The following is a 56,418-nucleotide window of genomic DNA, read 5'->3' on the forward strand; positions in this document are numbered from 1 at the left end:
ACGATCCCGAGGTTGCCGGCCAGCGGCCGGCACTACCGCCTTCCACCACCTGCGATGATGCTTGGATCTGGTAGAGCCGGCCGCTGGCCGGCTGCACCCGTGCACGATCCCGAGGTTGCCGGCCAGCGGCCGGCACTACCCTCCTCCGCGACCTACGACCAATAGGTGGCTGACAGGCCGCACCCCACCGCCCAGAATCGATCCATCGAACCTGGGAGGGTAGGCGATGGCCTCGACGGCAGCAGTACAGGACGGCTGGATGGCGCGCGCAGCGCTGCGCTCGGCCGCCTGGGCGGAAAAGTGGTTCCCCGATGCGTACGTGTTCGCGGTGCTGGGCGTGGTCATCGTCGCGCTGGCCGCGATGGGCTTCGGCTCGACCCCGCAGGCCACCGCCAGCGCCTTCGGTGACGGTTTCTGGAGCCTGATCCCCTTCACCATGCAGATGGCCTTCGTGGTCATCGGTGGCTACGCCGTGGCCACCGCGCCGGTGGTCGCACGCTTCATCGATTTCCTCGCCCGGGTGCCGCGTACCGGCCGCGGCGCGGTGGTGTACGTGGGCCTGGTCAGCATGCTCGCTTCGCTGCTCAGCTGGGGCTTCTCGCTGGTGTTCGGTGGCCTGCTGGTGCGTGCGCTGGCCCGTCGTACCGAACTGCGCATGGACTACCGGGCCGCGGGTGCTTCGGCGTACCTCGGCCTGGGTGCGGTGTGGGCCATGGGATTGAGCTCGTCGGCCGCACAGCTGCAGGCCAACCCGGCCAGCATGCCGCCGGGCCTGGTCGAGATCACCGGCGTCCTGCCGTTCACCGAAACCATCTTCCTGTGGCAGTCGATCGCACTGACCGCGGTGCTGATCCTGGTCTCGCTGCTGATCGCCTGGTTGACCGCACCGGCCGCCGGCAGTGCCCGCACCGCTGAAGACTTCCCCGGCGCCGCGCAGGCCGAGCCGGAGCCGTTGCAGCGTCGCACGCGCCCGGGCGAATGGCTGGAGTACAGCCCGCTGCTGACCGTGCTGCTCTCGCTGCTGGCGTTCGGCTGGCTGTTCAACGAGTTCGCCAACAAGCCGGTGGTCACCGCCATCGCCAACCTCAACACCTACAACTTCCTGTTCATTTCGCTGGGCCTGCTGCTGCACTGGCGGCCGCGCAGCTTCCTCAACGCGGTGGCCAAGGCGGTGCCCAGCACCACCGGCGTGCTGATCCAGTTCCCGCTGTACGGTGGCATCGCGATGATCCTCACCCACGCTGCCGGTGGCGATGGGCAGACACTGGCGCACCGGCTGTCGAGCCTGTTCGTGCACGTGGCCAGCACCGATACCTTCGCGCTGGTGATGGGCGTTTATTCGGCGGTGCTCGGCTTCTTCGTGCCCTCCGGTGGTGGCAAGTGGATCATCGAGGCGCCGTACGTGATGCAGGCCGCCAACGAACTGAAGGCACACCTGGGCTGGGCGGTGCAGGTCTACAACGCGGCCGAAGCGCTGCCGAACCTGATCAATCCGTTCTGGATGCTGCCGCTGCTGGGCGTACTGGGCCTGAAGGCACGCGACATCGTGGGCTTCACCTTCATCCAGCTGCTGGTGCACATCCCGCTGGTGCTGGGCCTGCTGTGGCTGCTGGGGATGACCCTGGCGTATGTGCCGCCGGTGATGCCCTGAATGCTGGGCTGGCTTGCCTGCGTGAGTTGGGAAGCCAGCCTCCTTCCGCGCGTGTTTCCGGCTGAGAACGCCATGAATGCGCGCCATGCTGACCACTGCATGAGCACATGCCGAACCCACATGAATTCTTCAGCCGCTTGTGCCACAAGGGCTTCTGCGCGTTCATTCACAGGCGTACACGCAGATGTAGCCGCGCACCCACGCATGATTAACCATTCGCTGCAGACGATGGCCACGTCCACCGCATTCCGCGAGTGGCTTTGGAGATCGGACATGGCACAGCAGAACCAGAACCAGAACCCGAACCAGAAGCAGCAGGGCCAGCAGAACCAGCAGGATCAGCAGCAGGGTCGTGGCCGCGACCAGCAGCAGCAACAGCAGCAGGAACAGCAGCAGCGCAACCAGCGCAACCAGCAGCAGGGTGGGCAGGACGAGGAAGAGTGACCTCGCTACCAGCTCCGGTGATGCAAAGCCCCGCCCCGTGCGGGGCTTTGCTTATTCCAGCACGCCGACACGCTGCAGCACCGGCGCTGCCGACATGTCGTTCGGATTGGTGCCGGGCTGATCCTGCGGTACGTCCATGCCCATGCCGCGGTACAGATCCACCCAGTGCTGGGCGATCTCCCCGGTCTGCGGGTTGCGGAAGTTCATCGGCTGCAATGCGAACACGTGGTGCGCACGGAAGGCGCGTTCGATGAAGTCCGAGCAGTAGTAGCTGTCCTCGTTCAACACATACGACGTGTTGTACGGCTTGCCCAGCATCGTGCGCGCGGTGGCGACCGCATCCTTGATGGCCGCCTGCTGCGGCGCATGCAGGCGATAGACCACGATCTGCCGCTGCTTGGCGCGCGCCTCCTGGCGGAACTCGACCAGCGATTGCCGGCGCGATCCTTTCTCGTCCGCATGCAATACCTCCCAGCCCTTCGGCGTGGAAGCGACCAGGGCGACGTGATCGAAGCTGGGCGCGCCCTGCTTGCCGGTGGCATCGTCAATGGCGGCACTGAGGCCGCTGCGGCCGGCGGTGACAAACAGCAGATCGCCTTCGTGGACATCGACGGCCATCGCCACCGCTGGCCACAGGGCGGGCAGCAGCAGGCCGATCAGGAGCAGGAGGCGATGCATGAGGACTCTCGGACAGGCGGAATGCCGGAATTGTAGGGCGCGCGGTAGCATGGAGCGACCGGACCGGATTCAGGATGAGCCCATGTGTCGATACCGTTCTGCCGCATTGCTGATGCTCGCCTGTGGCGTGGTGCTGGTTGCCTGCACGCCAGCGCCGCAGCCACCGCAGACAGCGGGCGAAGCCGGGCCTGCCGCAGCGGCGCCGGCGATCACTGCCGCCGAGCCCACACCTGTGGCTGCACGCAGTGAATGCCCCCACCCGGAATTCGATACATTCCTGAAGCATTTCGGCAATGAGATCGCGCTGCAGGAAAAGGCCACCGCCGACCCGCTGCTGGACAGCTACATCGATGCGGAGGCCGAGCCGGAACCGCGCAAGGTGGAGAGCCGGCTGGCGCTGGCCGATGTCGAGTGGCCGGTGATGCCCGATCCTGCCGCATTGGCCGGGCAGGGCCGCGAAATGCAGGTCAGCCCCCTGGCCGATGGGCAGCGACAGGTGCAGATCCGTATGCCGGACAGCAGCGACCAGCAGACCTACACCTTTGCGCAGACGCCGTGTTGGACACTGGTCAAGCGTGAGGACGAGTCGATCTGAAACCTGATCCGGCACAGGCGCGGCGGGCCAGTGACTGCTAGGCTCGATCCCTGGTCCAGGCAGGGAGACGCCGATGCAGGCTTTCAGGAAGCACGCCACCACCACCGCCATCGCAGCTGTGCTGGCGATAGCCTCCCTCAGCGGCGCCCAGGCACAGTCGGTGCATGCCGATGACCGCACCTACTTCGCCAATGCCACCGCCGAACAGGCCGCGCGTGACGCACTGGGCAAGCGCGTCGAGGCTCTGCAGCAGGCGTCCACCGTTGCACCCGCGGAACGCTTCCGGCAGGCCGAGGTACTGGAGGCGCAGTGCCTGCGCCATCACAGCTACCTGCACCTGCAGGCCGCCCGCAATGCGCGTGATCAGCGTCCGGCCCAGGCGCTGGACCAGGTGATGGGGCTGTGCAGCCGCATTGCCCGCAGCGGCCGCGCCGCTCTGCGCGAGGCGCCCGCGGATGCGCCATGGGCAGCACCCTATGGCTTCCTGCGCGCACGCGCGTTGAAGGAGGCCGCCGCCCCGGCCAACGCCGCGCTGGATGAGGCCGTGGAGGCACTGGCCGATCCGGCGCTGGACAGCTTCGCGCGCCTGCGTGGGCAGATCCTGCGCAGCGCCGAGTACCCGCAGATCGAGCACGGCGGCCGGCACTGGGACACGGGGCGCGACAGGCAGGCACTGGCCCGGCAGCCCGACCGCGCCCTGCGCGAGGCGGGCTGGAAGGGCTACTGGCAAGGCCTGCAATCGCGCCGTGAGCCGATGGCGTCGGTGCTGCTGGGGCTGGTGCAGGTGAATGACGCCGCGGCACGCCTGCAGGGTGACGGCTCGGCGCCGGCACATGGCTATCAGCGCATGGGCCTGGATACTGCCGCAGTGGATGCAACGCTGGTGGCGATCGAACAGCATGCGGGAGACCGCCGCGCCTATCAGGAGATGCTGCTGCACCACGCTGCGCGATCGGGCATCGACGCGCCGCAGATCTGGGATACCACGGTGCCCGATGCCGGCTACACGCCACCGATGCTGACGCTGGCGCAGCTGCGCGACAACGCCGCCGATGCCATGCAGCACCTGGGCCCGGCGTACGTCGCTGAACTGCGCGCGCTGCTCGATCCGGCCAGCCACCGCATGGATCTGGCCACCGAACGCGGTGACCGCAGCCAGGACGCGTTCTCCGTGAGCGCTCCCGGTGTGCCGGCAATGCTGTTCGTTGGTGTCCGCAGCGGGGACCTGGAAAGCGATGTCGAGATCGCCCATGAAGCTGGCCATGCCGTGCATGGCGAGTGGATGCAGCGGGGTCATGCGTCGCCGCTGCAGCGCAATGGCAGCCAGTGGCTGACCGAGGCGTTCGCGATCTACAACGAGCTGCGCTTCCGCGACCAGCTGTACCAGCAGGCACAGGACCCGCGTGCCAAGGCCTACTACCTGAAATCGCTGCTGGACGACATGGTGCTGCAGCTGTTCACCTCTTCCGAGGAAGCGCAGCTGGAGCGGTCGATCTACCAGGGCGTTGCCGCCGGCACGCTGGGCACCGCCGATGACCTGGACGCGCTGACCGGGCGGGTGCTCGCACGCTTCGGCCAGCAACCGGAGCGCTACCCGCAGCTGCGCAACACCTGGATCGGCAAGCGCCTGATGTATGAAGACCCGAACTATCTGGTGAACTACCTGTATGCGGGTCTGCTGGCCGTGCAGTTGTATGTGCAGGACCAGCGCGATCCCGAGGGGTTCCGTGCGCGCTATCTTGCCGTGCTTGGCGAGGGCTTCGATCGCGCGCCGGACGAGCAGGTGGCGCAACTGCTGGGGCACGCGCCTGACTGGGCGGCCCTGGTGGATGCCGATCTGCAGGTGTTCAACCAGACGGCGGCACAGCTGCAGGCGCTGCATGCGCAGATCGAGGCAGGGCAGGGTACGTGAAGATGCTGCGCAGGATGACGTGCACCTGGGCCACGGCATGGCTGTTGATGCTGTTGTGCCTGTTGCCGAGGGTGGTGATGGCCGGTGCTGCAGTCCCTGCGCTGGATGATCCGGTGGTGGACGCCGCCAACGCACTTTCGGCGGATACCCGCGACAAACTGCGCACGCAGGCATTCCAGTTGCAGGCGCGCACCGGCGCGCAGCTGCAGGTGATGGTAGTCAACCATGTTGGCGACGAAGGCATCGAAGCTTACGCACAGCGGGTGTTCGACCAGTGGCAGCTGGGCCGCGAAGGCGTTGACGATGGCGTGCTGCTGCTTGTGGCCGTGCAGGACCGCCGTGTACGCATCCAGACCGGCTACGGCCTGGAGGGCGCGATACCCGATGCCTATGCCGCCCGCATCATCGACAAGGCGATCGTGCCGCGTTTCCGCGATGGCGACCTTGACCAGGGCGTGCTGGATGGAACGAAGATCATAGTGGCGCTGATCGATGGCGAGGACCTGCCGGCATCGGAAGCGCCATCGATGCGCAACGTGCTGCCGCCCGATTGGCGCAGCGCGGACTCGGTGGTTGCACTGACGCTGCTGGCCGGCTTCCTTGCGGGTCTGTGGCGCTCGCCGCCCTCGGCGCAGGCGCACCCGGAGCGATTGCCGGCCTGGGCCCGCCCGCTGCTGGTGACGGCGGTGGTGGCCGCGGGCCTGCTGGCGGCGGCCATGTGGGCGCCACGCCAGGCACTGGCAGCGCTCTGCATCGTGTTGGCGTTGTGCGTACCGGTGGCGAGCCTGCTTGGCTGGTGCTGGCGCCGTAGCCGCGGTGTGCGCGTGGTGCTGCTCGGCATGCTCGGGGTCAGTTCGGGGTTCTTCGTGGTGATGGTGGTGCGTGGCCAGTTGCCACCCAGTCTGGCCTTGCACACGTCGCTGGACCTGGCGGTAGGCATCGTGGCCATGCTGGTGTTCTTCCTCGTACAGGCGTGCCGCGCGCGCTGGCACAAGGACCGCAGCAGCTTCGGGGTGAGGTGCGCAGTGCTGTTGCTGCTGACCGCTGGCTACGTGCTCTTCGCACTGCTGGCCATCGATCGCGCCGGCCCGGTTGCGCGCCTCGCCACGACGATCGGGTGGAGTGCCGGCACGCTCGTGCTGTACTTCACCTGGATCTTCACCATGCTGCCAGGTGAGAAGGCTCGCGGCAGCCGCAGATCATCCGGCGGCCACCGCAGCGCGTCCAGTTCGTCATCCAGCAGTTCGTCGTCGAGCAGCTCCAGCAGTTGGTCCGGAGGCGGCGGCCGCAGCGGCGGAGGCGGCGCGTCGGGCAGCTGGTAGATCAGGTCGCCTGCACACGCCAGCCGAGTGCAGCGTCCTCCACAACGCCCGGGCCGGCCACGTCGCCGACCTGCAGCAACAGCCCCTGCGCATTGGGCAGGTCCTTCTGCTCGGGGAACCAGCGCCGGTCCGCAGCGACCACGATCAGCAGCCCTTCGTCGTCGCCCATCGGCGCGAACTGCGCCGAAGGCGGGCTGATCGGTTGCAGGCCGAATCGCATGCTGGACTGTTCTCGCACGGCATCGACATCGTGGCTGGGCAGGCCGACCTCGCTCAGGCAGGTCAGTTCGCTGCCGTGGAAGGCGCCCTGATGCGTACTGTCGGGCAAGCGGCGGCGGCCGATCAGTTCCAGGATCAAGCCATCGGGGCCAGTGAAGTACACCGACTGCGACTGCCAGCTGCTCTCCAGCGCAAAGTAGTCCAGCCCCGCCGGATTACGCTGCAACGGCGTGCGCTCGCGTAGCCACGTCATCGCCTCGCCGAAGCGGTTGTCCGGTACGTTGAAGGCCAGGTGCACGCCTCCGAGCGGACGTCCTTCAGCGGGCTGCAGTTCGATCGTGCTCAAGCCGATGTGCACATGGGGGCCGATCACGCGTTGCTGCAGGACATCGTGAAAATACGCAGCGACGGCGCCGACATCGGAGACCGGCAGGGTGAGGTGCAGCAGGCGCATGATCGTTCTCCGTGGACGCGATCACTGTAGCGCCGGGCCGCATCCGGCGGCCACTAGCGCAGTGCGTCGGCGAAGAATCGCGTGGCTGCATCCACCGCCTGCCGGTGGGTTTTCGTCCTGGGAACCGCAGTGCTGCAGAGCTCGGGCAGCCTCTGCCCGCCGACAACGGTACAGGCCGCCAGGAAGTCGTAGTGACCCACGTCCGGCAGGCGTTGCAGCGTTGCGCGCGGAATCTGCGCCTGTGCGGCCTCACCATTGGTCTCCGGTGGCGCGACGGTGTCTGCGGCCCCCAACATGATCGATACCGGCTGCCGCAACGCGGACAGCTGCGCGGGCGCGAACGCCTGCACGATGGCGGGTGCCAGCAGGAACACGGCACGCACGCCGGGAATCGCGCGCTGTGCGTCAGCCTCGGCGATCCAGGGGGCAAGCGCGGGCGAAGCCGCAGCGGCCCGGCGCGCCTGCATCGTGTGCGTGGCCGCCTCCTGTTGCGGTTGGCAGACGCCGTCATCCGGGTGCGCGGTGCAGAAGGCCAGCAGTCGCTGCAGGCTGGGCCGTGCACCGGCTGCCAGCAGCGCGGTGTAGCCACCGGCCGAGAAGCCGACCACGCCCAGCCGCTCTGGATCGACATGCGGGCCCAGGATCGGATCGGCCTGCACGGCGGCCAACGCAGCGCGCAGATCATCCGCGCGCAGCCAGGTCAGCACGCTGCCGGGCAGGGTCATCTCGTTGGCACCGTTGTTGCCGGGATGATCGACCGCGATCACCAGATAACCGTCCCGCGCCAGCGCCGTGCCCAACCAGCCCATCATGCGTGCGCTGCCGCCGTTACCGTGCGACAGCAGCAGCGTCGGCAGGCGAGCCCCCGCGACGGGAGCATCCACCGCTGCGCGTCCGACCTCGAACAGCGGTGCGTCGGGCGGGCCGATGGTCAGGGCGGTTTCCCGGCTGCCGGCCAGCGCTGGGTACCAGACCGTGTAGCGCAGCGCGTCGTGGTGCTGCCCATCGCGTACAGCCGCGCTGGCCACCGTGGTGGCGCCGTGGCGCTCGCCGGCCGCCTGCGTCTCGCTGCCCTCGGCGATGGCAGTGGAGACCATGAGGATCATTCCCAGCACAGCGGCCATCATGCGCATCTTCAGTTCCTTGTCAGTTGGGACGTTCATCGACTGGCAACCAGATCTCCACGCCGCCGTTGCCGGTGTGCTCGTCGAAGCGGGTGTCGTAGCGCTCCAGATCGGGTGCATTGGCCAGGCTGAGGCCAGAGCCGGGCAGGTAATGATCCAGCAGCCAGAACCAGGTCGAGCGGATGGCCGAGATGTGCCCGCCGTGCCAGGCCACAAGATAGCGGCGCGCCGGCACGTCCACCCGTTGCCAGTGCGCCGGCACGGTCGGCAGCGCGCTGGCGGGCAGTGCGGCAATGTAATCGAAGCCGCCATCGTCGTCGCTGTTGCAGCACACACCGAAGCTGATCGGAGCGGGCGTCGGCCATTCGCGGTTGAGCTGCGCCCATTGGCCGGGAATTGCACCGCCACTGTCGCGGGTATGCCGCATGCCGATGCCCGCCACCTGGAAAGCGGGCGTGTCGAGCAGTCGCGGCGCCTCACCGCAGGGCGCCGGCGCATCGTCCACGCGGATCGCCTGCACCAGTGCCAGTCCGTCGGTGCCCTGTTCGCGTACCCGCTCTGGTGTCTGTCCGAACTGTTCGCTGAAGGCGCGGGTGAACGCGGCATGGGTGGTATAGCCGGCTCCCAGCGCGACCTGCAGGATATCCCCCGCCCCGTCGGCCAACCGCTGCGCCGCAGCGGTCAGGCGCCGTCCCCGCAGGTAGCGCACCACCGAGGTGCCAGTGCGGGCCTGGAACAGGCGTGACAGATGAAACGGCGACAGGCCGGCCGCAGCGGCGATATCGGCCAGCGCCAATGGCTGGTCCGCATGGGTTTCGATGAACCACAACGCCTTGCCTGCCGCGCTCATCCTGCCGTTCCCCGCATCCAATGCCGGCACAGTAGCGGATCGGCAGGCGCGGCGTTTAGCAGTTCTTGCGCTGCCGGGGCTTTGCGTCTGCCTGCGTACCGGCAACAATGCGTGCTTCATGGACGTGATGAGGGGCAGGGAGATGCGATCGACGACGTGGGATGCCAGGCCAGCGGAGCCCGGCCGATGATCGAGATGATCGAAATGCTGCTTGCCCTCTGGGTACTTCCCAGTCTGTTGACCCTGGCGCTGATGCTGCTGATGTTGTTCGGCGCGCCACGGTGGCGCGGCAATCCCTGGGTGTACCGTGTCGGCTTCGCGTTGCTGGGCGGGTTTCTGACACCGACGTTGTTGGGGGCCGGTCACGGTGGGTTGCCGTGCGCGACTATCGGCGGGCTGGTGATGATACTGACGCAGCTGCAATGGATCGGCGATCTGCAGGTCGACTTCATGGAGATCGGGATTCGCAACAGGGGCATCTGGATCATGTCCACCCCCGCGTTGGTGGTGTTCGCCGCCATGATGTTCGTTCCGCTGCGAACGGCACGGCCGGCCCGTTTCGGCTTTGGCGACGACGGCAACGGCAACGGCAACGGCAACGGCAACGGCAACGGCTAGCCGCTGTGTGCGGGGATGGGGCGTGGGTCTGCATTGCCCATCCATGCATGGCGTGGATCTACGGATGAGCCCTGGCAGGGGCCAATCTTGGTTGGCGCATCAAGCTGTCGCATTGACGTCATGGCTCCTTCACAGATCGCGCCGAGACTGCGCGCCTTGTCCAGCCCTGTTGTTTCCGAACAGGTGCTGGCCCTGTCGCGTCCTCCCGGAGCCCTGCCGTGCATCGTTCGAAGCTTTCGCGTTCCATCCTCCTTGCCCTTTCCATGGCCAGCGCAGGAGGCGCGATCGCAGCGGAGGCCGATGCGGTCGATGCCGCAGGCGGCAACCGCGCCGCACCCACCCAGCTCGACGCGATGCTGGTCACCGGTACCCGCGCGTCCAACCGCACCCAGTTCGAAACACTGGCGCCGGTGGACGTATTCACCAAGGAAGACATCACGTCCGTCGAATCCACCGACCTGAAGGACGTGCTGGCCCAGCTGGTGCCCTCGTTCGTGGTGCAGCGCCTGCCGATGGCCGACGGCCAGGTGTTCGTGCGCCCGGCGACCCTGCGTGGCCTGTCGCCGGACCAGACCCTGGTGCTGGTCAACGGCCGCCGCTTCCACCGCAGCGCGCTGCTCGGCAACCGTGGTGCACAGGCGGCCGACCTTGCACAGATTCCGACCAGCGCGATCAAGCGCATCGAGGTGCTGCGTGATGGCGCGTCGGCGCAGTACGGCTCGGATGCCATCGCCGGTGTCATCAACATCATCCTCGAGGATGGCCCAGGTACCGAGATCACCGCCGGCTATTCGCAGTACGCGCAGGGCGACGGTGCCTCGCGCGATTTCAGTGCGCGCACCGGCTGGTCGCTGGGCGACTATGGCAGCCTGGTGCTGTTCGCCGAATCGTCCAACTCCGACGCCACCTCGCGCACCCGCCAGCGCCCCGATGCGATCGCCTTCCAGGCTGCACATCCGGAGCTGGACGTGCCCAATCCGGTGCAGCGCTGGGGCCAGCCGGAACTGGAAAGCCGCCGCGTCGGCTTCAACGTGAAGGCCAATGCCAGCGAGACGCTGGAGCTCTATGCCTTCGGCCTGTACAGCCACAGCGATGGCGTCAGTGATTTCAACTGGCGCAACCCGGACACCACCACCGGCGCGTACCGCACCACCTCCATCTTCACCGGCTGGAACCTGCGCTCGCTGTATCCGGTCGGCTTCAGCCCGCAGTACGGCAACGTCCAGAACGACCTGCAGCTGGTCGGTGGCCTGCGCGGCGAGATCACGCCGAAGCTGCGCTGGGATGTCAGCGCCTCGTATGGCCGCAACGCCATCGACTACAGCTTGAAGAACTCGATCAATGCCTCGCTCGGCCCGGCCAGCCCGACCGACTTCGATCTCGGCCGCCTGACCCAGACCGAGAAGAACGCCAACGCCGACTTCAACTACGAGTGGGAGGTGGGCGCGCTGTCCAAGCCGATCAACGTCGCCTTCGGTGGCGAGTTCCGCCAGGAGACCTACCAGGTGCGCGCCGGTGACCCGGCGTCGTACGCGGTGGGTCCGGGCGCGGCCGCAGGCCTGGAAGCCAATTCCAATGGCGCGCCGGGCTTCTCGGCCAGCCAGGCCGGGCAGTGGAGTCAGCGCAGCAAGGCCGCCTACGTGGACATGGAAGTGCCGCTGGGCGAGCGCTGGAGCATCGGCGCGGCCAGCCGTTACGAGGACTTCTCCAGCTTCGGCAGCACACTGGATGGCAAGCTGTCGGCGCGCTTTGCGATCACCCCGGACGTGGCCCTGCGCGGCACCGTGTCCAGCGGCTTCCGCGCACCGACGCCGGCGCAGCTCAACACCACCAGCACCACCCAGGGCCTGGACACGCGCACGCTGCAGATCTTCACCAGTGGCCGCCTGTCGCCGAACGATCCGCTGGCGCAGCTGCTTGGAGCCAAGCCGTTGAAGCCGGAGGAATCGCGCACCGCCTCGCTGGGCCTGACCTGGCGCACCGACCTGGGCCTGTCCGGCTCGGTGGATGTCTACCAGATCAAGCTCACCGACCGCTTCAGCCAGTCGGCCAGCTTCGCCATTCCGGCCGGTACGCCCAATCCACTGGGCTACACCTCGGTGAACTACTTCACCAACGACTTCGACACCACCACCACCGGCGTGGACGTGGTCGGCAACTACCTGCGCGACCTCGGCGCCGGCCGTATGACGTTGACCCTGGCCTACAACTACAACCGCACCCACGTGGACAACGGCAGCACCTCGGTGGCCACCAACGAAACCCAGCGCGTGCTGTTCGAAGACCGGCTGCCCGAGCACAAGGGCAGTCTGACCGGCAGCTGGGACATCGGTGCCTGGTCGCTGATGGCGCGCATGCGCTACTACGGCGCCTGGACCGATTCCAGCGGCAACGCGGTGGGCGACATCTACCAGCGCTTCGGTGCGATGAGCTTCCTCGACCTGGCCGTGGGCTATCGCATCAACGAGCACCACAGCCTGCGCGTGGGCGCCGACAATGTGTTCGATCGCTACCCGGATGAGGCCACGTTCCAGGCCAGCCGTGGCCTGGTCTACTCGCGCAACGCGCCGTACGACACCGACGGTGCCAACCTGTACGCGCAGTACCGGCTGACCTTCTGATGGACGCTCGTCGTCGTTCCCTGCTGCGTGCCGGCACCCTGCTGCCGGCTGCAGCTGCGCTGTCTTCACTGCCTGCCAGCGCCGCTGCGCGCTACGCTTCGCCGATGGAGATTCCCTCGACGACCGTGGCGCCGGACGTGCTGGCCCACGATGAAGGCTATTGGGCCGCCGTGGCCAGCCACTTCGACATCACCGATGAAGTGAACCACCTGGAGAACGGCTACTGGGGCGCGATGGGTCGTGAGACGCTGGCCAGCTACCAGCGCCACACCGCTGAAGTGAATCGTGGCAACGCTTGGTATGGGCGCCGCGCGTTTCCGGCGCAATACATGGCGGTGCAGCGAGAGGTAGCCGAACTGCTGGGTGTGGGTGCTGATGAGATCGCACTGACGCGGGGGGCCACCGAGGCGATGCTGGCGCTGATCGGTGGCTACAACCGCCTGCAGCCCGGCGACCAGGTGTTGTATGCCGACATCGACTACGACAGCATGATCGGCGCGATGCGCTGGCTGCAGCAGCGTCGCGGCGTGCAGGTCGAGCGTATCGCGCTACCGGCCGTGCCCGACCACGCGCAGATCCTGCAGGCCTACGAGGCCGCGTTCGCGCGGTTGCCGCGCCTGAAACTGGTGCTGCTGACCCAGGTCAGCCATCGCCATGGGCTGGTGCTGCCGGTGGCCGAGATCGCCGAGCGTGCGCGGGCACGCGGTATCGATGTGATCGTTGATGCTGCCCATGGTTTCGGTCAGATCGACTACGCCGTGCCGGATCTGAAAGCTGACTTCGTGGGCATCAATCTGCACAAATGGATCGGCGCGCCGGTCGGTGTCGGCGCGATGTACGTGCGCAAGGGGCGCGTGGCGGACCTGGACCCGTACATGGGCGAGACCGATGATGGCCGTGTCGGCAGCCGCGTGCACACCGGTACGGTCAACTTCGCCGCCTACCTGGCACTGCCGGAGGCGATTGCCCTGCATCAGCGCGTAGGTGTGGCCAACAAGCAGGCGCGGCTGCGCTACCTGCGCGAGCGCTGGACCGTGCCAGCGCGGAAGATGGCGCACATCGAAGTGCTGTCTTCGCCGAACCCGGCGCTGGCCAGTGCGCTGGCCAGCTTCCGCCTGCGCGGGCGCACCAGCGTGGCTGACAACCTCGCGCTGCAGAAGCGCCTGCTGGATGAGCATCGGATTTTCACCACGTATCGCGATGGCCTGGACTCGGGTGCCTGTGTACGCGTGACGCCATCGGTGTTCACCCGGCCGGAGCAGATGGATGCGCTGGTGAAGGCCCTCTCCGCCTTGGCCTGACCCTGCTTTGGTGGGTGCCAACCTTGGTTGGCACATTCCAACCGTGCCGGGGAATCTTCCGCCGGCCAGCGGCCGGCGCTACCGGTCGGGTGGGTGCCGACTGTTGGTCGGCACATCCCATTCCACGATCTACCTCCGATCTGGTGGGTGCCAACCTTGGTTGGCACATTCCAACCGTGCCGGGGAATCTTCCGCCGGCCAGCGGCCGGCGCTACCGGTCGGGTGGGTGCCAACTGTTGGTTGGCACATTCCAACCGTGCCGGGGAATCTTCCGCTGGCCAGCGGCCGGCACTACCGGTCGGGTGGGTGCCGACCGTTGGTCGGCACATCCCATTCCAGGGCTACCGCTCGATCGCCGGCAACGCATCGGACAACAACAACCGATCAATCCGTCGCAGCGCACTCTCCAGCTGTCGGCGGTCCGCCGCCAGCCCCAGCGACAGCCGCACGCCATTTGGGTAAGACACGCCTTGCGGGCAGAACGCCGAAGATGGCGCAATCGCCAGCCCCTGCAGCTGTGCGGTACGCACCAGCGTGGCGTCGGTCCACGGCGCTGGTACCCGGCACCAGGCATGCAGGCCTTCCGCGCGCTGCAGCAGCGATGGCGCCAGCAGGTAGCGCGCCATGCGCATGCGCTCGCGTGCCTCGGTGCGCACCTGGGCCAGCAGTGACTGCGCCGAACCATCCAGCAACAGCTGGCTGGCCAACGCCGAGACCAGCGGATGACCCATCAGCCGCGTCGCCCGCAGTGCAGCCGTCATCGCCTCGGCATGCGCCGCGCTCGGGCAGCGCACGAAGGCGGTGCGCAGGCCGGGGCTGATCACCTTCGACAGCGTCGCCACGTAGAACACATGACGCGGTGCCAGTGCCGCCAGCGGTGTCGGTGCATCCTCGGCGAGGTGCCAGTAAGGATCGTCTTCGATCGCCAGCAGGCCCTCGCGCTCCAGCACGCGTGCCAGCGCTTCGCGCCGCTGCAGCGGCAGGGTCAGCGCGGTCGGGTTCTGGCAGGTCGGGTTGAGATAGACCAACCGCGCGCCGCTTTCGCGTGCCAGCCGGGCCAGCGCATCGGGACACATGCCGTGTTCGTCGCTGTCCACCGGCAGCAGCCGCCGGCCCAGTGCGGCGGCGGCCTGCAGCAGGCCCGGATAGACCAGCGCATCGCAGAGGATCGCATCATCGTCGCGGCCCTGGCTGACCAGGATCGCGGCAAGCGCCACCTGGGCGCCTTCGGTCAGCAGCAGGCAGGCGTCGTCCACCTTTCCCAGCATCGGTTGCAGCCAGCGCGCCGCTGCGTGGCGGTCGGTCGGGTTGCCGCCGCCCAGGTGATAGGTCATCAGGTTGGGCGCGTTGCTGCGTGCAAGCACGGCGGCGGCGCCGCGGCGCAGGGTCTCGGCCAGCGCATCGGCGTCGGGCACCGGTGGCACGTTCATGCTCAGGTCCACGACCTGGTCGAAGCCGGCCTTGGGCGGTGCGATGAAACTGCCTTGTGGCCCGCGTGCTTCGATCAGGCCGCGCTTGCGTGCTTCATCGAAGGCGCGGGTGACCGTGGTCAGGTCGATGCCGAGCTGCTGCGCCAACGCGCGCTGCGAGGGCAGGCGCTGTCCGGGTGCGAGGCCGCCACGGCGCACCGTGCGTTCCAGCGAATTGACGATGCGCAGGTAGATCGGCCCGTTGTGCGCGAGCACGTCCTGCACCCATTCGCGCGCTGCGACATCCGGTCGCGGCATGTACGGAGCATGTCGGGGCGTATCGTTGCTTCCAACGGCGGGAGCCTGTCCATAACCATCGGTCGGTTCGGACAGGTGACCGCCGTTGTTGTTTGCGGCGGCCGCACCGGCCAGCGTCAGTGATGTCATTGCGCGTCCTCAGCGCTTGGCCTGCCAGGGGCAGTAGCAGCCCACGGCAAGCAGTCCCTTTGGGCGCACGGTCTCGCCGCGCACCAGTCTGTCCAGCAGCGGTTCGACAAAGCTGTTGGCCGAGTTGCAGACCATGCCGATGCTGTACGGCCCGGCATAGGCGAGGTGGCCCTGGCGATCCCAGATGGCTACGGCGGGGCTGGCCGGGATGTGTTCGATACCGTCGATGGTCGGCAGGTTGATCACCTTGTTGCGCAGCGGCTCGGGCAGCTCGCCCTGGGTACCGGGGCGGCGGATCGCATAGAAGTCGATGCCGGCGCGGCGGTACATGCTGATCAGGTAGCTCAGGTGCGCACCGGTCTCGCGGTTGCACACGCCGCAGGCCGGGTCCCAGAAATGCACCACGCGGATGCGGCCGGTATCACCGGCCAGATCGGCCGGCAGGCGCAGTTGCGAGTCGTCGAAGACGATGGCCTGTTCGGTGAAGGTGGACTGCGCGCTGTAGCCGAAGTACTGCCACAGCGCAGCCGCCACGCCGGCCATGAACAGGCAGGCGAGGGCGATCATCGTCGGCAGCAGCCAGCGGCGACGCGGCGCGGCTGCGCCCATCAGGACGCGTCCCCGCCGAACTTGTGCACGTACTGCTTGCGCATCTCGCGGCAGGAATCGGCCTGCGCGCGGCGCTGGATCTCGCTACGCGACGGATCCTCGCTGCGCTGCAAGCACTGCTCGATGGCGTGGCGTTCGGCGGCCTGCACGTCCACGGTCTGCGGCTGCAGGCAGACCCAGGCCAGCGCGGCCAGCATCAACACCACAAAGCCACCGCACCCGGCCATCACCAGGTGGAACTTCAGTTTCTCGGCGCGCATCGATGCACGTCCCTTCATCCATACATTGCATACAAAATATCATCTTGTATGGATGAAGTGCCATGCACCCGGTTCAGACGATGGCGTTGTGCCGGGCCTCGGGGGCTTCGGACAGAATCTCGTTCAGCTTGGCCAGCGCCCCGGCCAGCGCGCCCTGGTCGACCGCGCCGCCCAGCGACAGGCGGATCGCGTTGCCCGGCGGCGGCTCTTCCACGCTGAAGGCATCCGAGCTGGCGATGCCCAGGCCCTGTTCCTGTGCGGCCTGGATCAACCGGTACTGGTCCAGCCGTGGCGGCAGCGGCAGCCACACATGCAGGCCGGCCGGATGCGCCTGGGCGCGGGGCGGCAGGAACTGCGCGGCAATCGCCTGGCGCTCGCGCAGTTCCTGCTGGAAGCGCTGCACCATGTCCCGGGCCTGGCCGCTGCGGATCCACTGCGACGCCACCGCCACCATCGACTGGGTCGGCATCAGTGCGATCGCACGCAGGGCGTCCAGCACCGGTTCCATCGGCTCGCCGGCCGGCACCACCAGGTAGGCGGTGCGCAGGCCCGGCGCCAGGCACTTGGACAGGGTGGAGATGTAATACACCGGGCAACCGGCGTGGCGGTGGGCGGCCAGCGGTGGCGCGGCGTCACCGGCCAGCAACCAGTAGGGATCGTCTTCGATCACGGTCAGATCGTGGCGCTCCGCCACCGCCAGCAGGGCCTGCCGGCGCTGCGCCGACATCGTTGCCGTGGTCGGGTTCTGGATGGTCGGCACCAGGTACAGCAGGCGCGGGCGACGTAGCTGGCAGGCCTCCTCCAGCGCGCCCGGCAGCATGCCCTCGGCGTCCATCGCCACCGGCACCACGCCCCGCTGCAGCACGCGCGCGGCGGCCAGCAGGCCCGGGTAGGTCAGCTGCTCAGCGGCGATCAGCTCGCCCGGCTGGGTGCGGGCCAGGATCAGCGCGCACAGCGCGGTCTGCGCGCCCGGGCAAATCACCACCTGGTCGGCACCGACCGTGCCCAGCATTGGCGCCAGCCACTGCACGGCGGCGGCGCGGTCCTCACGGGTGCCGGCGCCGACGTGATAGCTCATCAGTTCGCCCTGGCCCAGCTGCTGGCCCACGTGCTGGAAGCCGGCCTCCATGCCCTGTGCGAACGGCGCGCTGCCCAGCAGCGGCGGGATGTTCATGCTCAGGTCCACCGAGGTGCTGCGGTTGCCGGCCGACAGCGCGATGAAGGTGCCGCCGGCGCCCTGCGCGTCGAGCAGGCCGGCCTGGCGCAGCTCGGCGAAGGCGCGGGTGACCGTGGTCAGGTCCACGCCCACCTGCTGGGCCAGGTCGCGCTGCGGCGGCAGCCGGTCGCCCGGGCGCAGCACGCCGTCATCCACCGCCTCGCGTACCTGCTGGGCAATCTGCAGGTACAGCGGGCCGGCGCCCTCGCGGAAGGGGCGAACCCAGGTGCGATTGGGGTGTTTCAGGCGGCGGCCGGCGGCAGGTGGCGTCATCGGTCAGTTTTTTCCATACGTGCAGATGCACAATTCCATACAATGATGTATCTTGTATGGGCTTGATTGGAGTGGTTCGCCTGCTTGTAGGCGACCTCGTACCCACAGTGTAGCCGCTCCACGCCCGGGCGCTGCGCGCAGGCGAGCCGGTCAAGCGCGCTTCTTCAACAGGGTTGACCTCCAATGAATATCTGCTGGAACCGCATCCGCCTGGCGCTGGTCGCCCTGGCCTGCGTCGGCCTGTCGGGCTGTGACTGGGTGCTGCTGGATTCGAAGGGCATGGTCGGGCTCGCCCAGCGCGACCTGATCCTGATCTGCATCGGCCTGATGCTGATCGTGGTGATACCGGCCATCGTGCTGACCTTCGTGTTCGCGTGGCGCTACCGCGCCGGCAACACCAAAGCCAAATACATGCCTGACTGGTCGCACTCCACCAAGGTGGAGATCGTGGTCTGGGGCGTGCCGCTGATCATCATCGCGGTGCTGGCGGTGATCGTGTGGAAGTCGACCCACGAGCTGGACCCGTACAAGCCGCTGGACGTGGCCGGTGAGCCGCTGCACGTGGACGTGATCGCCACCGACTGGAAATGGGTGTTCGTGTATCCGGATCTGGGCATCGCCACGGTCAACCAGCTCAACTTCCCGGCCAACCGCCCGCTGGCGTTCAACATCACCTCCAACTCGACGATGAATACCTTTTTCATCCCGCAGCTGGGAGGGCAGATCTACGCGATGGCCGGCATGCGCACGCAGCTGCACCTGATCGCCAACGAGCCCGGCCAGTTCCGTGGCATGTCCGGCAACTACAGCGGGCATGGCTTCTCGAACATGAAGTTCATCGCCACTGCCAGCAGCAACGAAGACTTCGATCGCTGGGTGGCCGAGGTGCGCAGCGCGCCGGACGCGCTCAGCTTCACGCAGTTCAAGGCGCTGGCCGCACCGTCGAAGAACGTACCGGTGCAGCACTTCTCCAGTGTTGAACCGCTGCTGTTCAAGAAGGTCATCGACCAGTTCATCGGCGTCGGTGAGAACACCGCTGCTGCTACCCCGGCGGGCGCTGCCGGCGGTGCCCAGGTTTCCCAGGAGTAACGAACATGTTGGGTAAATTGACGTGGGAGGCCGTGCCACTGCACGAGCCGATCGTCGTGGTCACATTGGCGGCCATGGTGCTGGGCGGCCTCGCGCTGCTCGGCGCGGTGACGTACTTCAAGCTGTGGGGTCCGCTCTGGCGTGACTGGTTCACCACCGTGGACCACAAGAAGATCGGCATCATGTACGTGGTGGTGGCGCTGGTCATGCTGGTGCGTGGCTTTGCCGATGCGCTGATGATGCGCGCGCAGCTGGCGGCGGCCGGGCCGGGCAGTGACGGCTTCCTGCCACCGGAGCACTACGACCAGATCTTCACCGCGCACGGCGTGATCATGATCTTCTTCGTGGCCACCCCGTTCGTGGTCGGACTGATGAACATCATCGTGCCGCTGCAGATCGGCGCGCGCGACATGGCATTCCCGTTCCTCAACGCCTTCAGCTTCTGGATCTTCGTGGTCGGCGCAGCGTTGATGATGATCTCGCTGGGCGTTGGCGAATTCGCCATGACCGGCTGGGTGGCCTATCCGCCGCTGTCGGGCATCGAGTTCAGTCCAGGCGTCGGCGTGGACTACTACATCTGGGCATTGCAGGCTTCGGGCGTCGGCACATTGCTGACCGGCGTCAACCTGTTCATCACCATCCTGCGCATGCGTGCGCCGGGCATGACCCTGATGAAGATGCCGGTGTTCACCTGGACCGTGCTGGTCACCAGCGTGATCATCATCGCCGCCTTCCCGATCCTGACCGTGGCGCTGGGTGCACTCACCCTGGACCGTTACCTGGACTTCAACTTCTACACCAACACGTTGGGTGGCAACCCGATGATGTACGTGAACCTGGTGTGGGCCTGGGGCCATCCGGAGGTGTACATCCTGGTGCTGCCGGCGTTCGGCATCTTCTCTGAAGTGACTGCCACGTTCGCGCGCAAGAAGCTGTTCGGCTACAAGTCGATGGTGGGCGCCACGCTGGCGATCGGCATCCTGTCGTTCATCGTCTGGCTGCACCACTTCTTCACCATGGGCTCCGGTGCCAGCGTCAATGCCTTCTTCGGCATCATGACGATGATCATCGCCATCCCCACCGGCGTGAAGATCTTCACCTGGTTGTTCACCATGTACGGCGGCCGCGTCGAATTCAGCGTGCCGATGCTGTGGACCATCGCCTTCCTGGTCACCTTCACCATCGGTGGCATGACCGGCGTGCTGCTGGCCATTCCGGGTGCGGACTTCCTGCTGCACAACAGCCTGTTCCTGGTCGCGCACTTCCACAACACCATCATCGGCGGCGCGCTGTTCGGCTACCTGGCCGGCTTCGCCTACTGGTTCCCGAAGGTGTTCGGCTTCACCCTCAACGAGCGCCTGGGCAAGTGGTCGTTCGCGTGCTGGGTGATCGGCTTCTACCTGGCCTTCATGCCGCTGTACATGCTGGGCTTCATGGGTATGACCCGTCGCATGAACCAGTACGACAACCCGGCGTGGACGCCGTACCTGATCGCCGCCTTCATCGGTGCACTGTTCGTGTTCGCGGGCATCATCCTGATGCTTGTGCAGATCTACGTGAGCGTGCGCGACCGCAAGCGCAACCTGGACCTGACCGGCGACCCGTGGAACGCACGCACGCTGGAATGGGCCACGCCGTCGCCGCCGCCGTTCTACAACTTCGCCGTGGTGCCCAAGGCCGATGAGCTGGACGCCTTCCACGAAGCGAAGAAGCGCGGCCTGCCGCCGCCGCCGAAGAAGTACGCACCGATCCACATGCCTAAGAACACCGGCGTGCCGCTGGTCCTCAACATCTGGATCCTGGTGCTGTGCTTCGCCCTGGTCTGGCACATCTGGTGGATGGCCGCGGCCAGCTTCATCGCGATGATCGTGACACTGATCGTGCGGTCCTACGACGAGGACGTGGACTACTACGTCAGTTCCGACGAGGTGGCGCGCACCGAAGCGGCCAACCTTGCCAAGCTGAAGGAGGTACGCGCATGAACCTGTTGACCCGCCCCGAGCTGGCCAGCGACACGCAGGCGCACGAGGACCACCACGAGCACGACCACGGCCACGAACAGGGCGGCATGAAGGTGTTCGGCATGTGGGTCTACCTCATGTCCGACCTGGTGCTGTTCGGTTCGCTGTTCGCCTCGTACGCGGTGCTCAGCACCGCCTACGCCGGCGGCCCCACCGGCAAGGACCTGTTCTCGCTGCCGTTCGTGATGGCCGAGACCTTCCTGCTGCTGGTCTCCAGCATCACCTACGGCCAGGCCGTACTGGCGATGCATCGCCACGACACCTCGGCGGTGCTGCGCTGGCTGGGCGTGACCTTCGTGCTCGGTGCCTCGTTCATCGGCATGGAGATCTACGAGTTCTCGCACCTGATCCACGAAGGCGCAGGCCCCAGCACCAGTGCCTACCTGTCGGCGTTCTTCGCGCTGGTCGCCACCCACGGCCTGCACGTGGCCAGCGGCCTGATCTGGATGGCGGTGGTCATGCACCAGGTCTACCGCCGTGGCCTGACCCCGACCAACATCACCCGCGTGTCGTGCCTGAGCCTGTTCTGGCACTTCCTGGACCTGGTGTGGATCTGCGTCTTCACCTTCGTCTATCTGATTGGAGCCTTCTGACATGGCCCACGTCGAAACTTCGCGCGCCGGCAATGCGCACGGCTCCACCAAGTCCTACCTGATCGGCTTCGTGCTATGCGCGCTGCTGACCGTGGTGCCGTTCGCACTGGTGATGAACCCGGTGCTGTCGCGGCCGCTCACGCTGTTCCTGCTGGTTGGCTTCGCGGTGGCGCAGATCCTGGTGCAGCTGGTCTATTTCCTGCACATGGACCGCAAGTCCGAAGGTGGCTGGAACCTGGCCAGCTTCGTGTTCACCCTGGTGATCCTGTTCATCATCGTCGCGTTGTCGGTCTGGATCATCTGGAGCATGCACTACCACATGATGATCAACTGAGCCTGCGAACCGTGAAAGGCATTGCGTTCCCCCAACGTGGCCTGCGGCTGGCCGCAGGCCTGCTGCTCGGCCTGCTGGCCGGCTGCAGTGCGCAGTCGCGCATGGACTTCTACTCCAAGGACATCGCCTGCGAAGAGCTCGGCCAGCAGTGGTCGATGCCCGACAGCCACGGCACCGTGCGCGGCCCGAAGGACCTGCAGGGGCAGGTGACCTATCTGTTCTTCGGTTTCACCAGTTGCCCGGACGTGTGCCCGACCACCATGGTCGAGCTGAGCCAGGTCAAGCACCTGATGGGCAAGGATGCCGACCAGCTGCAGGTGGTGTTCGTCAGCGTTGACCCGGCCCGCGACACCCCGGAGGTTGCGCGGACCTACGTGGAAGCGTTCGACCCCAAGGCAATCGCACTGGTCGGCAACGAAGCGCAGCTGGCGGCGATGGCCAGCGACTTCAAGGCGTTCTACGAAAAGGAACCCGGTCAGGTACGGGATACCTACACGATGAGCCACATTGCCGGTGGCTACGTGTTCGACCGCCAGGGGCGACTGCGCCTGTTCGCGCCGTACGGCATGCCGGTGGAAAAGCTGTTCTCGGACGTGCAGCGCCTGCTGCTCGAGCCCGGCCACCCGGCCGCCGGCAACGACGCGCTGGCCAGCTGCCACCTCAAGCACAGCGGCACACTCGCCGCCCGCTGACGCCACCTCCACCGCGGTGGGTGCCGACCGTTGGTCGGCACACCCCCACACCAATCCCCGGCCGGCCAGGAGAGCCAGCCGGCCGGGGCACCGCTCAACGCCTTACTTGGTCTCTTCCCACTGCACCACGTCCGGCTCGGTGGCGCGGATACCGGCGGTGGACAGCAGCCTGGTGGTCGCATCCAGTGCCGCGTTCACCGACGGATACTCCACGATGGCCTGGCCCGAAGCCTTCGACACCTTCACCACGGTGCCACCGGTGGCCGTAGCCGCGCGCTGGGCCGATGCCGCATCGGTGAAGAACACCTTGACCCGCGAGGTCGCCACCACCGGCGCTCCGTCGCGGGAGACCGCCGCCGCGAACTTGCCGGCACCGGCATCAGCAGGCGCGGCCGCTGCGCCATCCAGCGAACGCTTGGTACGCGAACTGGTGGTCGCCGCCGCCTGCGGGGTGATCGTGAACTGACCGCCGCTGGCCTGCTTCACGGTGGTCGAGGGGGATAGCTGGAAGCGCGTGCCGCCCACATCGAACGAACGGCCGGTAGCGGAGGCCTTCAGTTCCTGCGCATCCACGGTCGACAGGGTCCTGGCTGGAGGGGTCTGCCCCGAGCTCTGTGCCCAGGCAGGGGAGGTCATCGCCGCGAAGGCGAGCGTGCTCAACAGAATGGTGGTCTTCATCATCAGTGCCCCAGAACGCGGATCTTGAAGAATTCGAGGTTGCCACGCGATGCAGCGGTCGCGGCCTGCCCCATGTCGGTCACTTCCAGCGTCCAGGTGCCGCTGGCACTCTCATCCAGGAAGGCATTGCTGGACAGCAGGTCCCAGCTGGTGAAGTTGCTCTGCGCGCCACCCGTGCCCGAACCGATCGCGGTGAACGCCGGTTGCACCACGCTGCGGGTGCCGCTGGGCGACACCAGCACGAACTGCAGCTGGCGCGTGTTGCGGTGGTTGACCCGGAAGCCCAGCTGCACGCTTTCGATGTTGCGCGCGCCGTTGGCCAACTGGAAGGTCAGGCGTGCGGCGGCAGCCGAGGTGTTGCCGATGGCCACGGTACGCGTGGTGTTGCGCCAGCCGCTGTCGACCAGCGCACCGAGCGACTGGAAGTTCTCGGCGACCTGCACTGCACGTGCAGCGTTGACTACGCCGAAGCCGTACCAGTTGCTGTAGGCACGGCCGGCAGCATTCACCGTCCAGCCCGGCACCAGCGTGCGCCCGTCGGCCAGTGTCACCGCCGGCTGGTTCGGGTGGTTGCGGGTGGCGGTGGTGGCCAGGATGTACTTCACATCGCGATAGGACAGGTTCGGATTGGCTTCCAGCACCAGTGCGGCCACGCCCGACACCATCGGTGCCGACGCGGACGTGCCGTTCATCTTGGCGGTGTAGTTGCAGGTGCTGTCGATGGCCGACAGGTTGCTGTCCAGCGTGTTCTGGCGGTTGGTGTTCTTGTTGCTGCCCTGCGCGCACCCGGTCACGTCGGTGGTGACGATGGCCGGGTCGTAGGCGCGTGCCACCAGGCCCGGGGCGTACTGCGCCTGCAGGCCGTACTCGCCGCCAAAGGCCGACACCCACAGCGCCGAGCCGGTGGAGGAATACGACGAGCGCACGCCATCGGCGCGCACCGCGCCTACGGTGATGACGTTGAACAGGTTGTTGCGCGGGTCGCGGCCAGCCGGCACGCAGCCGGTGTTGCGGTTCTTGGTGTCGGTGGTGCAGACATCCTGGGTCTGGCTGATCGAGGCATTGTTGAAGTTGTTACCGGCCGACTTCACGTAGATGCCGCCGCGGCCACCGCGCGTACCCGACAGGGCTTGCTCATACGAACGAATCGTGTTTTCGCTGTACGCCAACGGCAGGTTCGGATTGCCCGGGCCGGCGCCCCAGCTGTTGTTGAACACCTGCACGTCGGCCGACTCCGCGCCGTCCCACCAGGCGTACTCGATGTTGCTCTGCTGGTTGCCCAGGGCTGAGCGCGAAATCGGGTTGAAGCCCTTCAGCGTCGCCGCCGGGGCCACACCGCGCACGCCCAGGTTGTTGGCGCCCACCGCACCGGCGATGCCACCGACCATGGTGCCGTGGTTGTCGACATCCGGGTTGGTCGGGGTGGGGTTGTTCGAGCCATTGGTGAAGTTCTTGCCGGCCACCGCGGCCACGTTGGCCGCCAGGTCCGGATGCGCGATCTGCAGGCCATCGTCGACGATGGCGATGGTGACGCCCTGGCCACGGATGCCATTGCGGAACAGGCCATCCACGTTCAGATCGTTGCCGGCCACCGGCAGTGTGTCGGCCGGGACCGTCTGACCGGTGTTGAGCAGGTGCCACTGGATACCCGCCAGCGGATCAGCCTGTTGGGCCTGGGCGGTGGCGGCCAGGCTGCCCAGCACCAGGGCAGTGGCGAGGGCCAGGCGCGCAGAGCGCGGTGGCGCGGAGCGTTGCGTGTGTCGCTTCATACACGAATCCTTCTGTTGTGAATCGGCATGGCAGGACGGCGGGGCGGAACTACCCCATCGCAACGAGCCAAACGCGACACAACGAAGAACTCCCTACCTCTTCACACCCGCAATGTGCGAATGTGCCAATTGCGTCACAAACACTTAGTACGTCAGGTTATGACAGGGCGCGCGAATGCCTTCACGCCATCTTCGCGCGCTTGCTTCCGGTGCGGGAAACTCGGGTAATCACATGCAAGTGAAGACACATGAAGAATGGACGCCAGCGTGCACGTGCGCGCGCAGACCAGACCCCGCTCTCGGTTGCCGCCATCCGCAAGGTGGTGCTGTCGATGTACCACCGTCGCCACGATTACTGGACCGATGCGGATATCGCCGAGCTGCTGCCGGCGCTAGCCACATTCAATATCACCACGGTCAAACAGTTGCGCTTGCTGATGAAGCGGCACCGACGTGCGCTGCTGCAGGAGGAAAGAGTGAAGATGCGTAGGGCGCAGACACTGCACCTGCTGGCTGAGGATGGTCCCTGTGGCATCGATGTGCACGCCAATACCAGCTTCTACGCCATCGGCGGCCTGGTCCGCACCAGCATGGAACACGAATTCGGCTTCGAGACGATGCTGCCTTTCCACGAGGTGCGCGAGGACGAACCCGCGTAGCGCGGTGCCCTCCCGGCGGATGTGGCAGCCCCGCCGGGGCATCATCGCGCGCCCTCACAGCCCGCTGTGCTACTACAGCCCGTGCACCCTTCCGCACGGAGCACGATGATGGTCAATCCGCTCGCCCAGGCCCATCGCGGGTTCGGCACCACGCTGTTCAGCCTGTTGAACCCGATACCCTTCGGCTTCTTCGTCGGTGCACTGATCTTCGACGCGATCTACCTCAACAGCGCCGAGGTGATGTGGGGCAAGGCCGCCGCCTGGCTGATCACCTTCGGCCTGATGATCGCCATCCTTCCGCGCCTGATCAACCTGTTCGCGGTCTGGCGCCGCAACGGCACGGCCACCCGTATCGACCGCATCGACTTCTTCCTCAACCTGGTCGCGGTGGTGCTGGCCATCTGGAACGCCTTCGTGCACAGCCGCGATGCGTATGCCGTTGCAGTGCCGGGCACGATCCTGTCGGCGCTGACCGTGGCCCTGATCGCCTTGGGCCTGATCCTGCTGTCACTGCAGCCGCCGGTGCTGCAGGGAGGTCGTCATGGCTAAGCACATCCTGCCCACCGTCGCCGCCTTGGCATTGGCCGCCGCCCTGTCGGCCTGCGCCGGCAAGGCCGAGTACCATCCGGCCGACCAGTCGGGCCCGCAGCCGCCGCTGCCCAAGCCGGCCAACTTCCTGATGCCGCCGATGCAGGTACCCAAGGGCGTTGGCTGGGCTGATGGACAGACCCCCACGGTGGCCGAAGGCCTGAAGATCGAGCGCATCGCCGCCAATCTGCAGCATCCGCGGCGGCTGCTGACCCTGCCCAACGGCGATGTACTGGTGGTGGAAGGCAACGGCCCCGGCGAAGAACCGGTCACCACGCCCAAGCAGTGGATCGCCGGCAAGGTGAAGGCGCGCTCGGGCAAGGCCGGCAAGGGCGGCAACCGGGTCACCCTGCTGCGCCGCACGCCGGGGACGAACACCTGGACCCAGCATGTCTACATCGAAGGCCTGCATTCGCCGTTCGGCATCCAGCTGATCGGCGACACGCTGTACGTGGCCAACACCGGCAACATCATGCAGTACCACTACGTGCCCGGCGAAACCCGCATGTCCGACAAGGGCCGCGAGTTCACCGACCTGCCCAGCACCATCAACCACCACTGGACCAAGGAACTGCTGGCCAGCCGCGATGGCAGCAAGCTGTACGTGGGCGTGGGCTCCAACAGCAACATCACCGAAAATGGTCTTGCCGTCGAATACCGCCGCGCGGTGGTGCTGGAAGTGGACGTGGCCACCCGTGGCAGCCGCATCTTTGCGTCGGGCATCCGCAACCCGACCGGGCTGGACTGGGAGCCGAGCACTGGCCAGCTGTGGGCAGTGGCCAACGAGCGCGACGAGATCGGTGCCGACCTGGTGCCTGATTACCTCACCTCGGTGAAGGAGGATGGCTTCTACGGGTGGCCCTACAGCTACTACGGCCAGCACGTGGACGAGCGCGTGCAGCCGCAGCGGCCGGACCTGGTGGCCAAGGCGATCACACCGGATTACGCCATCGGCTCGCACGTGGCGCCGCTGGGCCTGCTGTTCTACACCGGCCAGGCGCTGCCGCCGCAATACCACGGCGGTGCCTTCATCGGCGAACACGGCAGCTGGGACCGCTCGCCGCTGAGCGGCTACGAAGTGGTCTACGTACCGTTCAAGGACGGCAAGCCGACCGGGCGGCCGCAGACCGTGGTCAGCGGCTTCGCCTCGAAGGACGAGAAGACCCTGATGGGCGCACCGGTGGGTATGGCCATGGATGCCGAAGGCGCGCTGCTGGTCGCCGACGACGTGGGCGACGTGGTGTGGCGGGTGTCGGCCAAGTAGCTGTGTAGCATCGAGCCATGGCCGAAGAACATCCGGTAGAGTCGACTGTCAGTCGACTCGCGCGCGCAGCGCGTGCTTCCCCGGTAAGCAGCGAAGGGCAGTCGACACTACCCTGTCGACTCCGCCCTGCCGGTTCTGCCACCGGGTTCAGCGTGCCCGGAACCCGCTGAACACCGACTCGGCGGCAAACCCCACGCCACCCAGCAACACGCCGAAATACACCACCGTGGCCACCAAGAAGCCATAACCGGCCACTACCGCCGCACCATCGCGCTGGATGAAGCCAATCGCAAAGGACATCAGCGCCAATGCCGGCAGCGTGTTGCTGAAGGGAATCGGTCCGGCCGGCGCCATCAGCAGCAAGGTGGCGAACACCAGCATCAGGTTGTTCAGGCGCATCATCTTCTTCGAGCGCACCATCACCGCCAGCCGCATCGGCCGCGACAACCGCTCCATGCGGTGCACCCACTTCAGCGCACGGCCGAGGTTGGCCTTCAGCTTGTCGGTGGCGATCTCGCGGCGCGCCAGTTTCTGCGGTACCCACAGCGGGCGGTTGCGCACCCGGCTCAGGCCGATCAGCAGGATCGAGGCGCCAAACACGGTACTCAGCCCCGGAATCGACACCGGAATAATGAAGATGGCCGAGAGCAGGATCACGATCAGCAACAGGCCTTCATCGCCCAGCGCACTGAGCAGGGTGCCGACCCTCACCTGGTCGCCGGGCAGCTCGTCGATCATCTGCTCGATCTGCTGGGCCAGGGGGGCGCTGTCGTCGGTTTCGGGGGCACGGTAGGTCATGCGTCGCAAGCTTCTCCAGGGAAGGGCGGTCAATGGGCCGTCCTGCGGTGGGGAACGCACAGGCTCCTGCAGTATCCCGGCCAACGTGGGCAAAGAGGTGAACCGGCCATGAGGGGGTAAACTGGCGTGCCCCGCACGAGTTGAACGCAATGGACATGGGCCGCAGGCAATCGACCATCGAACTGGTCGCCATCGACATGGATGGCACCCTGCTGGACCCGTCGCACCAGCTCACCCCACGCGCCAGGAAGGCCATCGCGCAGGCGCGCGCGCTGGGCGTGCACATCGTGCTGACCAGTGGCCGCCCGGTTCCGGGCCTGGCGCCGTACCTGCACGAGCTCGGCATCACCGGCAACGACGACTACTGCATCGCCTGCAATGGCGGCCTGGTGCAGCGCGTCGGCACGCGCGAAACCGTGGTCGACTATCCGCTCAGCTTCGACGATTTCCTGTTCTGCGAGCAGGTGGCCCGCGAAGTGGGCGTGCACTTCCAGGCGCTGGACAGCCAGCGCATGTACACGCCCAACCAGGACATCAGCTACTACACCGTGGCCGATTCGCATCTCTCGCGGATGCCGCTGTCCTATCGCCGCGTGGAAGACATGGACCCGTCGATGTCCTTCATCAAGCTGATGATGATCGACGAGCCCGAGGTACTGGATGCCGCCATCGCGCGCCTGCCCAGCGCGCTGACCGAGCGCTTCGCGGTATTGAAGAGCGCGCCGTACTTCCTGGAAGTGTTCGACCACCGCGCGGGAAAGGGCCCGAGCCTGCAGAAGCTGGCCGAGCACCTGGGCATCGACCGCGCCAACGTGATGGCCATCGGCGACCAGGAAAACGATCTGACCATGCTGCAGTACGCCGGTACCTGCGTCGCGATGGGCAATGCCATCGATGCGGTGAAGGCGGTGGCGCGGTTTGAGACCAGCAGCAATGCTGATGACGGCGTGGCGCGCGCCATTGAGGCCTACGTATTGCGTTGAGGCGCCAAGCGGCGCTCAGCGCCTCAGGCCCAGCACGCAGTGCGGAGCATCGCGCTGGCTGCGGACGATGATCTCCTGCGCTCCTACGGTGAGCGAATGGTGCTGCTCGTGGTTCCGCGCGATCAATGGCGCACCATGGCTGGGTGGATAGATGAATGGCTGCAGGGTGTAACGCTTAGCCAACCGCTCCAGTGGGAAGCATGGCGTATCCACGAACGTGACGAACAGAAGGCGGATTTCATCGTCCTCGCCGCGTATAACGCGATACTCCACGTTATCGATGGCAAAGCCATCGGCGGTCAGCATCGGCTGTGACCGGTAGATGCGCGGTCCTGCATCCTTCTCAAATGAAAACGGCGCGATGATGCCCAGCTCATGCAACTGGGCCGGGCTGATCGGCGACGGCGTGGTGACGAGCGCGTCGATCAGGGCATCCAGACGCTGTGGGGAACGCACTTCAACTCTGTCGTGCGATAGCGCAGTTTCCATGCACGAAAGCAACATCATGCCAACGCTGGCTATTGCTTTCCAGGTGGTCCAGCGGGTCATCAAGGCTCCTGCCAATCTGGAATCGGGTATCTGAAGATACCGGACAGGACGATACCTGCGTATAGCCGCGCTGTACCACGGTGCAATGGCGGATGCGGCAGTGCGATGCAAGAATTTCGCACGTCGAAATCACCCCACCGAATCCCACGGCAGATGATCGTCTTCGTCTGCTGACCGGCGCGCAGCGCGCCGTCACCCCCTCAACGCGATCGCACCGCCAGCCAGGGCGCCGACACCGGTGCTGCAACGCGCTGGGCGTGCGCCTGCGCCGCTCTCTCCCTGCACCTGGATCTGCCCATGAACACCCCACCCACGACGCGCCTCGCCCTGGCCATCATCGCGGCGATCACCGCACCTGCGTACGCAGCAGACACGCACGATGCCGCGCACGACTCGCCCACCACGCTCAACGCCCTGCAGGTCATTGCCACACCGCGCGGTGCGGCCGTGGCACCGACCCAGGTGGTCGGCCCCAACCGTTACATCATCAAGGCAGACGACCTCGACGCGATGGTCACCGGCAACAACGGCCTGGCGATGCTGAAGCAGGTGCCGGGCGCCAGCTACACCGCCACCGACGGGCTGGGCCTGGATATCTCGGCCACCAGCCTGTTCGTGCGCGGCTTCCGCATGAACGAAATGGGCATCACCTTCGAAGGCGTGCCGCTGAACGACAACGGCTTCCTCTCGCTCACCGGCACCAGCGTGGTGAACGTGGGCGTGCCCGATGGCATCGGCGCGATCACGGTCAGCCCCGGTGGCGCACCGGTCAGCGTGTTCTCCAGCAGCGTCAACGGCGGCAGCCTGGAATACCGCCTGCGCGAGCTGCAGGACACGCCCAGCCTGCGCGTGAAGCAGGGCGTGGGCAGCAACAACACGCTGGTCACCACCGCATCCGGGCAGAGCGGCCAGCTCGGCGAGCATGGCCCGAAAGTACTGGTCGACCTGCAGCGTGTGTCCGCCGACAAGTACCAGGGCGAGGGCACGCAGAACTTCCTGCGCGGCGACCTGAAGCTCCAGCAGGACGTCGCCTGGGGCGATTTCACCGTGTTCCTGTCAGACAGCAAGGCCAAGGTCTGGGGCTACAACAACATCTCCTTCGACATGATCCGCAAGCTGGGCTGGAAGGCCGACATCTTCTACCCGGACTACGCTTGGGCGTATTACGTGGCCTCGCCGGAGAATGCGGACAAGTCCTGCGGCGCCTACACCTGCGGTGAGCTGTCCGAACTGATTCCGTACGACACCGGTCAGATCACCCGTGACCGGGTGTCTTCGATCAGCCATCGCTTCCAGATCAGTCCGGCGCTGAGCGGCAACGTGCAGTTGTACAACGCCAACAGCCACACCCAGGCCACGCTGACCGACCCGACCGTACCGTCACCCAACGGCGCGCCGTTCTCCGAACAGGTGCAGACACCGCGCCTCAACCGGCTGGGCGGCATGCTCAACCTGCAGTTCGAGGCGGGCGCGCACACCTTCACCGCCGGCTTCTGGCAGGAGAAGAGCAAGGCCGCCGCCAAGACCGAGTGGTACCAGCAGCCGCTGCTGGGCGAGGGCCCGCCGCTGAAGGCCACCGGTCCGTTCGATGTGTATGGCCCCGCGTTCAAGACCGACAACGCATCGAGCTGGGTGACCCGCTCGCGTCAGTTCTACCTGCAGGACGACATCGTGTTGAACGACACGCTGAAGCTGGGTGTCGGCTTCAAGGCCGTGGATTTCCGCACCAGTGGTGGCGGCCTCGGTGATGCCAAGGACCGGCCGGTGAACGGCACGCTGCGCGCGAAAAGCAACTTCCTGCCGCATGTCTCGCTGTTCTGGAGCCCGACCGAATCCACCGATGCCTTCATCGACCTGGCCAACACCATGAACGGCTACCGCGTCGCCCAGCGCGGCAACATCGGCTACACCGCCTCGGCGTGGACCATCACCGACCAGGAAGAGTTCGATCGCGTGGCGGGCACGCTGCGTCCGGAGAAGAACTGGAACCTCACCGTGGGCGCGTCGCATCGCTTCGACCGGCTGACGATCACCGGCGACGTGTTCTACAACGACATCCGCAATCGCCTGCTGTCGGCGGCCATCGGCACCCAGTTCGCACAGATCAATACCGTGCGGTTGATGCCGAAGATGCACGTGATCGGTGCCGACCTCGGCATCACCGCCGATCTGACCGACCACCTGCAGTTCTACCAGGGCGTGGCCGTGGCCCGTTCCTACTACGACAGTGACTTCGTGGTGGGCGACACGGTGTACCCGATCAAGGGCAACGCCCAGCCGGGTTACCCGCAGATCTCGCTGGTCAGCGACCTGTCGGCGCATTTCGGCGATTGGCGTTTTGGTGCCACCAGCACCTCCTACCTGCGCCAGCCCTTCACCTACGAGAACGACATCCGCGTGCCGACGTTCTGGTAGGTCAATACCTATGCCGCCTACCGCTTCGGTACGGACAGCGCGGTGCCCGGCCTGGAGCTGCGGCTGGACGTGAGCAACCTGTTCAACCGCCACAACATCGGCACCGCCACCATTGCAGGCTCGTCATTCTCGGGGGATTACCAGACCCTGCAGCGCAGCGCGCCACGGCAGCTGATGTTCAGTACCTCGATGACGTTCTGAGGCAACGAAGGCCGGGGTCAGAGCCCTTTGCTGCGCAAAGGGATCCGACCCCGCAGCCATCCCGTGATCGGGGTCAGATCCCTTTGCGCAGCAAAGGGCTCTGACCCCAGACCCAGCTTTGCGCGGCCGGCAGCGATTTTCCGGCAACGACGCAAGGTTCCCACAACGTTGCTGGGTCATCCTGTTGGCATGGCACAGCACAACCCGCGAACCCTGCTGTTCGGCATCCGGGGCCCAGGACGGCTCCGGCAGGTGCCGTCCGTGACGCCTGTGATCGACCTGCAGGCCGAGTACCAGTTCTGGCACGTCTACGAGCGCGTGGTCCGTCCGTTGCCCGGTGGGGGGCTGCGGCTGGCCTGGCTGGTGTGCCAGAAGGTTTACCGGGACCGGTGGCAGCACCCGGACGACAGCGACGAGGCGGCGTTGTCGCGGGTGCTGTTTGGCGGGAACATGACGGCTGACCGGGCGTCGGAGCTGGCGGAGCTCCATGCGCTGGTCAGCCGTCGGGTGGCGCTGCTGGCGAAGCGGGGGCGGGTGGATTCCGCGGCGTGATGGCGGGGGCGGCATTAGCGCCGCCAGGCGGCCATGACCCGCTCCTGGTAGAGTCGACTGTTAGTCGACTGCTCTTCGCGTCGGCCCACCAAGATACCGCGCTTCGCGCGCGAGTCGACTAACAGTCGACTCTACCAACGACCACTCGGGACGGTGCTTCTAGGGCTTTCCCCGGTCCAACTGCCGGTAACCAATAGCCTCAGCCAGATGCGCTGTCTGGATCACTTCGCAACCCGCCAGATCAGCAATCGTGCGCGCCACCCGCAGAATCCGGTGCATCGCACGTGCCGAAAGCTGCAGACGCTCGATGGCCTGCTCCAACAGATCCTGATCGGCCTCGCTCAGCTTCGTGCACGCCCGCAGCGCCGCTGGCGGCAGATGCGCATTGAGCGCGCCACGCGCCTGCTGCCGGGCGTGGGCGGCTTCCACCCGTGCGCGTACCGCAGCACTGGGCTCACCCAGCGGCGTGCTCTCCCGCAGCTCCACCGCGTCCATCCGCGTCACGCCGATATGCAGATCGATGCGGTCCAGCAACGGACCGGACACCCGTGCGCGATAGCGGTTGATCCGTTCATCGCTGCACAGGCAGCGGTTGCTGCGATCACCGGCCCAGCCGCACGGGCAGGGATTCATCGCGGCCACTTAGTGGGGGGTTCACTGATGTCATTTAGGGCGAAACGCGAAGCTTGACGAGGGAAGCTGGGAGTCCATAAATTAGGGGTGCTGCTAGCCGAGTCCCCCGGAGATGAGTTCGGAGCCGCTGCCATATCGCCCTTGGCGTATCATCTATATCCCTGTCGTGGAACGACAAGGTGGGTTGTTCCCTTTCTTGTTTCTGAAAAACGGTCTTCCAAGTGCAACAGCGGCTCTATGGGCGCGAGCGCTGAGCTCGGAAAATTGGAGTGACTCAAAGATCGAGGCTCACCTTCGGGCCGTTGGTACGTTCTACGCGTTCTGCCAAATGAAGTGCGGCGGCGAGGCTCCGCTTACCGGTGATCTGTACGTGCTCGTGCAGGAGTATGCCGAGGCTAGATTTCGCGGCACTTGGATTGCCGGTGAAGACCCAACGGGCCTCTACTGGAGGCGGGTCCGAATCTCAACTGTGAGCGAAGAGATCCGGGCGCTGGATCGCTACTCCAGGTTTGTGGCCAAGCTGCACGACTCCCCTGTGTTCAATCCGGACGAGCATGCCCTAGTCAAGGTCGCTCGATTCTATCGGTCTGCCCGCGAAGCTGGCCGGAGCGATGCGCTCGTCCATCTGAGAGGAGTACGCCGACGAAGAAGCAAAGCAGCTCCGACGATAAATCGCAGAATGACCGAGAGTGACAAGGCGGCTATGCGGGCGAAGCATCTCTCGCCGGCGGAAATGATAGAGACGGTAGAGCATGGGGCACGGTCGCCAAGAGACAAGATGTTGTTACTGCTGCTTGGCTATGCGGGACTTCGCATCTCTGAGCCACTGCATCTGTATGTCAATGACGTTGTCGAGTTGTTTCGCGAAACGGGTGCATCGAAGATTCGCCTTGAGCATCCCGAGAATGGGAGTTGCGTGTCGTCGACTACAGAGGATAGGTCTGGCTTCCTCGCAAGGGTGTACAAGCGCCTCCCGCGAAGCCAACTGGGAAGGGGACATCGTGAGTTTGCAGGGTGGAAGGGAATGGTTCTGACCGAAGCTGATTCCGCAAACAGATATGCTTTCTGGCTGGAGGAGAGCATCACGGGCAGGTATTTTCGCCGCTGCCTTGAAGCGTACTTCGATGATCACAAGTCATTGCTCAGGACGGGGCGCCTTCGCCACCCGTATCTCTTTTTCAACACCACGCGTAATGGAGCATTGAACTATGGGCAACCATTGAGTCTTTCGTGCGCACACGAGCTGGTTGATAGAGCGTTCAGGCGTGTAGGGATAAGGGCAGGATCGCACGCATGTCGCCACCACTATGGCTTCTATGCCGCTGACGTACTTCAGATCCCTCAAGAAACGCTGATGAGGATGATGCACCACAGCTCGATTGTCAGCACAGATACCTACTACCATGTCAGCGCCGCTTCTGTCAGGGCGAGGATCTCGGGAACTGACATCCGCAGAATTCCATACGCGAGGCCAGAATTCCCAAGCAGCTGGGGTAAGCCGTGACACAGCTCGATCACGTTACACAGGACATTTCTCAGCTACAGCACTATCGTGGATTGGGCAGCAGTTGCGAGATCGTCTTCAACGCATGTCCGGATAAGTTCGTCGTTACGGGAACGATTTCGCCAATCGAGTGGCGCGATGTCGGTGTAGAGGTTGAGCGTTCGATAGTCCTCAAGCTTACAAGCTCGATGACGGAATTTCGGGAGGATAGGAATGTCATTCGTGCTTTTGACTTCAAGGCATCAGAGGACGGCACGCCTGGTACGCTCCATTACCTGCGCCAAACCTGGTTGTTACGCGCGATTGGTGATCAACTAGAACTGAAGTCGGGCCAGAGTCTCTCCCAGGCGCTAGCGCTTCTCAGCAAAGACGACCAGATCCGACTGTGGCGTCGCATACAGCCGGAAGATCTGGCAGGGGTCCGAGTTGCTTTTCAGGAGGGTCGGATTAAGAAAGTCGACTTGCGTCTGAGCACTGTGTTCAGCTGCGAAGATCCTCTGGCCATGGTGGATCAACTCATCTCTCTCCTTTCCCTGCCGGCAGCGAGAGGTCAGAAGTACTCGGGTATACGGAAAGAGCTGATCGCTGGATCCTCATTCAAGAAGATCGTCCATCTGATCCTGACAACGCTCTGGCGCCGCGGCCTTATTTTTTACTCTCTCGCGATGACAGAGTCCTTGGTTGCAGAGGCTAAAGCTGAGACAGGGCTAACCATCCGTAGCGGTTCTCTGGTACAAGTTCTTCAGGATCCTGATCTTTTCCCGAACGAACTGTTCAGGCGCGTTTGCACCCTTGAAATCAAGGCGCTCGGCAAGCGGGCGGATGCAACTCAGAATCTGTACTTGTCATGGTTTCTCCTTTCGACTAATTGCAGCGACATCGGTGACATATCACCTGAACTGTTGACAGCAACTCGTGATTTCAAGCTCGCGTCCTACAAATGGTGGGAGCTTCTCCGAGTAAGCTTCGAATCGGTGCACGGCTCAGCTAGCTTTCCAGTTCCCCCTCGATCCAGGGTGTTTGGGGAAGTTCGCACTCGGTCACTTGAGTGGGTCCTGCGCGAAGATGCCCGACTCTCTATTTGGACGGAGCTGTATGAGCGGATGTTTGCGTCGGAGTACAAGACGTACACCCCTCAGCAGTACACTGATGCTAGACACTTCTTCCGTTGGCTTATGACTTTGGAGTCGTGGCCATCTCCTCAGGCACTTGACCACAAGCAGGTACGGAATGATGGGCAAGACCGTGATGGCAGTTCATTTCGAGAGTACTTGGATAACTACGTCACAAAGACGACCAGGCAGAAGCCCGGTCCTTTAAGAGCAGCATCCAAGACAGGCGCAATGCGCCAGCTTTACCGCGTAATGGATTTCAACAGGCAAGAGAACTTGGGCGCGATTGCGCTCGATCAGCGATTGATTGGGTCTTTGCGAGTTGATAACCCAGTTGCAGAAGGTGACTGGATTTGGAAGCAGGCCGCCCCACGACGGACTCATCGCTCTGCTGTCGGGACGGACGTGCTGGAGTTCTGCCGAGAACTGCTTCTTGATCGCGATGGCAGCGGTGTCCCAACGTTTGGCTGGCCGCAGTCACAGAGCTCCCTCAGGCGCGACTGGATCGTGGTCGATGGAGCACATAGCGGAAAGTGGCCATATGAACGCAGTCTGCCTGGGGGCCGAATTGAGATATGGCAGCCCACACGTGCGCTTGCGATCTATTTGATGCTTGAGTTGCCACTTCGCGGATTTCAGGTCAGGTGGCTCGACTCTGGTCTGGGCGACGAGTACGTGTGGGATATGCGCGCGGCGAGGCTTGTAGAGAACGATTCGGCGCTCGCTGAAATCTCTAGGAGCTTTGGTGTCTTCCGTCCCCTAACGAATGACGTGCTGTCGGGCAACGATCAGATTGGCATCTACGTCACTACAAACAAGACGCAGATGTGGAATCCCGAAGATTTTCGCGGATTCACTATTCCCTGGCCGGACGCGGAGATTTACTCCATCCTTGATATCCAGCGGGAGTGGTGCAAGGTTGCCGCAACAATTTTTCATACGGAGAAGTTGAGGCTGTCGGATGATGATCTCAACATCAAAGCCAATGTTGTCGACATCCTTCCGGGATTTCACGTGCTGTTTCGAGATGCCTCAAGCTTCGCAGGTGGCAATAGACCAGTATCGTCGGCAAAGATGGAGGCTCTCTGGGTACTGTTGTGCGGGGAAGCTCAGGTCGAATGGAGCAGGAGAGGAACGCCGCTACGGCTTCTCACTCAGAGATCGGGTGGCCGCGCGGACGCGAAGAGGGCCATTCACGACCTTCACTCCCTCCGAGTCTCGGGGATTACATCGCTGTATCTAAAGGGCGTTCCGGTAGAGATCATCAGCAAGTACATAGCGGGTCATGCATCGATCGCGATGACACTGCACTATGAGGCATCAGATCCCCGGGAGATACGCCGCAGGCTACATGCCTATCAGCATCGTTCTGAGTCGAACTCTGGGCGGGACGATGCCCGCCAGCTGATGGAGCGTCTCGAGTCAGGCGAATCGCTCTCTCCCGAGCTTCTTAAGGAGGTATTCGGTCAGGACGCATTCACGCGGCTTCTCATGTCAAACGACTTCCTGACCGAAAGCCAAGTCGGGATAGAGGCGGCTAAGCATGTGTCAGGAAGCTGGGTTTGGTATGGGGATGGAATCTGCCCCGGCGCTAAGTGCAGCGAGGGTGATGAGCTGGGAGGACCGGTAAAGGGCGGAGCCAGGAGCTGTGGGAACTGCAAGTTCTTTTTGACCGGAACCGCGTTCCTGTACGGGCAGGCTCACCGCTGCAATGAGCTCATGTACGATCTTCGCCGTCTCGGCCTGGAGCGCGAAAATTGCTACGCGATGAAGCGTCAGGCTGCTGTTGGATCGAAGGCGTACGTGAATGCTCAAGCTAGAATCGAGGAAATAGATGCGAACATCGAGCCGAAGCTTTCTGACTGGTGGGCACGGTATCAGCTTCTTCAGAAGAGCATTGCAGCTACGGAACGAATCGCTCCTCAAGGAGGAGCTCAGGCTCTGACGAGTGACGCGCCTCGCGAAGATTTTCAGGTTTCGGCGACTGTGACGAATCATGTCCAGCTTTTGAAGGAGTTGTCGCAGAGTTCAGATATCCTCAACGCTGGACAGGAGAACATGGGGCCTGTCTTGGAGCTCAACTCCATCATCAACGTGGTGCTCTCCAAATGTGGCATCGATCCCTTCTTGCTTGGCGTTCCGGACAGTGTTGGACGCGCGACAACCACCGTGGTTGCCGAGGCGATGCAGAATCTCTTCCGGATGCACTATAACTGCACGGACACAGACGCCTACAGACGGATTCAGAACGTCTATGAATCCGTTGACGCAATGGTTGACCCTGTACTCGCGGCGAGTTTGGCGAGCGTCGCAGATGCGTTCAAGCCAATGCTACAAGCTGGTGCATCGTCTGCAGTGACGTGGGATGAAGATGTCGGTGAGAGACTGCTAGGGAAGAAGGCGCATGACTGACCAAGTCGAAGATCAATGGGAAAGCTCAGAACTTCTGTATGAATACATCTGCACTAAACCCGGGATTGACGTTCGGCTGAAAAAGTCAATTGACCGAATTAGGTCAGTCTGTAATGAGATCGCAGAAGAGGCACGTCGTCACAAGAAGCTTGGCGGAACATTCAAGCGCTCTCCGATCTTCATTGCGGAGGTTGGAAGGCGTTGCACGGAAACGTTTGGCGGACCGTCAGCTGCGTCGATCGTTCGCAACCGTTCCAAGGAGCCACTCAAGGCTATCTACATTGAGCTAAGGTCCGAGGAGCTTAGGCTAGATCTGCGGATGCCAGCCACTGCTGATCCCTCGCGTTCAGACGACACGGCAGTTGCCGCATACGTACGGTCGCTGGAGCAAAGGCTCAGCGTGAGCGAGCAGATGGTGATTGGTCTTTCACAGACACTGCGTGGCCTTAGGCCAGTCTCGCTCCAGCAGGCGCTCATCTCCGGGACGCGAGAAGGAGATTCCCTTGACTTGGTCGCTGGAGCGCAGGAGAGGCCATCCGACACCGAAGTATCCGAGTTGATACAGAAGTTATTGGACGAGCGCCATCTCAGTCGGTTCGGTCTTCGGTTAGATCGCTCTGTCTTCAACAGCGCCACTGGGGAGGAACTGCTCTCACCCGAGGATGTCTCTACCCTTCAGCGTCTGAGGTAGATCGCTGCTTCTCAACCACGCGCTGATCGGCTGGCGGGAGCTCTGACCCACGACGTGTGGGGTCTTCGGTGCCGCGCGGCCCGCCTCCGCCTTCGGCTGTGCGCTAGGCCAAGCCAGCAGGCGCATGCTGGAACGTTTTAGCGACGAGAACTTGCGGCATGTGTAAGACGTATCGCGGAAGGGCAAAGCGTCCAGTAGTCACTGTCCGATCCCAAGAGGCTCCCTAGCGCAACCTCAATAGCTATAGGTCTGCGCCAGTCGGCGTTGGGCAAGAAGGAGAACTCCCTCGGGCCGAGTCTTGCTTCTTGCTCCCGTCGCTGAAGCCATCGCGATCTGATCTGCATCTCTTTACAAAGTGCTTGCATGGCGGCCTCTTCGTTCATCTCAGTCTGCAACATGACACTAGCTGCCACACGCATCCCCGACCATGCGACATATCGCCGTCTGCCCGAGCTGAGGTTGAACCATGGGCTCTCCTGCATTGCGATGACTCCGTTTGCTCGCTCAGGACTTATTCGGTGCCGTCGCAGAAGGTTCGCCAAGTATGCGGATATCTCGTCGTTGACAAGCCGCCCCCACAGAGCGACGCGAGCTTCCGTATGGGCCGGCCCTTGCCAGCCATTCAGTGCAACTGCCAGCGCATTGCGAAGGTTTGGGAGAGCCTCCCACGCCGGAGAGTATGTCCAGGCGAAAGGGTGGTAAAGGGACCTTCGAGTGGATGGTGAATCGCTGGTCTCGGTCAGCAGTACTCCCGCCGCCTGGAGGTTTCGCAGCAAACTCCACACAGGCCCGTCATCTGAGGCGACCGGGGCATTTCTTGTAACAGAGTCTTCGAGTGCACACCACAGGCACGAGTAGTACGGTCCAAGGGACGCGACCAGTGAGGCCACGTCTGGCCTTGCAGTCGATAGGGTCAGTTGATCAAGTCCATGGCGCACTCAGTTCCAAGGGCTCCCACCAGTGAGCGATCTTACCCACCAGCCAGTTGCACTGTCTACATGATTTTCATGTAACTCGGCACTGGGCCATAGATTGCTGTCCGCTTCCTCGAGCGGGCGGAATGGCAACCAAGACGATCTACCAAGAAGCATACCGGCGTCTCGTAGAGCAGCTTCGGGCGAGACGGGAGGCTATGGGAATTAGCCAAGTATCGCTTGCCTCGCACTTGGATTGGCCGCAGCAAACTATCTCTTCCATTGAGGCCGGTGCCCGGAGATTGGACTTGCTCGAGTACCTCAGGCTCACCTCGGCCCTTGGCATGAGTGCTGCAGAGGCAAGCTCGCTTTTGATGTCAGAGTGGAGGGCGATGCGCGTCCCTCCAATTCGCTAAGGCGCGATGGCCAACGCCCGGTTATCAGGGGCGAACTGCTCCTTCTGTTGCTGGTGGTCAGTTGATCACTATTACGATTCCGGCGTAACGCTTGCCATTGATCGGTCTCCAAGCTGCGATTTGGGTGCATTGAGCGAAGTCGATTGACGGGGACGCTATGAGTCCTCTTGCCCGAACTCGGTACGGGCCGCCCGCAGCACGCGAGCTGGATCAGAGGTCAGGGCTTCGGCAGGTGGCATGCCGTTGAGCAGAGCGTGCGGTGAGAGAAACCACTCTGCCTCACTCCATCCGGTGCTGCGAAATAGCCCGTCCGGCTCGATCTCGAAATGATCGAGTGCACGCAGTACTGACAGGATTTCTGCCAAATATTCAACGGGTTCGCCATTCTCACCAAACTGCCAGTCTGGGTAGCGATAGCCGGGCACAGGCTTCGTTACATAGACCCCGAGTAGCTGGCCGGCTCTGCGCAGCTGACCGGCTAGGCCGCTACCACTGGTCAATGACGGGCCGAGCTGTGAACTGACTTCGGCGGCGCTATGCCACTGTGCGGCAAGTTCATCTCGCCTGACGGCGGCGTCGGACAGGATCTTCTGGGCCGATGAGCAGGCGTCGGAACGCCGTGGTGCGCCCGTTGCTTCTGCCTGTGGCTTTAGCTGTTCTTGGAGAGATGCTTCAGTGAAATTGCCGGTTGCGTGGATGCGATCGAGCAGGAGTCGAAGCGCGATCGCTAATCCCTCGTCCTCTGACGGGTAGGGAGACGCAAACAGAGGTATCTGAACCCACAGATGCTCCTGTCCTGGGTGTACATAGGGGCGATGATCATCAAGCAGCAAGGCCGCGCCTAATTTTGGTGTGGCTAGTCGTAGATCCTTCGTGCTGCCCGTCCATTGGATGTATTCAAGGCTCGCGAACCACGGAGGCGCGCTTCCTTCACGAACCAACAAATCGGCAATGCTGCGAAAGCGCTCTTCCGGTACAGTCGTAAACATCATGAGCTGACTGAAGTGCGATCGGACGTCCTCCAAGAACCGACAGAGGCCGGGTCTTGGAATCTGGCTTATCGCATTGGAAATGAGTGTCCCTTCGAGGTCCAATGCCAGAATGCTCGGCTTCATGTGTTGTCTCTAGCGAGGAGCGTGTGTACACCTTGCTCCTGGACACTCTCGCTGTCCAACACGTGAGCCTACTGGTACACATGCAGCGTGAGCCTACTGGTACGCATGTAGCGTGAGCCTACTGGTACTTGTTGCCTGCAACTGACAAAAGGATCACCTTTGCTGTGCTGCTCGGCAGGGCGGCACCACTAGGTCGGCTGGAATGTTTAGCTCAAGGATCGGCATAGGAGGCATGGGTGGTCGCCGCTGCGCTGTGGCTCTCTTAGTTGCCGCGATGAGGGATCGACAATGTTCAGAACTAGTCACACACATCCTCTGCATATCGCCACGATCGCTGTCGGAGTCAGTGGCGGCGCAGTAGGTGTAACTTTCGCGCCAGGGAAGTTTCAGAAGGCCGCGATGACGGGGCCATGGAGTCGTGACATTGACGTGGATCTTTGCGCGATTCGCCAGTGGGGCGCGGGGTACTTGATCTCCCTGATTGAGCCATGGGAGTTCGATGAGCTTAGGATTGCCGCGCTGCCAAAGCGGGCGATGGCGCAGGGAATCAAATGGTACGGACTTCCAATCGTAGACGGCGCAGCGCCGAACAGTTCTTTCTTGGAGGCATGGCGCGAGCTGGGTCCAGCACTCAGTCGTGAATTGTTGCGCGGAAGCCGCGCAGTTGTTCATTGTAAGGGCGGGCTAGGACGAGCTGGCACCGTAGCGTGCTTGTTGCTTCTAGAAACAGGCACGGCTGCCACAGGTGAGCAGGCCATGAGCATGGTTCGTCAGGTCAGGACGGGTGCGATCGAGACGCGTGAGCAGGAGGACTTCATACGCGCCTGGAGTCCAGGTCCGGGCAGCCAAGCTACAGGCAACTGACACCGTCGACCGGTCGGACTGCGAAAGGCATAGGTTTTGGACCACGGGCGCCTAGGTAGCGCTCTTGCTCGATTCCTTACGTAGGGAGTCCTCGGAAGCCGGCCGGCGCAGCGTCGACAGGATGGTGCACTCAGCTCGCTGTCCGCCGTGACAACTGGCGATTACCCGTTCCAGCTCGTTGGCCATACGTTGCAAGTCTGCCATCCGGGCGCGAATGTCGGACAAGTGGCTGCGGGCCAGACGATCCACATCCACGCACGACAGGCCCTCGTCGCCGGCCAGCTGCAGCAGGCTACGGACCTCTTCCAGGCTGAAACCCAAGTCCCGACCGCGGGCAATGAAGCGCAGGCGCTCAATGTCCGGCAATCCGTAGACCCGGTAACCATTGCCTGATCGTCCCGGCCTCGGGAGCAAGCCGATGCGCTCGTAGTAGCGGATTGTCTCCAGATGGCACCCGCTGGCGGCGGCGGCGTCACTGATTTTCATTCGTAGTAGGCTTGACTCCGTAGTAGCTACGGACTTTACCCTCATGGACCCTGCCATGCCAGCGGACCGCGCCGGCCCGGCTCCCCTGCGATGGAGAAGATCCGATGAGTGATTGCGGCTGCCACCACGAGGCAAAGAACGCGCAGGAACGGCGCGTGCTGTGGATCGCTCTGGCACTGAACGCTGCAATGGCGGTGATTGGCGGCATTGCCGGCTGGATCGCCCATTCCACCGGCTTGCTTGCCGACGCACTGGACATGCTCTCCGACGCCACGGCCTACGCCATTGGGTTGGTCGCTATCGGTCGGACGGCGCGCTTCAAGGCCAACGCTGCTTGGGTTAGCGGTAGCGTGCTGCTGATTCTGGGCGTTGGCGTGCTGGTCGAGGTCGGCCGCCGCGTACTCCACGGGGCTGAACCGGTAAGCGGGTGGATGATCGGTACGGCTCTATTGTCGCTAGTGGTCAATCTCGCGGTCCTTCGCATGCTGGCGCCACTGAAGTCTGGCGAAGTACATCTGCGGGCAACGTGGCTTTTCACCCGAGCCGATGTGGTAGCCAACGTGGGCGTGATCCTGGCTGGCCTACTGGTGTGGTGGCTGGCCAGTCCATATCCAGATTTCGTAATCGGTGCCTTTATCGGCCTCTACGTGATGAAGGAAGCCTTTGAAATATTGGGCGACGCGCGCCGGGCACGCGCCGACGCGCGCAAGACCCCTGCATGACCGCGGGCGGCCAGCTGGGATTTTCCCTGCGCTGATTGCTGCTGGCGAAATTGGCTGTCGGCCGGGATTTGCCTGAAATCGAGGCCGAAACGCGTACAGATGCGTATGAGCATCAGGTCGCGCCCTTTCGACCGCCAATTGCCGGGTGACGCATGTAGGCGCAGGCCGATCCCTGTGATCTCAAGAACCTTCGGAGTACTTCCATGTCTGTGCGATGGGCGGCCTTGGCCGCGTTGCTGTTAACGGGCGCAGTAGCGATGCCTGCGGTGGCGGCCGAATTGATGACCTTGGACGATGCCTTTGCACGCGTAGCCCAAACCCATCCGGAGCTGCGTCTGGTCGATGCGCGAGCCACTGTCCTCGCTGCCGAGCGAGATAAGGCGATGCAGCGTCCACCGTGGACGCTCGGTGCCGAGGTCGAAAACGCGCTGGGCACCGGCGCGGCCGGTGGCTTGGACAGCGCCGAGTTGACCTTGAGCCTGAGTTCGGTGCTGGAGCGCGGCGGCAAGCTCGAAGCCCGCCGTACCTTGGCACAAAGCCGGATTGATGCGCTGGCCGTGCAGCGCGAGACCGGGCGCCTGGACTTGCTAGCCGAGACGGCGCAGCGCTATTTGGCTGTCGTTGGTGCCGACCGGCAACGAAGCCTAGCGGACATCGATGTTGGCCAGCGCCAGCGAACCGTGGTCGCCGCCAGGCAGCGCCTGCAGGCCGGCGCCTCACCCGAGTCGGTGCTGCTCACCGCGCAGGCAGCGCTTGCGCGGGCCGAGCTGAAGCGTGATCGGGCCGAGCAACAGCGACTCGCTGCTCGTCAGCATCTGGCTGCTTTGTGGGGCGAACGTACTCCCACCTTCGAAGTGGTCCCGGCCGATCCGATGGCCCTGCCGGCGATCGCCTCCATGCAGACGCTGGCCGATGAGTTGGAACGGACTCCGGAATTGGCGCAGTTTGCCGACGCCCGCCGGATCGCGCAGGCACGCCTGCAGCTGGCGCGTTCAGCGGCCTCACCGGACCTGTCCTGGCAGCTCGGAGTGCGTCGACTACAGGAGACCGATGACACCGCGCTGGTCGCCAGCTTATCCATGCCGCTGGGCAGCCGCAGCCGCGCACAGCCAGAGATTCGAGCCGGCGAAGCCGAGCTGCAGGTCCTGACGATCGAGCGCGAGGCCAAGGGCCTGTCGCTGTACTCCACGCTGGTCGAAGCCCATGGCCGCTACACCGTGGCACAGGCCGAGGTGGCGCGCCTGCACGACGACGTGTTGCCGAAGCTGGCCCGAGCCGAGCAGGCCGCTGAGCGTGCCTATCGTGCTGGGGCGATCAGTTACCTGGAATGGGCACAGTTGCAGTCCGAACGCACCGCCATGGCCCAGCAACAGCTGGACGTCGCCTTGGATGCGCAGCGCGCCCTGATCGAAATTCAACGACTGACCGGCCAGGCCCTTGTCACGCCGCCGGCTGCCGCTTCCACTGGAGAGACCCCATGAATCGCTTTTCCTGGACCGCACTGGGCATGGCTCTGATGCTGGCGGCCTGCAACGCGTCGACCCCCAACGAAGCATCCGAAGGAGGCCACGCCGCTGAGGGCGAAGAGCACGGCGAGCACGAGGAAGCGCCGCTGGAAACCGAGATCTCGGCCAAAGCTGCGCAGGCGGCGGGAATCCAGGTCGCGCCGGCTGGACCCGGTGAGATTGCCGATGAGCATGAGGTGCAGGGGCTGTTGACCCCAATCGATGGGCGCATCGCGCAGGTCACTGCACGCTTCCCCGGACCGGTCCGTTCCGTGCGAGTGGGCGTGGGTGACCAGGTACGCACCGGCCAGGTGCTCGCGACAGTGGAGAGCAACCTCAGCCTGACCACCTACACCGTTACCGCGCCGATCAATGGCGTGGTCATGGCGCGTACGGCCGCCGTGGGCATGTCGGCGCCTGAGGGCGCCCCGCTGTTCGAGGTAGCCGACCTGTCCACGCTGTGGGTGGACCTGCACATCTTCGGCGCCGACGCCCAGCACATCGGTGCCGGCGTGCCGGTGACGGTCACCCGCTTGAGTGATGGCGTCACGGCGCAGACCACATTGGAGCGCGTCCTGCCCGGCACCGCCACTGCCAGCCAAAGCACTATTGCCCGCGCAACCGTAGCTAACACCGATGGGCTGTGGCGGCCGGGTTCAGCGGTCAAGGCGCGGGTCACCGTGGATCGCCAATCGGCGTCGCTGGTGGTTCCGATCACCGCCCTGCAGACCGCACAGGACCAGGACGTTGTCTACGTGCAGCAGGGCGAGACGTACCACACCCGGCCGATCAAGCTGGGGCGCCGTGACGTCGAACGCGCCGAAGTGCTGGAAGGGCTCAAGGCGGGTGAACGAGTGGTGGTGGCCCAAAGCTTCCTGATCAAGGCCGACATCGAAAAATCCACTGTGGAAGAGGAATGAGGCCCGCCATGCTCGAACGCCTCATTGGTCTGTCCATCCGCCACCGCTGGCTGACGCTGGTGCTCACCGCTGCGCTAGTCGCACTGGGCGTGTGGAGCTACCGTCACCTGTCCATTGACGCCACGCCCGACATCACCAACGTCCAGGTCCAGATCAACACCCAGGCCCCGGGTTACTCGCCGCTGGAGGCCGAGCAGCGAGTGACCTTCGCCATTGAAACGGCCATGGCCGGGCTACCAAAGCTGGACTACAGCCGCTCGCTGTCGCGCTACGGACTCTCCCAGGTCACTGTCGTCTTCAAAGACGGCACCGACCTGTACTTTGCCCGCCAGCAGGTCGCCGAAAGGCTACAGCAGATCGCATCTCAGCTGCCCGAAGGGTTGGACCCAGAGATGGGTCCCATCTCTACCGGCCTGGGCGAGATCTTCATGTACACCGTGGAGGCTGAGCCCAACGCCCGCAAGCCCGACGGCACCCCGTATACCGCCACGGACCTGCGCACCCTGCAGGACTGGGTGATCCGGCCGCAGCTGCGCACCACGCCTGGAGTGACCGAGGTCAACACAATCGGTGGCTTTGAGCGGCAGATCCACATCACCCCGGATCCGGCCCAGTTAGTGGCACTGGGCTTTACGCTGAACGATGTGGTCGCAGCGGTCATGCGCAATAACCAGAACATCGGTGCCGGCTACATCGAGCGCAACGGCCAGCAATTTCTGGTCCGCGTGCCCGGCCAGCTGGCCAATCTGGACGCGATTGGGAACATCGTGCTGGACCGGCGCGATGGCGTGCCCATTCGCGTCCGCGACGTCGCTAGCGTAGGCGAAGGCAAGGAGCTGCGCACGGGTGCGGCGACCCAGAATGGCCATGAGGTCGTGGTCGGTACCGCCTTCATGCTGTTCGGCGCAAACAGCCGGGAAGTCTCCCAGGCAGCCGCGGCCAAGCTGGACGCCGCCAACGCCAGCTTGCCCGCTGGCGTGCATGCAAAGGCCGTCTATGACCGCACCGCGCTGGTGGATCGCACCATTGGCACGGTGTCCAAGAACCTGATCGAAGGCGCGCTGCTGGTGGTGGTGGTGCTGTTCCTGCTGCTGGGCAATGTGCGCGCTTCGTTGATCACCGCGGCAGTGATCCCGTTGGCAATGCTGTTCACCATTATCGGCATGGTGCGTGGCAGCGTGTCGGGTAACCTGATGAGCTTGGGCGCCCTGGACTTTGGCCTGATCGTGGATGGGGCGGTGATCATCATCGAGAACTGTCTGCGCCGGTTTGGGGAGGCGCAGCACGCACTGGGCCGCCAGCTCAATGACGAAGAGCGCTTTGATCTGACCGCCTCGGCCACGGCTGAGGTGATTCGCCCCAGTCTGTTTGGTCTAGGCATCATCGCGGCGGTCTACCTGCCGATCTTCGCGCTGTCCGGGGTGGAAGGAAAAATGTTCCACCCGATGGCGATCACGGTGGTCTTGGCCCTGACCGGTGCCATGGTGCTGTCGCTGACCTTCGTACCGGCGGCAATTGCCACCTTCCTGCGCGGCCGTGTGGCCGAGCACGACAACCGCTTGATGCGCTGGTCACGTGCCCGCTACACGCCGCTGCTGGAGTGGGCGCTGCGGCGGCGGGTCGTAGTGCTGACAGGCGCGGCCGTGCTGGTGGTGGGGTGTGGCGTGCTGGCCACCCGGTTGGGCTCGGAGTTCGTGCCGAGCTTGGATGAAGGCGACATCACCTTGCAGCCCATGCGTATCCCCGGCACCAGTCTGGAGCAGTCGGTGGCCATGCAGGAAACGTTGGAGAACCGCTTGGCCCAGTTCCCGGAGGTGGCCAACATCTTCTCCAAGATCGGCACCGCCGAAGTGGCCACCGACCCGATGCCCCCCTCCATGGCCGATACCTTTCTGATGCTCAAGCCCCGCGACCAATGGCCCGACCCGCGCAAACCCAAGGCCGAGCTGGTGGAAGAGCTGGAGGCGGCGGCCAAGGAGATCCCGGGTAGCAACTACGAGTTCACTCAGCCCATCCAGATGCGCACCAACGAATTGATCTCCGGCGTTCGCTCGGACGTTGCGGTCAAGGTCTACGGCGACAATCTTGACCAGCTGACCCGCCTGGCCAGCCGGGTCGAGCGCGTCATGCGCGGGGTCCCCGGCGCCGAAGACGTCAAGGCGGAGCAGGTTACTGGCCTACCACTGCTCACCATCACGCCAGATCCAGCGGCATTGGCGCGGTATGGATTGAATCCGGGTGACGTGCAGGACACGGTGGCAACCGCCATCGGCGGTAGCGTCGCTGGCCAGCTGATCGAGGGCGACCGCCGATTCGACCTGGTGGTGCGTTTGCCCGAATCGCTGCGGCAAGACCCGGCTGTGCTTGCGGACCTGCCCATTCCACTGCCGGAGAGCACCAGTATCGATGAGTCCAGCCGCGTAGCCGCTGGTGCCAACGGTGGGCCTCGCACTGTTCCACTACGAGAAGTGGCGAAGATACAGGTAGAGCGCGGGCCCAACCAGATCAATCGTGAGAACGGCAAGCGTCGAGTGGTGATCACCGCCAACGTGCGTGAGCGTGATCTTGGCGGATTCGTTGGCGATCTGCGTACCCGCATCGGCCAGGATGTACCGCTTCCAGAGGGGTACTGGATCGATTATGGCGGCACGTTCGAGCAGCTGATCTCGGCCAGCCAGCGCTTGGCGGTAGTTGTCCCGGTCACATTGGCGCTGATCTTCGCCCTGCTGTTCATGGCCTTCGGCTCGGCCAAGGATGCCGCCATCGTGTTCAGTGGCGTTCCCTTGGCATTGACTGGTGGCGTAATCGCCTTGGCTCTACGCGGAATTCCGCTGTCAATCTCTGCGGGCGTAGGCTTCATTGCGCTTTCGGGCGTGGCAGTACTCAATGGCTTGGTCATGATTGCCTTCATCCGCCGACTGCGTGAGCAAGGCGACGCCCTCGAAGATGCTGTCCGGGATGGCGCCCTGGGGCGACTACGACCGGTCTTGATGACTGCCCTGGTGGCTTCCCTTGGTTTCCTGCCGATGGCTTTGAACGTAGGCGCTGGTTCTGAAGTACAGCGGCCGCTGGCCACGGTCGTAATCGGCGGTATCGTGTCCTCGACCGCGCTGACGCTGTTGGTCCTGCCGGTGCTGTACCGCTGGCTACATCGCGACCGCGGCAGCCGTGGCGATGGCGCCATCCAAGATCCCTCAACCTCATGAACGAGATCAATTTGGAAGAGGTCCGGGCAGCGATGTTCACGGACCCGAGCGTGAAAGCAGTAGACGGCCTGCGGCTGGTCCCAGGCCCGGCAACTGGCCGCGCGATTGTGGCCACGATCACTGTCGCTGCCCCCTCGGCGGACCTTGACGTGGTCCACGCTGTGATCGCCCGGGTACTTTTCGATCAATTCGGCATCGAGCAGGCAGTGCTTTCTTTCAACGACCCTGGGCCGGCGCCGCCGCGACCCACGACGGCGCCATTGAAGAAATTGTGATCGCTGCGACTCTCCTGAGTGCCTACGCAGTTATCGTGTAAACGGCAGCCAAATCCAAAGCGCGATGAGCGTGGTCAGCAGGACGGGGGGCGTCAGGATGAGCCCTACCTTCATGTACTGCCCCCACGTAATCCGTTGGCCTTTTCCGGCAAGGACATGCAACCACAGCAGGGTCGCTAGCGACCCAATTGGGGTCAGCTTGGGACCAAGGTCGTTGCCCACGACGTTGGCGTAGATCATCAGCTCGCGCGTGGCCGTCGATACGTTCGCCCCATCGATAGCAAGCGCACCGACCAGTGTCGCAGGCATATTGTTCATAATGGAAGCGAGAGCAGCGACCGCAAAGCCCGTACCAATCGTTGCCACGAAGCTACCCTGCGTTGCCAACCACTCTAGGATTGCACTCGCCGCGTCAGTCAGCCAGGCATTACCCAGTCCGTAGACGACTAGATACATGCCGATCGAGAACAGCACGATCTGCCAGGGTGCGTCACACAGGATCTTGGTCACAGCCATTGTGGCGCCCCGGCCTCCAGTCGCCCAGCGGCCTGCAATACCCATCAGCACTAGTGCAGCTGCACCCGTCACCAAAGCAATAGGAACGCCGAGCGGCCCGGTTACGAAGTACGCAATCAGTAGCAGTACTAGAAGAGGCAGCGCTGCGCGAAAAACTGCCACGTCGCGTATCGCGTCGCGGGGCGCTTCTAGATCCTGGACTGGATACCTACTGGGGATGTCGCGCCGGAACCAGAGCCATAGGACGATCAAAGTAGCTCCGACCGATACCAGGTTCACCGGCACCATGATCGCGGCGTAGCGCCCAAAGGACACGTCAAAGAAGTTCGCTGTAACGATGTTGACCAAGTTGGAGACAATGAGCGGAAGGCTGGCGGTATCGGCGATAAATCCGCAGGCGACCGTAAATGCCAGCGCGCCGGCAGGCGGGAAATTCAAGCGCAACAGGATCGCAAGAACAATCGGAGTCAGCAGAAGAGCCGCGCCGTCGTTGGCAAACACTGCAGCAATTGCAGCTCCCAGCAGGACAATGAGCGGAAAAAGCTTCCGACCATTGCCGCCGCCCCAACGGGCCACATGCAGGGCGGCCCACGCGAAGAAACCGGCTGCGTCGAGAATGAGAGAGATGATGATAAGAGCGACGAAGGTGAACGTTGCATCCCAGACAATTCCCCACACCGTTCCAACATCGTTCCACCCGACAACCCCAGTGGCTAAAGCAACGGCGGCACCGGCGAGTGCCGACCAGCCTATGCCAAGCCCGCGAGGTTGCCAGATCACGAAAACAAGAGTGACGATAAAAATCGCGAGAGCAAGCATGTAACCCACCGTTGGAAGTCAGATAGAGCGCTGATTGACGCGCTTGGAAAGCTCATCGGCGCTCTCAACGCGCTCGGAATAGCGATCAACGAGGTAGGCTGCGCGTCCTCGTACGAGCCAGGTGAACTTCACTAGCTCCTCGCATACGTCAACGACACGCTGGTAGTAGGCCGATGGCTTCATGCGCCCGGCCTCATCGAACTCCTGGAAGGCTTTGGCCACGGATGACTGGTTCGGGATGGTGACCATTCGCATCCATCGGCCAAGTACACGTAGCTGGTTTACTGCATTGAAGCTCTGCGAGCCGCCGGAAACCTGCATGACGGCCAGAGTCTTGCCCTGTGTCGGTCGCTTGGCACCGTCGGCCAGAGGTATCCAATCGATCTGAGCCTTCATAATGGCGGTCATGGCGCCGTGACGCTCAGGGCTGACCCAGACCATGCCCTCGGACCAGTACGCGAGCTCGCGAAGTTCGCTCACCTTAGGATGATCGGGAGACGCGCCGTCGGGCAATGGCAAGTCGTGCGGATCGAAGATACGCACATCGCAGCCGTACCAGCGTAGAAGCCGACCGACCTCCTCTGCGAGCAGGCGGGAAAAGGAGCGTTCACGCAGTGAGCCGTAGAGGATGAGCATCCGCGGTGGATGGATCGGGTCGCCAAGCCCGATGAGGGCGTCTACGTCGATCGGCGCAAGTTGTGTGGGGTCGATGTTTGGCAGATCTGCCGCAATGCGATCAATCACGGTGACGTCCCGGTTGTAACGATCTCGCCATCTTCCTTGGTAAAGGAAGACACGGGGTTCGCCAGCAGTGCGAGCACTTTCTCAGACGGTCGGCACAATGCAACGCCACGGTCGGAGACCACGATTGGACGGTTGATGAGAATGGGATGAGCCATCATCGCGTCCACCAGCTGGTCGTCGGTGAGGCCAGGGTTGTCCAGGCCCAACTCCTCGTATGGCGTTTCCTTCTTGCGCAGGAGGTCGCGAGGCGTGATGCCCATTGCGGCAATTAGTTCGACAAGTCTCTCGCGCGTCGGCGGTGACTGCAGGTACTCGATGACCTGCGGGTCTTCGCCCGACCGGCGCATCATTTCCAGAACGTTTCTGGACGTGCCGCAGGCCGGATTATGATAGATCGTTAGTGTCATGATGGATCCCTCAAGCAATGTCTGGTCGGGAGAACGAAGTGCCTTCGAGCTGGCCAATTGCGCAGACTTGCGCTGTCAATGCTGCTCGAGACAGCGTATGGAGTGGCAGCGCGACGAAGGCTCGGATGCGGTTTTCCAGGTACATCAGCGCCTTTCGGAAGGCGGCGCGTTGCCACATTTCCCCGTGAGCTTCGCGGATGGGATCCTCGATACCCCAATGCCCCGTCAATGGTCGCCCGGGCCACAGTGGGCACGCCTCGCCAGCAGCGTGGTCGCAGACAGTGAAGACAAAATCCATGCGGGGGGCACTTGCCGCGGCAAACTCCTCCCATGCTTTGGACCGCAGGCCTTCGACCGGGTAGTTGGCCTCGTGCAGCGTCTCAATCGCCAGCGGGTGGACCTCGCCCTTGGGGTGACTGCCGGCAGAGAACGCGTTGAAACGGCCATCGCCAATACTCCGCAGGGCGCTTTCCGCCAGTATCGATCGCGCAGAATTGCCCGTGCATAGGAACAGGACGTTGAAGGGCTGAATAAGGCTCATCCGCAGGTCTCCGAGGTACATGGGCGGGCGAGTTTGAAGAGGTCACCGCAAATCTCGGGAGTCCCGGAGCAGCAGTCCTCAGTCAGAAACGCGAGCAGTTGGCGCATGTGCTCATAGCTAGCGGCGTACAGCACGCGCCGCCCGTCTCGCCACGAGCGCAGCAGGCCAGCTCGCTCCAAGGTCGAGAGGTGAAAGCTCATGCGTGGTGGCGCGATCGCGAGAGCTTCCGCAATTTCGCCGGAGGGCATGCCATCCGGGCCAGCACGAACCAGCATCCTGAATGCAGCTAGGCGATCAGACTGGGCGAGCGCAGAGAGTGCGAGGACGGCGGAATCATCTTTCATGTCTAAATCCTACAACTATTCTTGTAGGATGCAAGTGTCTGGCCGGCGATCCCATCTCCGGACGTACCTGTCCGGAATCGAGGTCTGCTGCGTGTCCTGCGAGCTACCGCTCCGCTAAGGCGTTTAGGATTGAGGCGTATAGAGCTGGTGGCCCAGAAGCGCGCACGTGCCGTTATACACAAACGCCACACTCTGCCTCGCCCGGGTAAAGGCCACGTAATACTTAGGTGGCGCCGTTATGCGTGACGCATCTGCAGTGCGCAGGTACTGCGTCAAAGGCCCATTAGGGAAGATGAGGACCCGGCTGTAGGTGCGTCCCTTGGACTGACCGAAGTTCATCGCTGGTAGGCCGTCGCATGCCTGCCGTCGGTCATGCCGCAGCACGGTCGGGGCAAATTCCTGCATGTACGCAGTGACATGCTCGGGCGCGACAAGGTAGATGCCATCGTGACCGGTCAACTGATCATTGCCTGATTGGGTCCGGGGCATCTGCGGATAGAGCGCGTCGGCCAGATCACACAGGGCCTGCACGCATCGCAAACTCGTGAGGCGGTGATCGATCTGGCACAGGCCTTGCGACTCCCAAAGCTGGAATAACGTCGCCAAGTTCGGTCCGCGGAACTGGCTGTACCGAGGCGCGTAGTTGGTGGCGTAGGTCGCTTGGCGCGTGTCGCCCACTAGCGTAACGCCGATCGGGCTCTTCAACAGGCGCTCAATAAGATCTAGGTCGTAGCCAGCCAAGTCCTGCACTTCATCAACGTACACTTCGTCGTACATGTTCGCCAAGCGCGAGATGACCTGACCTTGAGTGAGCTCATCGCACCGAACGGCGAAATCGGAAGCCCGATCCGAATACATCCGGTCGCCTGACAGGTAGTGGCGGGCTACATGCGAGCGGGGTGCCCGGTTGTTCGTCCGTCCTTCAACAAACAGAATCGATTCGACCCTTGGCTCGCGGCACAATGCCGCCTGATAGGGTCGAATGCACTCGCGTAACAGAAATCCGTACCAGCTATACAACGTGACATTCGCAGGCACCGCGCCGGCTTGGGCCTCGAATGAGCGTCGGATCTCTTCGAGATTCTCCAAGGTATAGGTGAGCATAGCGACGCGGCGCTGTGGCCGCTCCAATGCCTGGCGAACCAGCAAGGTAGTCTTGCCAGAGCCGGCTGCCGAAAGCAGTACTCGGTTAGGCGATAGCACGCTGGACATAGTCCGGGAAAGTGATCGAATGGGGGCTGTTGAAAATGGCTAGGGCCGTATCGGTCTTGTGACCTTTCATGTACTTGAGCAACGCCACCTCGTCGGCGAATGACTTGACCAGCACGGTGTTCAGCTCGTCCAATGAGTTGGCTTTAATGAGTTGCTCTTCCAACGATGGGGCGCTCTCGTCAGAATCGTAGTAGATGGCATTGGGGAAGTCGGCATATCGCTCTTGCACCAGCGCGATATCACCATCGTTGTCGGTGACGACTCTGGCCTGAATACGCAGGCGCTCCGCAATCTGCAAGAAGCGTTTAAACGCCAGTGATTTGACCGAGATGATGTCCACGCCGCGCGCCAATGGCGCTACGCCGTGGTGATCAAAGTAGGCACGTTGCACGATCAGCTCGTCGGACGGGCCCTCCACCAGAATTGCCTGCTTGGCCAGAATCAGTCGCAACGTGTCATGACCAGGAAGCTTCATGAAGTAATCGTGCGTATCATGCGGCAACTGATCCAGTTTCATCTGGCCTTGGGCGCTGAACAGGATCACGTTGTCCACGCCCAGCTTGTTCAGAACGAAGCTGCTGTGGGTTGCGATGACCACCTGCTGCGTCGTGGAGAGCGCTGAAATCTTGTCAATCAGCTGGCTCATGCCAGAGAAGGAGAGGTGGTTCTCCGGCTCTTCGATTAGCAGTACATGCGCCGACCCTGCAGCATGCATAGCCAGCTTCATCTTTACTGCGCTTTGCTCACCCTTGCCAGCTTGGGTGAAAGGAAGCTCATCCAGGTACGGTGACAAGCTTGTTTCCCACGTTGAGCGCGGTGAAGAGTCCACGCCAACCGTCAGTGCTTTGTGACTGATGTCTCCTGTGTGCTGAGTGAGATAAGCATTAATGGCGGCCACGTCGTCCTCTTCCGAGAAGCTTTGCCGCATGCGGCGAAAACTCAAAGATAGCGAAACGCGCTGCGCTGGGGTAAGCGCCTGTTCGATGATGCTGGCGATATAGCGATCGGCTCCGGACAGTGTCTTGATACCGTGGGTGTCGATGATAGTTGAATCGAACGGGATGGTACGAGCGGTGACGCCGTTGTTGGCAAAGGAGTACCAGCGCACCGTGTAGTATTCCACTGGGAGGCTGGTCGCGCCCTGGTGTTGCTGCAGGTAGGCGTTGAATTCCTCGCGATAGTCGTCGCTAAGCTCGACCAGCAATCGGACGCCTGCACTGTCTAGACCTAATGAGTTGTTGGTGCCGCGCAAGGACGCCAGCGCGGGATCGTTCCCCAAATAGGCTTCAATGGAGATCCTGGGCGGTGACGCAGGCGTTCCTGCGCGCAGAGCCGCTAAGTACTCCTTCACCGTTGGCTGGTGAAAAAGATAGGGTGTGAGCTCGTAGGTGAGGTTGCGACCATACAGCTGCCCAGTTATTACTGCGTGGATCGCTTCCAGCAAGGTGGACTTTCCCACCTCGTTGTCACCAACCACAAGGTTCATGTGCGCATTGAGCTGCAGATTGAGGTGACGAAAAGACTTGAAGTTATCGATAACAATACGTTCGATCGGCATGCTCCATCCCCCAGTGGACTATCCTGTCTCTACAGAACTTTACGCGGCTCTTAAGAACGATGCCAACTGGACTGGATTTGGAAAGAATTTGTTCTGGACAGGCCTGGCGGGCACAGAAGGTAAGCCATCAAAGACTGCTAAATGAACAGGATCCATCGTCTTCGTTCGTCTCACGTATCGGCTATGCGGTTTGGTGGTTGTGACGAGGTGGTGGTTATAGTCCCGACTTTCTTAGCGGTGCTCGGTCACAGACTGCTGGACGTCGTCGGAGCTGTCAGGGAGGCGGCGATTCCCTGGGCCTCTAGATAGTCACG

Annotated in this window: 49 protein-coding genes and 3 pseudogenes (1 of these 52 only partly in view); 29 read left to right on the forward strand and 23 right to left on the reverse strand. The window is 63.7% G+C overall.

Annotation, left to right across the window (positions count from 1 at the left end; translation table 11 throughout):
* Positions 1-226 precede the first annotated feature (226 nt).
* Together AC5P7E_RS18405 and AC5P7E_RS18410 are read left to right on the forward strand one after the other, a co-directional pair.
* Entirely contained in the window at positions 227-1,651 is a 1,425-nt protein-coding gene (locus tag AC5P7E_RS18405) for a short-chain fatty acid transporter (RefSeq protein WP_005411492.1), read from the forward strand.
* 273 nt (positions 1,652-1,924) lie between these two features.
* Positions 1,925-2,095, forward strand: coding sequence for a hypothetical protein (locus AC5P7E_RS18410; protein WP_231347349.1), 171 nt, complete (start codon positions 1,925-1,927; stop codon positions 2,093-2,095).
* 51 nt (positions 2,096-2,146) lie between these two features.
* On the opposite strand, the gene AC5P7E_RS18415 is transcribed toward AC5P7E_RS18410, so the two are convergent.
* On the reverse strand, positions 2,147-2,773 hold the full coding sequence (locus tag AC5P7E_RS18415; protein WP_012481514.1) for a YiiX/YebB-like N1pC/P60 family cysteine hydrolase: 627 nt from the start codon (positions 2,771-2,773) through the stop codon (positions 2,147-2,149).
* 82 nt (positions 2,774-2,855) lie between these two features.
* Between AC5P7E_RS18415 and AC5P7E_RS18420 the strand changes: the two genes are divergently transcribed.
* From AC5P7E_RS18420 to AC5P7E_RS18430, 3 genes are all read left to right on the forward strand, one after another.
* Positions 2,856-3,368 (forward strand): hypothetical protein, encoded by a 513-nt coding sequence (locus AC5P7E_RS18420; RefSeq protein WP_049432223.1) that lies wholly within the window; start codon positions 2,856-2,858, stop codon positions 3,366-3,368.
* Positions 3,369-3,441: 73 nt separating this feature from the next.
* Positions 3,442-5,280, forward strand: coding sequence for a M3 family metallopeptidase (locus AC5P7E_RS18425; protein ID WP_114619012.1), 1,839 nt, complete (start codon positions 3,442-3,444; stop codon positions 5,278-5,280).
* A gap of 2 nt (positions 5,281-5,282) precedes the next feature.
* A complete protein-coding gene (locus tag AC5P7E_RS18430; protein WP_114619011.1) occupies positions 5,283-6,602 on the forward strand; it encodes a TPM domain-containing protein in 1,320 nt (439 codons plus the stop codon).
* Position 6,603: 1 nt separating this feature from the next.
* Here the strand turns inward: AC5P7E_RS18430 and AC5P7E_RS18435 are convergent, their stop codons facing one another.
* Genes AC5P7E_RS18435 through AC5P7E_RS18445 form a run of 3 tightly spaced genes read right to left on the reverse strand, consistent with a single transcriptional unit; the run spans position 6,604 to position 9,249 of the window.
* Entirely contained in the window at positions 6,604-7,275 is a 672-nt protein-coding gene (locus AC5P7E_RS18435; protein ID WP_114619010.1) for a VOC family protein, read from the reverse strand.
* A gap of 53 nt (positions 7,276-7,328) precedes the next feature.
* A complete protein-coding gene (locus AC5P7E_RS18440) occupies positions 7,329-8,408 on the reverse strand; it encodes an alpha/beta hydrolase family protein (RefSeq protein WP_114619009.1) in 1,080 nt (359 codons plus the stop codon).
* 13 nt (positions 8,409-8,421) lie between these two features.
* The gene (locus AC5P7E_RS18445; RefSeq protein WP_197589198.1) at positions 8,422-9,249 is read right to left on the reverse strand and encodes an AraC family transcriptional regulator; all 828 of its coding nucleotides are present in this window, start codon (positions 9,247-9,249) and stop codon (positions 8,422-8,424) included.
* 186 nt (positions 9,250-9,435) lie between these two features.
* Here AC5P7E_RS18445 and AC5P7E_RS18450 point away from each other — a divergent pair, with 186 nt between their 5' ends.
* From AC5P7E_RS18450 to AC5P7E_RS18460, 3 genes are all read left to right on the forward strand, one after another.
* Positions 9,436-9,867: a hypothetical protein gene (locus AC5P7E_RS18450; protein ID WP_114619007.1), complete on the forward strand. Its 432-nt coding sequence runs from the start codon at positions 9,436-9,438 to the stop codon at positions 9,865-9,867.
* A 218-nt stretch (positions 9,868-10,085) separates the two neighbouring features.
* Entirely contained in the window at positions 10,086-12,488 is a 2,403-nt protein-coding gene (locus AC5P7E_RS18455; RefSeq protein WP_114619006.1) for a TonB-dependent receptor plug domain-containing protein, read from the forward strand.
* Positions 12,488-13,789 carry an aminotransferase class V-fold PLP-dependent enzyme gene (locus AC5P7E_RS18460; RefSeq protein ID WP_099523838.1) on the forward strand — a complete coding sequence of 434 codons (1,302 nt, stop codon included), beginning with the start codon at positions 12,488-12,490 and terminating at the stop codon, positions 13,787-13,789. The genes AC5P7E_RS18455 and AC5P7E_RS18460 overlap by 1 nt, the downstream gene beginning before the upstream one ends.
* 341 nt (positions 13,790-14,130) lie before the next feature.
* On the opposite strand, the gene AC5P7E_RS18465 is transcribed toward AC5P7E_RS18460, so the two are convergent.
* From AC5P7E_RS18465 to AC5P7E_RS18480, 4 genes are read right to left on the reverse strand one after another with little or no spacing between them, the layout of a single operon-like run.
* The gene (locus tag AC5P7E_RS18465) at positions 14,131-15,645 is read right to left on the reverse strand and encodes an aminotransferase-like domain-containing protein (protein WP_114619005.1); all 1,515 of its coding nucleotides are present in this window, start codon (positions 15,643-15,645) and stop codon (positions 14,131-14,133) included.
* Positions 15,646-15,654: 9 nt separating this feature from the next.
* Complete coding sequence (locus tag AC5P7E_RS18470; protein ID WP_012481503.1) at positions 15,655-16,254, reverse strand: DUF6436 domain-containing protein; 600 nt, start codon at positions 16,252-16,254, stop codon at positions 15,655-15,657.
* Complete coding sequence (locus AC5P7E_RS18475) at positions 16,254-16,532, reverse strand: hypothetical protein (RefSeq protein WP_227852303.1); 279 nt, start codon at positions 16,530-16,532, stop codon at positions 16,254-16,256. Before AC5P7E_RS18475 ends, AC5P7E_RS18470 begins: the two co-directional genes overlap by 1 nt.
* A 55-nt stretch (positions 16,533-16,587) precedes the next feature.
* The gene (locus AC5P7E_RS18480; RefSeq protein ID WP_114619004.1) at positions 16,588-18,003 is read right to left on the reverse strand and encodes an aminotransferase-like domain-containing protein; all 1,416 of its coding nucleotides are present in this window, start codon (positions 18,001-18,003) and stop codon (positions 16,588-16,590) included.
* Positions 18,004-18,186: 183 nt separating this feature from the next.
* Between AC5P7E_RS18480 and cyoA the strand changes: the two genes are divergently transcribed.
* Genes cyoA through AC5P7E_RS18505 form a run of 5 tightly spaced genes read left to right on the forward strand, consistent with a single transcriptional unit; the run spans position 18,187 to position 22,732 of the window.
* Positions 18,187-19,092: a ubiquinol oxidase subunit II gene (gene cyoA, locus AC5P7E_RS18485; RefSeq protein WP_099472679.1), complete on the forward strand. Its 906-nt coding sequence runs from the start codon at positions 18,187-18,189 to the stop codon at positions 19,090-19,092.
* A 5-nt stretch (positions 19,093-19,097) separates the two neighbouring features.
* Positions 19,098-21,074, forward strand: coding sequence for a cytochrome o ubiquinol oxidase subunit I (cyoB, locus tag AC5P7E_RS18490; protein WP_043034249.1), 1,977 nt, complete (start codon positions 19,098-19,100; stop codon positions 21,072-21,074).
* Entirely contained in the window at positions 21,071-21,706 is a 636-nt protein-coding gene (cyoC, locus tag AC5P7E_RS18495; protein ID WP_080281857.1) for a cytochrome o ubiquinol oxidase subunit III, read from the forward strand. Before cyoB ends, cyoC begins: the two co-directional genes overlap by 4 nt.
* A 1-nt stretch (position 21,707) precedes the next feature.
* Positions 21,708-22,040, forward strand: coding sequence for a cytochrome o ubiquinol oxidase subunit IV (gene cyoD, locus AC5P7E_RS18500; protein ID WP_005411473.1), 333 nt, complete (start codon positions 21,708-21,710; stop codon positions 22,038-22,040).
* Positions 22,041-22,051: 11 nt separating this feature from the next.
* Positions 22,052-22,732, forward strand: coding sequence for an SCO family protein (locus tag AC5P7E_RS18505; protein ID WP_114619003.1), 681 nt, complete (start codon positions 22,052-22,054; stop codon positions 22,730-22,732).
* 102 nt (positions 22,733-22,834) lie between these two features.
* Here AC5P7E_RS18505 and AC5P7E_RS18510 read toward each other — a convergent pair whose 3' ends face one another.
* Positions 22,835-23,413, reverse strand: a complete 579-nt coding sequence (locus tag AC5P7E_RS18510) for a hypothetical protein (protein WP_005414757.1) — start codon at positions 23,411-23,413, stop codon at positions 22,835-22,837.
* Positions 23,413-25,179: a S8 family serine peptidase gene (locus tag AC5P7E_RS18515; protein ID WP_043034251.1), complete on the reverse strand. Its 1,767-nt coding sequence runs from the start codon at positions 25,177-25,179 to the stop codon at positions 23,413-23,415. Before AC5P7E_RS18515 ends, AC5P7E_RS18510 begins: the two co-directional genes overlap by 1 nt.
* 248 nt (positions 25,180-25,427) lie before the next feature.
* On the opposite strand from AC5P7E_RS18515, the gene AC5P7E_RS18520 reads away from it, so the two are divergent.
* The 3 genes from AC5P7E_RS18520 to AC5P7E_RS18530 all read left to right on the forward strand — a co-directional run bounded on the left by AC5P7E_RS18520 (position 25,428) and on the right by AC5P7E_RS18530 (position 27,690).
* A complete protein-coding gene (locus AC5P7E_RS18520; RefSeq protein WP_043034252.1) occupies positions 25,428-25,838 on the forward strand; it encodes a hypothetical protein in 411 nt (136 codons plus the stop codon).
* Between the two features lie 108 nt (positions 25,839-25,946).
* Positions 25,947-26,387: a DUF2231 domain-containing protein gene (locus tag AC5P7E_RS18525; RefSeq protein ID WP_099562468.1), complete on the forward strand. Its 441-nt coding sequence runs from the start codon at positions 25,947-25,949 to the stop codon at positions 26,385-26,387.
* A complete protein-coding gene (locus AC5P7E_RS18530; RefSeq protein WP_062605462.1) occupies positions 26,380-27,690 on the forward strand; it encodes a PQQ-dependent sugar dehydrogenase in 1,311 nt (436 codons plus the stop codon). Before AC5P7E_RS18525 ends, AC5P7E_RS18530 begins: the two co-directional genes overlap by 8 nt.
* A gap of 147 nt (positions 27,691-27,837) precedes the next feature.
* Here AC5P7E_RS18530 and AC5P7E_RS18535 read toward each other — a convergent pair whose 3' ends face one another.
* Positions 27,838-28,488 carry an exopolysaccharide biosynthesis protein gene (locus AC5P7E_RS18535; RefSeq protein ID WP_033833724.1) on the reverse strand — a complete coding sequence of 217 codons (651 nt, stop codon included), beginning with the start codon at positions 28,486-28,488 and terminating at the stop codon, positions 27,838-27,840.
* A 149-nt stretch (positions 28,489-28,637) separates the two neighbouring features.
* On the opposite strand from AC5P7E_RS18535, the gene yidA reads away from it, so the two are divergent.
* A complete protein-coding gene (gene yidA / locus AC5P7E_RS18540; RefSeq protein WP_114619002.1) occupies positions 28,638-29,471 on the forward strand; it encodes a sugar-phosphatase in 834 nt (277 codons plus the stop codon).
* A 15-nt stretch (positions 29,472-29,486) separates the two neighbouring features.
* Here the strand turns inward: yidA and AC5P7E_RS18545 are convergent, their stop codons facing one another.
* Entirely contained in the window at positions 29,487-30,020 is a 534-nt protein-coding gene (locus AC5P7E_RS18545) for a hypothetical protein (RefSeq protein WP_133050235.1), read from the reverse strand.
* Between the two features lie 297 nt (positions 30,021-30,317).
* Between AC5P7E_RS18545 and AC5P7E_RS18550 the strand changes: the two are divergent.
* Together AC5P7E_RS18550 and AC5P7E_RS18555 are read left to right on the forward strand one after the other, a co-directional pair.
* Positions 30,318-32,636, forward strand: a pseudogene (locus AC5P7E_RS18550) (TonB-dependent receptor).
* 189 nt (positions 32,637-32,825) lie between these two features.
* Positions 32,826-33,188: a hypothetical protein gene (locus tag AC5P7E_RS18555; protein ID WP_114619001.1), complete on the forward strand. Its 363-nt coding sequence runs from the start codon at positions 32,826-32,828 to the stop codon at positions 33,186-33,188.
* Positions 33,189-33,347: 159 nt separating this feature from the next.
* Here AC5P7E_RS18555 and AC5P7E_RS18560 read toward each other — a convergent pair.
* Positions 33,348-33,830: pseudogene (locus AC5P7E_RS18560) on the reverse strand (magnesium chelatase subunit ChlI family protein); the annotation flags it as partial.
* A 187-nt stretch (positions 33,831-34,017) separates the two neighbouring features.
* Here AC5P7E_RS18560 and AC5P7E_RS18565 point away from each other — a divergent pair.
* The 4 genes from AC5P7E_RS18565 (at position 34,018) to AC5P7E_RS18580 (ending at position 40,870) form a co-directional block, all read left to right on the forward strand.
* Positions 34,018-35,325, forward strand: a complete 1,308-nt coding sequence (locus tag AC5P7E_RS18565) for a site-specific integrase (protein WP_164166567.1) — start codon at positions 34,018-34,020, stop codon at positions 35,323-35,325.
* Entirely contained in the window at positions 35,322-38,849 is a 3,528-nt protein-coding gene (locus AC5P7E_RS18570) for a VPA1269 family protein (protein ID WP_149501095.1), read from the forward strand. Before AC5P7E_RS18565 ends, AC5P7E_RS18570 begins: the two co-directional genes overlap by 4 nt.
* Positions 38,842-39,540: a hypothetical protein gene (locus AC5P7E_RS18575; RefSeq protein ID WP_142806936.1), complete on the forward strand. Its 699-nt coding sequence runs from the start codon at positions 38,842-38,844 to the stop codon at positions 39,538-39,540. The genes AC5P7E_RS18570 and AC5P7E_RS18575 overlap by 8 nt, the downstream gene beginning before the upstream one ends.
* Before the next feature lie 1,060 nt (positions 39,541-40,600).
* On the forward strand, positions 40,601-40,870 hold the full coding sequence (locus AC5P7E_RS18580) for a helix-turn-helix domain-containing protein (protein WP_032966097.1): 270 nt from the start codon (positions 40,601-40,603) through the stop codon (positions 40,868-40,870).
* A 155-nt stretch (positions 40,871-41,025) separates the two neighbouring features.
* On the opposite strand, the gene AC5P7E_RS18585 is transcribed toward AC5P7E_RS18580, so the two are convergent.
* Positions 41,026-41,985, reverse strand: a complete 960-nt coding sequence (locus AC5P7E_RS18585) for an NIF family HAD-type phosphatase (RefSeq protein ID WP_242877828.1) — start codon at positions 41,983-41,985, stop codon at positions 41,026-41,028.
* Between the two features lie 399 nt (positions 41,986-42,384).
* Here AC5P7E_RS18585 and AC5P7E_RS18590 point away from each other — a divergent pair, with 399 nt between their 5' ends.
* On the forward strand, positions 42,385-42,849 hold the full coding sequence (locus AC5P7E_RS18590; protein ID WP_231347569.1) for a phosphatase domain-containing protein: 465 nt from the start codon (positions 42,385-42,387) through the stop codon (positions 42,847-42,849).
* Between the two features lie 51 nt (positions 42,850-42,900).
* Here the strand turns inward: AC5P7E_RS18590 and AC5P7E_RS18595 are convergent, their stop codons facing one another.
* Positions 42,901-43,335, reverse strand: a complete 435-nt coding sequence (locus AC5P7E_RS18595) for a MerR family transcriptional regulator (protein WP_099484980.1) — start codon at positions 43,333-43,335, stop codon at positions 42,901-42,903.
* A 104-nt stretch (positions 43,336-43,439) separates the two neighbouring features.
* Between AC5P7E_RS18595 and AC5P7E_RS18600 the strand changes: the two genes are divergently transcribed.
* From AC5P7E_RS18600 to AC5P7E_RS18620, 5 genes and pseudogenes are all read left to right on the forward strand, one after another.
* Positions 43,440-44,057 (forward strand): cation diffusion facilitator family transporter, encoded by a 618-nt coding sequence (locus tag AC5P7E_RS18600; protein ID WP_114618997.1) that lies wholly within the window; start codon positions 43,440-43,442, stop codon positions 44,055-44,057.
* A gap of 203 nt (positions 44,058-44,260) precedes the next feature.
* The gene (locus AC5P7E_RS18605; protein ID WP_114618996.1) at positions 44,261-45,538 is read left to right on the forward strand and encodes a TolC family protein; all 1,278 of its coding nucleotides are present in this window, start codon (positions 44,261-44,263) and stop codon (positions 45,536-45,538) included.
* Between the two features lie 137 nt (positions 45,539-45,675).
* Positions 45,676-46,482 (forward strand): annotated as a pseudogene (locus tag AC5P7E_RS18610) (efflux RND transporter periplasmic adaptor subunit); the annotation flags it as partial.
* Positions 46,483-46,490: 8 nt separating this feature from the next.
* A complete protein-coding gene (locus tag AC5P7E_RS18615) occupies positions 46,491-49,688 on the forward strand; it encodes an efflux RND transporter permease subunit (RefSeq protein ID WP_114618994.1) in 3,198 nt (1,065 codons plus the stop codon).
* On the forward strand, positions 49,685-49,963 hold the full coding sequence (locus AC5P7E_RS18620; RefSeq protein ID WP_114618993.1) for a hypothetical protein: 279 nt from the start codon (positions 49,685-49,687) through the stop codon (positions 49,961-49,963). The genes AC5P7E_RS18615 and AC5P7E_RS18620 overlap by 4 nt, the downstream gene beginning before the upstream one ends.
* Positions 49,964-49,993: 30 nt before the next feature.
* Here the strand turns inward: AC5P7E_RS18620 and AC5P7E_RS18625 are convergent, their stop codons facing one another.
* The 8 genes from AC5P7E_RS18625 to AC5P7E_RS18660 form a co-directional block, all read right to left on the reverse strand.
* Positions 49,994-51,298 (reverse strand): arsenic transporter, encoded by a 1,305-nt coding sequence (locus tag AC5P7E_RS18625; protein WP_005411451.1) that lies wholly within the window; start codon positions 51,296-51,298, stop codon positions 49,994-49,996.
* An 18-nt stretch (positions 51,299-51,316) separates the two neighbouring features.
* Complete coding sequence (gene arsH, locus AC5P7E_RS18630; protein WP_005411450.1) at positions 51,317-52,042, reverse strand: arsenical resistance protein ArsH; 726 nt, start codon at positions 52,040-52,042, stop codon at positions 51,317-51,319.
* A complete protein-coding gene (arsC, locus tag AC5P7E_RS18635) occupies positions 52,039-52,449 on the reverse strand; it encodes an arsenate reductase (glutaredoxin) (RefSeq protein ID WP_114618992.1) in 411 nt (136 codons plus the stop codon). The genes arsH and arsC overlap by 4 nt, the downstream gene beginning before the upstream one ends.
* A 10-nt stretch (positions 52,450-52,459) precedes the next feature.
* Positions 52,460-52,990 carry an arsenate reductase ArsC gene (locus tag AC5P7E_RS18640; RefSeq protein WP_114619015.1) on the reverse strand — a complete coding sequence of 177 codons (531 nt, stop codon included), beginning with the start codon at positions 52,988-52,990 and terminating at the stop codon, positions 52,460-52,462.
* Entirely contained in the window at positions 52,987-53,334 is a 348-nt protein-coding gene (locus AC5P7E_RS18645) for an ArsR/SmtB family transcription factor (RefSeq protein WP_099484974.1), read from the reverse strand. The genes AC5P7E_RS18640 and AC5P7E_RS18645 overlap by 4 nt, the downstream gene beginning before the upstream one ends.
* 123 nt (positions 53,335-53,457) lie before the next feature.
* Positions 53,458-54,546: a UvrD-helicase domain-containing protein gene (locus AC5P7E_RS18650; protein WP_114618991.1), complete on the reverse strand. Its 1,089-nt coding sequence runs from the start codon at positions 54,544-54,546 to the stop codon at positions 53,458-53,460.
* Positions 54,524-56,104, reverse strand: a complete 1,581-nt coding sequence (locus AC5P7E_RS18655) for an ATP-dependent nuclease (protein WP_114618990.1) — start codon at positions 56,102-56,104, stop codon at positions 54,524-54,526. Before AC5P7E_RS18655 ends, AC5P7E_RS18650 begins: the two co-directional genes overlap by 23 nt.
* Before the next feature lie 245 nt (positions 56,105-56,349).
* Positions 56,350-56,418, reverse strand: the final stretch of a protein-coding gene (locus tag AC5P7E_RS18660; RefSeq protein WP_235648920.1) for an antitoxin Xre/MbcA/ParS toxin-binding domain-containing protein. It continues 384 nt past the right edge of the window; only the last 69 of its 453 coding nucleotides appear in the window; its start codon lies beyond the right edge, outside the window; the stop codon is at positions 56,350-56,352.

The organism is Stenotrophomonas sp. YJH_SMC_25 (genome assembly GCF_059369595.1).

Excerpts from the sequence above, each read along its gene's own strand:
- AC5P7E_RS18440 (WP_114619009.1), bottom strand. The coding sequence starts at position 8,408 with ATGCGCATGATGGCCGCTGTGCTGGGAATGATCCTCATGGTCTCCACT.
- AC5P7E_RS18640 (WP_114619015.1), bottom strand. The coding sequence starts at position 52,990 with ATGAGCCTTATTCAGCCCTTCAACGTCCTGTTCCTATGCACGGGCAAT.
- AC5P7E_RS18430 (WP_114619011.1), top strand. The coding sequence starts at position 5,283 with ATGCTGCGCAGGATGACGTGCACCTGGGCCACGGCATGGCTGTTGATG.
- AC5P7E_RS18590 (WP_231347569.1), top strand. The coding sequence starts at position 42,385 with ATGACGGGGCCATGGAGTCGTGACATTGACGTGGATCTTTGCGCGATT.
- AC5P7E_RS18445 (WP_197589198.1), bottom strand. The coding sequence starts at position 9,249 with ATGAGCGCGGCAGGCAAGGCGTTGTGGTTCATCGAAACCCATGCGGAC.
- AC5P7E_RS18545 (WP_133050235.1), bottom strand. The coding sequence starts at position 30,020 with ATGACCCGCTGGACCACCTGGAAAGCAATAGCCAGCGTTGGCATGATG.
- AC5P7E_RS18530 (WP_062605462.1), top strand. The coding sequence starts at position 26,380 with ATGGCTAAGCACATCCTGCCCACCGTCGCCGCCTTGGCATTGGCCGCC.
- AC5P7E_RS18410 (WP_231347349.1), top strand. The coding sequence starts at position 1,925 with ATGGCACAGCAGAACCAGAACCAGAACCCGAACCAGAAGCAGCAGGGC.
- arsC (WP_114618992.1), bottom strand. The coding sequence starts at position 52,449 with ATGACACTAACGATCTATCATAATCCGGCCTGCGGCACGTCCAGAAAC.
- AC5P7E_RS18580 (WP_032966097.1), top strand. The coding sequence starts at position 40,601 with ATGGCAACCAAGACGATCTACCAAGAAGCATACCGGCGTCTCGTAGAG.
- AC5P7E_RS18600 (WP_114618997.1), top strand. The coding sequence starts at position 43,440 with ATGAGTGATTGCGGCTGCCACCACGAGGCAAAGAACGCGCAGGAACGG.
- AC5P7E_RS18625 (WP_005411451.1), bottom strand. The coding sequence starts at position 51,298 with ATGCTTGCTCTCGCGATTTTTATCGTCACTCTTGTTTTCGTGATCTGG.
- AC5P7E_RS18645 (WP_099484974.1), bottom strand. The coding sequence starts at position 53,334 with ATGAAAGATGATTCCGCCGTCCTCGCACTCTCTGCGCTCGCCCAGTCT.
- AC5P7E_RS18465 (WP_114619005.1), bottom strand. The coding sequence starts at position 15,645 with ATGACATCACTGACGCTGGCCGGTGCGGCCGCCGCAAACAACAACGGC.
- AC5P7E_RS18515 (WP_043034251.1), bottom strand. The coding sequence starts at position 25,179 with ATGAAGCGACACACGCAACGCTCCGCGCCACCGCGCTCTGCGCGCCTG.
- AC5P7E_RS18425 (WP_114619012.1), top strand. The coding sequence starts at position 3,442 with ATGCAGGCTTTCAGGAAGCACGCCACCACCACCGCCATCGCAGCTGTG.
- AC5P7E_RS18555 (WP_114619001.1), top strand. The coding sequence starts at position 32,826 with ATGGCACAGCACAACCCGCGAACCCTGCTGTTCGGCATCCGGGGCCCA.
- cyoB (WP_043034249.1), top strand. The coding sequence starts at position 19,098 with ATGTTGGGTAAATTGACGTGGGAGGCCGTGCCACTGCACGAGCCGATC.
- AC5P7E_RS18655 (WP_114618990.1), bottom strand. The coding sequence starts at position 56,104 with ATGCCGATCGAACGTATTGTTATCGATAACTTCAAGTCTTTTCGTCAC.
- cyoD (WP_005411473.1), top strand. The coding sequence starts at position 21,708 with ATGGCCCACGTCGAAACTTCGCGCGCCGGCAATGCGCACGGCTCCACC.
- AC5P7E_RS18605 (WP_114618996.1), top strand. The coding sequence starts at position 44,261 with ATGTCTGTGCGATGGGCGGCCTTGGCCGCGTTGCTGTTAACGGGCGCA.
- AC5P7E_RS18535 (WP_033833724.1), bottom strand. The coding sequence starts at position 28,488 with ATGACCTACCGTGCCCCCGAAACCGACGACAGCGCCCCCCTGGCCCAG.
- AC5P7E_RS18510 (WP_005414757.1), bottom strand. The coding sequence starts at position 23,413 with ATGATGAAGACCACCATTCTGTTGAGCACGCTCGCCTTCGCGGCGATG.
- AC5P7E_RS18575 (WP_142806936.1), top strand. The coding sequence starts at position 38,842 with ATGACTGACCAAGTCGAAGATCAATGGGAAAGCTCAGAACTTCTGTAT.
- AC5P7E_RS18480 (WP_114619004.1), bottom strand. The coding sequence starts at position 18,003 with ATGACGCCACCTGCCGCCGGCCGCCGCCTGAAACACCCCAATCGCACC.
- cyoC (WP_080281857.1), top strand. The coding sequence starts at position 21,071 with ATGAACCTGTTGACCCGCCCCGAGCTGGCCAGCGACACGCAGGCGCAC.
- AC5P7E_RS18435 (WP_114619010.1), bottom strand. The coding sequence starts at position 7,275 with ATGCGCCTGCTGCACCTCACCCTGCCGGTCTCCGATGTCGGCGCCGTC.
- AC5P7E_RS18470 (WP_012481503.1), bottom strand. The coding sequence starts at position 16,254 with ATGGGCGCAGCCGCGCCGCGTCGCCGCTGGCTGCTGCCGACGATGATC.
- AC5P7E_RS18585 (WP_242877828.1), bottom strand. The coding sequence starts at position 41,985 with ATGAAGCCGAGCATTCTGGCATTGGACCTCGAAGGGACACTCATTTCC.
- yidA (WP_114619002.1), top strand. The coding sequence starts at position 28,638 with ATGGACATGGGCCGCAGGCAATCGACCATCGAACTGGTCGCCATCGAC.
- AC5P7E_RS18460 (WP_099523838.1), top strand. The coding sequence starts at position 12,488 with ATGGACGCTCGTCGTCGTTCCCTGCTGCGTGCCGGCACCCTGCTGCCG.
- AC5P7E_RS18475 (WP_227852303.1), bottom strand. The coding sequence starts at position 16,532 with ATGAAGGGACGTGCATCGATGCGCGCCGAGAAACTGAAGTTCCACCTG.
- AC5P7E_RS18620 (WP_114618993.1), top strand. The coding sequence starts at position 49,685 with ATGAACGAGATCAATTTGGAAGAGGTCCGGGCAGCGATGTTCACGGAC.
- AC5P7E_RS18615 (WP_114618994.1), top strand. The coding sequence starts at position 46,491 with ATGCTCGAACGCCTCATTGGTCTGTCCATCCGCCACCGCTGGCTGACG.
- AC5P7E_RS18450 (WP_114619007.1), top strand. The coding sequence starts at position 9,436 with ATGATCGAGATGATCGAAATGCTGCTTGCCCTCTGGGTACTTCCCAGT.
- AC5P7E_RS18650 (WP_114618991.1), bottom strand. The coding sequence starts at position 54,546 with ATGTCCAGCGTGCTATCGCCTAACCGAGTACTGCTTTCGGCAGCCGGC.
- AC5P7E_RS18520 (WP_043034252.1), top strand. The coding sequence starts at position 25,428 with ATGAAGAATGGACGCCAGCGTGCACGTGCGCGCGCAGACCAGACCCCG.
- AC5P7E_RS18415 (WP_012481514.1), bottom strand. The coding sequence starts at position 2,773 with ATGCATCGCCTCCTGCTCCTGATCGGCCTGCTGCTGCCCGCCCTGTGG.
- AC5P7E_RS18525 (WP_099562468.1), top strand. The coding sequence starts at position 25,947 with ATGGTCAATCCGCTCGCCCAGGCCCATCGCGGGTTCGGCACCACGCTG.
- AC5P7E_RS18420 (WP_049432223.1), top strand. The coding sequence starts at position 2,856 with ATGTGTCGATACCGTTCTGCCGCATTGCTGATGCTCGCCTGTGGCGTG.
- AC5P7E_RS18405 (WP_005411492.1), top strand. The coding sequence starts at position 227 with ATGGCCTCGACGGCAGCAGTACAGGACGGCTGGATGGCGCGCGCAGCG.
- AC5P7E_RS18595 (WP_099484980.1), bottom strand. The coding sequence starts at position 43,335 with ATGAAAATCAGTGACGCCGCCGCCGCCAGCGGGTGCCATCTGGAGACA.
- cyoA (WP_099472679.1), top strand. The coding sequence starts at position 18,187 with ATGAATATCTGCTGGAACCGCATCCGCCTGGCGCTGGTCGCCCTGGCC.